Annotated in this window: 54 protein-coding genes (1 of these 54 cut by a window edge); 25 read left to right on the top strand and 29 right to left on the bottom strand. The window is 73.4% G+C overall.

Annotated elements, in window-relative coordinates; genetic code table 11:
* The 9 genes from ABZ459_RS19320 to ABZ459_RS19280 form a co-directional block, all read right to left on the bottom strand.
* Positions 1 to 67 carry the 5' portion of an FAD-binding oxidoreductase gene (locus tag ABZ459_RS19320; protein ID WP_357971681.1) on the bottom strand. Its footprint begins 1,487 nt before the window's first position, so only the first 67 of its 1,554 coding nucleotides appear in the window; the start codon lies at positions 65 to 67; its stop codon lies beyond the left edge, outside the window.
* Positions 64 to 1,737 (bottom strand): glycerol-3-phosphate dehydrogenase/oxidase, encoded by a 1,674-nt coding sequence (locus tag ABZ459_RS19315; RefSeq protein ID WP_357971679.1) that lies wholly within the window; start codon positions 1,735 to 1,737, stop codon positions 64 to 66. The genes ABZ459_RS19320 and ABZ459_RS19315 overlap by 4 nt, the downstream gene beginning before the upstream one ends.
* A complete protein-coding gene (locus ABZ459_RS19310) occupies positions 1,734 to 3,260 on the bottom strand; it encodes an FGGY family carbohydrate kinase (RefSeq protein WP_357971677.1) in 1,527 nt (508 codons plus the stop codon). The genes ABZ459_RS19315 and ABZ459_RS19310 overlap by 4 nt, the downstream gene beginning before the upstream one ends.
* The gene (locus tag ABZ459_RS19305) at positions 3,257 to 4,693 is read right to left on the bottom strand and encodes an MFS transporter (RefSeq protein ID WP_357971676.1); all 1,437 of its coding nucleotides are present in this window, start codon (positions 4,691 to 4,693) and stop codon (positions 3,257 to 3,259) included. Before ABZ459_RS19305 ends, ABZ459_RS19310 begins: the two co-directional genes overlap by 4 nt.
* A gap of 197 nt (positions 4,694 to 4,890) precedes the next feature.
* On the bottom strand, positions 4,891 to 5,382 hold the full coding sequence (locus ABZ459_RS19300; RefSeq protein ID WP_357971674.1) for a hypothetical protein: 492 nt from the start codon (positions 5,380 to 5,382) through the stop codon (positions 4,891 to 4,893).
* A 105-nt stretch (positions 5,383 to 5,487) separates the two neighbouring features.
* The gene (locus ABZ459_RS19295) at positions 5,488 to 6,027 is read right to left on the bottom strand and encodes a GNAT family protein (RefSeq protein ID WP_357971672.1); all 540 of its coding nucleotides are present in this window, start codon (positions 6,025 to 6,027) and stop codon (positions 5,488 to 5,490) included.
* A gap of 10 nt (positions 6,028 to 6,037) precedes the next feature.
* Positions 6,038 to 6,631 (bottom strand): hypothetical protein, encoded by a 594-nt coding sequence (locus ABZ459_RS19290; RefSeq protein ID WP_357971670.1) that lies wholly within the window; start codon positions 6,629 to 6,631, stop codon positions 6,038 to 6,040.
* A gap of 75 nt (positions 6,632 to 6,706) precedes the next feature.
* Positions 6,707 to 7,909, bottom strand: coding sequence for an alpha/beta hydrolase (locus ABZ459_RS19285; RefSeq protein ID WP_357971668.1), 1,203 nt, complete (start codon positions 7,907 to 7,909; stop codon positions 6,707 to 6,709).
* Between the two features lie 163 nt (positions 7,910 to 8,072).
* A complete protein-coding gene (locus ABZ459_RS19280; protein WP_357971666.1) occupies positions 8,073 to 8,264 on the bottom strand; it encodes a hypothetical protein in 192 nt (63 codons plus the stop codon).
* A 128-nt stretch (positions 8,265 to 8,392) separates the two neighbouring features.
* Here ABZ459_RS19280 and ABZ459_RS19275 point away from each other — a divergent pair, with 128 nt between their 5' ends.
* A complete protein-coding gene (locus ABZ459_RS19275) occupies positions 8,393 to 8,953 on the top strand; it encodes a hypothetical protein (RefSeq protein WP_357971664.1) in 561 nt (186 codons plus the stop codon).
* A 207-nt stretch (positions 8,954 to 9,160) separates the two neighbouring features.
* Here the strand turns inward: ABZ459_RS19275 and ABZ459_RS19270 are convergent, their stop codons facing one another.
* Positions 9,161 to 9,997, bottom strand: coding sequence for an EamA family transporter (locus ABZ459_RS19270; RefSeq protein ID WP_357971662.1), 837 nt, complete (start codon positions 9,995 to 9,997; stop codon positions 9,161 to 9,163).
* A 117-nt stretch (positions 9,998 to 10,114) separates the two neighbouring features.
* Here ABZ459_RS19270 and ABZ459_RS19265 point away from each other — a divergent pair, with 117 nt between their 5' ends.
* The gene (locus ABZ459_RS19265) at positions 10,115 to 10,720 is read left to right on the top strand and encodes an XRE family transcriptional regulator (protein ID WP_357971660.1); all 606 of its coding nucleotides are present in this window, start codon (positions 10,115 to 10,117) and stop codon (positions 10,718 to 10,720) included.
* Between the two features lie 13 nt (positions 10,721 to 10,733).
* Here ABZ459_RS19265 and ABZ459_RS19260 read toward each other — a convergent pair whose 3' ends face one another.
* Positions 10,734 to 11,489 carry a ZIP family zinc transporter gene (locus ABZ459_RS19260; protein ID WP_357971658.1) on the bottom strand — a complete coding sequence of 252 codons (756 nt, stop codon included), beginning with the start codon at positions 11,487 to 11,489 and terminating at the stop codon, positions 10,734 to 10,736.
* Between the two features lie 159 nt (positions 11,490 to 11,648).
* Between ABZ459_RS19260 and ABZ459_RS19255 the strand changes: the two genes are divergently transcribed.
* Positions 11,649 to 11,873, top strand: coding sequence for a hypothetical protein (locus tag ABZ459_RS19255; protein ID WP_357971656.1), 225 nt, complete (start codon positions 11,649 to 11,651; stop codon positions 11,871 to 11,873).
* Entirely contained in the window at positions 11,870 to 12,586 is a 717-nt protein-coding gene (locus ABZ459_RS19250) for a DUF2071 domain-containing protein (RefSeq protein ID WP_357971654.1), read from the top strand. The genes ABZ459_RS19255 and ABZ459_RS19250 overlap by 4 nt, the downstream gene beginning before the upstream one ends.
* 24 nt (positions 12,587 to 12,610) lie before the next feature.
* On the opposite strand, the gene ABZ459_RS19245 is transcribed toward ABZ459_RS19250, so the two are convergent.
* A complete protein-coding gene (locus ABZ459_RS19245) occupies positions 12,611 to 13,093 on the bottom strand; it encodes an HXXEE domain-containing protein (protein WP_357971652.1) in 483 nt (160 codons plus the stop codon).
* 91 nt (positions 13,094 to 13,184) lie between these two features.
* On the opposite strand from ABZ459_RS19245, the gene ABZ459_RS19240 reads away from it, so the two are divergent.
* On the top strand, positions 13,185 to 13,823 hold the full coding sequence (locus ABZ459_RS19240; protein WP_357971650.1) for a TetR/AcrR family transcriptional regulator: 639 nt from the start codon (positions 13,185 to 13,187) through the stop codon (positions 13,821 to 13,823).
* Between the two features lie 77 nt (positions 13,824 to 13,900).
* On the top strand, positions 13,901 to 15,436 hold the full coding sequence (locus ABZ459_RS19235; protein WP_357971648.1) for an alpha/beta fold hydrolase: 1,536 nt from the start codon (positions 13,901 to 13,903) through the stop codon (positions 15,434 to 15,436).
* Between the two features lie 47 nt (positions 15,437 to 15,483).
* On the opposite strand, the gene ABZ459_RS19230 is transcribed toward ABZ459_RS19235, so the two are convergent.
* On the bottom strand, positions 15,484 to 16,740 hold the full coding sequence (locus ABZ459_RS19230) for a cation:proton antiporter (protein WP_357971646.1): 1,257 nt from the start codon (positions 16,738 to 16,740) through the stop codon (positions 15,484 to 15,486).
* A gap of 189 nt (positions 16,741 to 16,929) precedes the next feature.
* Here ABZ459_RS19230 and ABZ459_RS19225 point away from each other — a divergent pair, with 189 nt between their 5' ends.
* Both ABZ459_RS19225 and ABZ459_RS19220 read left to right on the top strand, forming a co-directional pair.
* Positions 16,930 to 17,451: a snapalysin family zinc-dependent metalloprotease gene (locus ABZ459_RS19225; RefSeq protein WP_357971644.1), complete on the top strand. Its 522-nt coding sequence runs from the start codon at positions 16,930 to 16,932 to the stop codon at positions 17,449 to 17,451.
* Between the two features lie 102 nt (positions 17,452 to 17,553).
* Positions 17,554 to 18,978 carry a hypothetical protein gene (locus tag ABZ459_RS19220; RefSeq protein WP_357971642.1) on the top strand — a complete coding sequence of 475 codons (1,425 nt, stop codon included), beginning with the start codon at positions 17,554 to 17,556 and terminating at the stop codon, positions 18,976 to 18,978.
* 82 nt (positions 18,979 to 19,060) lie between these two features.
* Here the strand turns inward: ABZ459_RS19220 and ABZ459_RS19215 are convergent, their stop codons facing one another.
* Positions 19,061 to 19,660, bottom strand: a complete 600-nt coding sequence (locus tag ABZ459_RS19215) for a hypothetical protein (RefSeq protein WP_357971640.1) — start codon at positions 19,658 to 19,660, stop codon at positions 19,061 to 19,063.
* Between the two features lie 64 nt (positions 19,661 to 19,724).
* Here ABZ459_RS19215 and ABZ459_RS19210 point away from each other — a divergent pair, with 64 nt between their 5' ends.
* Positions 19,725 to 20,354 carry a TetR/AcrR family transcriptional regulator gene (locus ABZ459_RS19210; RefSeq protein ID WP_357971638.1) on the top strand — a complete coding sequence of 210 codons (630 nt, stop codon included), beginning with the start codon at positions 19,725 to 19,727 and terminating at the stop codon, positions 20,352 to 20,354.
* A 57-nt stretch (positions 20,355 to 20,411) separates the two neighbouring features.
* Positions 20,412 to 20,882 carry a nitroreductase family deazaflavin-dependent oxidoreductase gene (locus ABZ459_RS19205; protein ID WP_357971636.1) on the top strand — a complete coding sequence of 157 codons (471 nt, stop codon included), beginning with the start codon at positions 20,412 to 20,414 and terminating at the stop codon, positions 20,880 to 20,882.
* On the opposite strand, the gene pip is transcribed toward ABZ459_RS19205, so the two are convergent.
* Positions 20,831 to 21,832 carry a prolyl aminopeptidase gene (gene pip, locus ABZ459_RS19200; RefSeq protein ID WP_357971634.1) on the bottom strand — a complete coding sequence of 334 codons (1,002 nt, stop codon included), beginning with the start codon at positions 21,830 to 21,832 and terminating at the stop codon, positions 20,831 to 20,833. The genes ABZ459_RS19205 and pip overlap by 52 nt on opposite strands.
* A gap of 20 nt (positions 21,833 to 21,852) precedes the next feature.
* Positions 21,853 to 22,260: an ATP-binding protein gene (locus ABZ459_RS19195; RefSeq protein WP_357971632.1), complete on the bottom strand. Its 408-nt coding sequence runs from the start codon at positions 22,258 to 22,260 to the stop codon at positions 21,853 to 21,855.
* A 200-nt stretch (positions 22,261 to 22,460) separates the two neighbouring features.
* Between ABZ459_RS19195 and ABZ459_RS19190 the strand changes: the two genes are divergently transcribed.
* Positions 22,461 to 22,628: a hypothetical protein gene (locus ABZ459_RS19190; RefSeq protein WP_357971630.1), complete on the top strand. Its 168-nt coding sequence runs from the start codon at positions 22,461 to 22,463 to the stop codon at positions 22,626 to 22,628.
* 12 nt (positions 22,629 to 22,640) lie between these two features.
* Here ABZ459_RS19190 and ABZ459_RS19185 read toward each other — a convergent pair whose 3' ends face one another.
* Positions 22,641 to 23,192 (bottom strand): helix-turn-helix domain-containing protein, encoded by a 552-nt coding sequence (locus ABZ459_RS19185; protein ID WP_357971628.1) that lies wholly within the window; start codon positions 23,190 to 23,192, stop codon positions 22,641 to 22,643.
* A 67-nt stretch (positions 23,193 to 23,259) separates the two neighbouring features.
* On the opposite strand from ABZ459_RS19185, the gene ABZ459_RS19180 reads away from it, so the two are divergent.
* Positions 23,260 to 24,096 carry an alpha/beta hydrolase gene (locus ABZ459_RS19180; RefSeq protein ID WP_357971626.1) on the top strand — a complete coding sequence of 279 codons (837 nt, stop codon included), beginning with the start codon at positions 23,260 to 23,262 and terminating at the stop codon, positions 24,094 to 24,096.
* Here ABZ459_RS19180 and ABZ459_RS19175 read toward each other — a convergent pair.
* The 3 genes from ABZ459_RS19175 to ABZ459_RS19165 all read right to left on the bottom strand — a co-directional run bounded on the left by ABZ459_RS19175 (position 24,086) and on the right by ABZ459_RS19165 (position 28,868).
* On the bottom strand, positions 24,086 to 24,628 hold the full coding sequence (locus tag ABZ459_RS19175; RefSeq protein ID WP_357971624.1) for an isochorismatase family cysteine hydrolase: 543 nt from the start codon (positions 24,626 to 24,628) through the stop codon (positions 24,086 to 24,088). The genes ABZ459_RS19180 and ABZ459_RS19175 overlap by 11 nt on opposite strands.
* 64 nt (positions 24,629 to 24,692) lie before the next feature.
* Positions 24,693 to 26,441 (bottom strand): CBM35 domain-containing protein, encoded by a 1,749-nt coding sequence (locus ABZ459_RS19170; RefSeq protein WP_357971622.1) that lies wholly within the window; start codon positions 26,439 to 26,441, stop codon positions 24,693 to 24,695.
* Positions 26,442 to 26,459: 18 nt separating this feature from the next.
* Positions 26,460 to 28,868 (bottom strand): PQQ-dependent sugar dehydrogenase, encoded by a 2,409-nt coding sequence (locus ABZ459_RS19165; protein WP_357971620.1) that lies wholly within the window; start codon positions 28,866 to 28,868, stop codon positions 26,460 to 26,462.
* A 311-nt stretch (positions 28,869 to 29,179) separates the two neighbouring features.
* Here ABZ459_RS19165 and ABZ459_RS19160 point away from each other — a divergent pair, with 311 nt between their 5' ends.
* The gene (locus ABZ459_RS19160; protein WP_357971618.1) at positions 29,180 to 29,653 is read left to right on the top strand and encodes a GNAT family N-acetyltransferase; all 474 of its coding nucleotides are present in this window, start codon (positions 29,180 to 29,182) and stop codon (positions 29,651 to 29,653) included.
* A gap of 13 nt (positions 29,654 to 29,666) precedes the next feature.
* On the opposite strand, the gene ABZ459_RS19155 is transcribed toward ABZ459_RS19160, so the two are convergent.
* The gene (locus ABZ459_RS19155) at positions 29,667 to 30,167 is read right to left on the bottom strand and encodes a DUF6789 family protein (RefSeq protein WP_357971616.1); all 501 of its coding nucleotides are present in this window, start codon (positions 30,165 to 30,167) and stop codon (positions 29,667 to 29,669) included.
* Positions 30,168 to 30,220: 53 nt separating this feature from the next.
* Here ABZ459_RS19155 and ABZ459_RS19150 point away from each other — a divergent pair, with 53 nt between their 5' ends.
* Together ABZ459_RS19150 and ABZ459_RS19145 are read left to right on the top strand one after the other, a co-directional pair.
* A complete protein-coding gene (locus ABZ459_RS19150) occupies positions 30,221 to 31,831 on the top strand; it encodes a RecQ family ATP-dependent DNA helicase (protein WP_357971614.1) in 1,611 nt (536 codons plus the stop codon).
* A 22-nt stretch (positions 31,832 to 31,853) separates the two neighbouring features.
* On the top strand, positions 31,854 to 32,120 hold the full coding sequence (locus ABZ459_RS19145; RefSeq protein ID WP_357971612.1) for a DUF2795 domain-containing protein: 267 nt from the start codon (positions 31,854 to 31,856) through the stop codon (positions 32,118 to 32,120).
* Positions 32,121 to 32,142: 22 nt separating this feature from the next.
* Here the strand turns inward: ABZ459_RS19145 and ABZ459_RS19140 are convergent, their stop codons facing one another.
* Positions 32,143 to 32,652 (bottom strand): protein-tyrosine phosphatase family protein, encoded by a 510-nt coding sequence (locus ABZ459_RS19140; RefSeq protein ID WP_357971610.1) that lies wholly within the window; start codon positions 32,650 to 32,652, stop codon positions 32,143 to 32,145.
* A gap of 29 nt (positions 32,653 to 32,681) precedes the next feature.
* Positions 32,682 to 33,746: a serine hydrolase domain-containing protein gene (locus tag ABZ459_RS19135; protein WP_357971608.1), complete on the bottom strand. Its 1,065-nt coding sequence runs from the start codon at positions 33,744 to 33,746 to the stop codon at positions 32,682 to 32,684.
* A 203-nt stretch (positions 33,747 to 33,949) separates the two neighbouring features.
* Between ABZ459_RS19135 and ABZ459_RS19130 the strand changes: the two genes are divergently transcribed.
* From ABZ459_RS19130 to ABZ459_RS19120, 3 genes are all read left to right on the top strand, one after another.
* Entirely contained in the window at positions 33,950 to 34,768 is an 819-nt protein-coding gene (locus tag ABZ459_RS19130; protein WP_357971606.1) for a serine protease, read from the top strand.
* Between the two features lie 188 nt (positions 34,769 to 34,956).
* A complete protein-coding gene (locus ABZ459_RS19125; protein WP_357971604.1) occupies positions 34,957 to 36,402 on the top strand; it encodes an MFS transporter in 1,446 nt (481 codons plus the stop codon).
* A 62-nt stretch (positions 36,403 to 36,464) separates the two neighbouring features.
* Positions 36,465 to 37,448, top strand: coding sequence for a BtrH N-terminal domain-containing protein (locus ABZ459_RS19120; protein WP_357971602.1), 984 nt, complete (start codon positions 36,465 to 36,467; stop codon positions 37,446 to 37,448).
* Positions 37,449 to 37,528: 80 nt separating this feature from the next.
* Here the strand turns inward: ABZ459_RS19120 and ABZ459_RS19115 are convergent, their stop codons facing one another.
* On the bottom strand, positions 37,529 to 38,806 hold the full coding sequence (locus tag ABZ459_RS19115) for an NAD(P)/FAD-dependent oxidoreductase (protein ID WP_357971600.1): 1,278 nt from the start codon (positions 38,804 to 38,806) through the stop codon (positions 37,529 to 37,531).
* Between the two features lie 173 nt (positions 38,807 to 38,979).
* On the opposite strand from ABZ459_RS19115, the gene ABZ459_RS19110 reads away from it, so the two are divergent.
* Positions 38,980 to 42,762 (top strand): protein kinase, encoded by a 3,783-nt coding sequence (locus ABZ459_RS19110; RefSeq protein ID WP_357971598.1) that lies wholly within the window; start codon positions 38,980 to 38,982, stop codon positions 42,760 to 42,762.
* Between the two features lie 12 nt (positions 42,763 to 42,774).
* On the opposite strand, the gene ABZ459_RS19105 is transcribed toward ABZ459_RS19110, so the two are convergent.
* Entirely contained in the window at positions 42,775 to 44,640 is a 1,866-nt protein-coding gene (locus ABZ459_RS19105; protein ID WP_357971596.1) for a serine hydrolase, read from the bottom strand.
* A gap of 199 nt (positions 44,641 to 44,839) precedes the next feature.
* On the opposite strand from ABZ459_RS19105, the gene ABZ459_RS19100 reads away from it, so the two are divergent.
* Genes ABZ459_RS19100 through ABZ459_RS19085 form a run of 4 tightly spaced genes read left to right on the top strand, consistent with a single transcriptional unit; the run spans position 44,840 to position 48,285 of the window.
* A complete protein-coding gene (locus tag ABZ459_RS19100) occupies positions 44,840 to 45,676 on the top strand; it encodes a CPBP family intramembrane glutamic endopeptidase (RefSeq protein ID WP_357971594.1) in 837 nt (278 codons plus the stop codon).
* Positions 45,673 to 46,929 (top strand): histidine kinase, encoded by a 1,257-nt coding sequence (locus ABZ459_RS19095; protein WP_357971592.1) that lies wholly within the window; start codon positions 45,673 to 45,675, stop codon positions 46,927 to 46,929. Before ABZ459_RS19100 ends, ABZ459_RS19095 begins: the two co-directional genes overlap by 4 nt.
* Positions 46,893 to 47,537, top strand: coding sequence for a response regulator transcription factor (locus tag ABZ459_RS19090; protein WP_357971590.1), 645 nt, complete (start codon positions 46,893 to 46,895; stop codon positions 47,535 to 47,537). Before ABZ459_RS19095 ends, ABZ459_RS19090 begins: the two co-directional genes overlap by 37 nt.
* Positions 47,538 to 47,577: 40 nt before the next feature.
* Positions 47,578 to 48,285, top strand: coding sequence for an SDR family NAD(P)-dependent oxidoreductase (locus tag ABZ459_RS19085; protein WP_357971587.1), 708 nt, complete (start codon positions 47,578 to 47,580; stop codon positions 48,283 to 48,285).
* A 44-nt stretch (positions 48,286 to 48,329) separates the two neighbouring features.
* Here the strand turns inward: ABZ459_RS19085 and ABZ459_RS19080 are convergent, their stop codons facing one another.
* The 4 genes from ABZ459_RS19080 to ABZ459_RS19065 form a co-directional block, all read right to left on the bottom strand.
* Entirely contained in the window at positions 48,330 to 49,301 is a 972-nt protein-coding gene (locus tag ABZ459_RS19080; protein WP_357971585.1) for a hypothetical protein, read from the bottom strand.
* Positions 49,298 to 49,858, bottom strand: a complete 561-nt coding sequence (locus ABZ459_RS19075) for an RNA polymerase sigma factor (RefSeq protein WP_357971583.1) — start codon at positions 49,856 to 49,858, stop codon at positions 49,298 to 49,300. The genes ABZ459_RS19080 and ABZ459_RS19075 overlap by 4 nt, the downstream gene beginning before the upstream one ends.
* Positions 49,859 to 49,973: 115 nt before the next feature.
* Positions 49,974 to 50,861 (bottom strand): hypothetical protein, encoded by an 888-nt coding sequence (locus ABZ459_RS19070; protein WP_357971581.1) that lies wholly within the window; start codon positions 50,859 to 50,861, stop codon positions 49,974 to 49,976.
* A complete protein-coding gene (locus ABZ459_RS19065) occupies positions 50,854 to 51,696 on the bottom strand; it encodes an RNA polymerase sigma factor (protein WP_357971579.1) in 843 nt (280 codons plus the stop codon). The genes ABZ459_RS19070 and ABZ459_RS19065 overlap by 8 nt, the downstream gene beginning before the upstream one ends.
* A 46-nt stretch (positions 51,697 to 51,742) precedes the next feature.
* Here ABZ459_RS19065 and ABZ459_RS19060 point away from each other — a divergent pair, with 46 nt between their 5' ends.
* Together ABZ459_RS19060 and ABZ459_RS19055 are read left to right on the top strand one after the other, a co-directional pair.
* On the top strand, positions 51,743 to 52,699 hold the full coding sequence (locus tag ABZ459_RS19060) for a hypothetical protein (RefSeq protein WP_357971577.1): 957 nt from the start codon (positions 51,743 to 51,745) through the stop codon (positions 52,697 to 52,699).
* Positions 52,700 to 53,162: 463 nt separating this feature from the next.
* A partial coding sequence (locus tag ABZ459_RS19055) for a hypothetical protein (protein WP_357971575.1) occupies positions 53,163 to 55,075 on the top strand: 1,913 nt, incomplete at its 3' end.

Raw genomic sequence — 55,075 nt, 5'->3', positions numbered from 1 at the left:
GCGTGGGCGCGCCCACGACGTAGTCGCCGCGGTTGAACGGGTGGGTGACGGTCTGCCTGCTGATCATGAAAGTCCCTCCATCAGAACGCTCTTCTCGCGGTCCACGCCGCGCACGTAGTCCTCGACCTGCCGGGCCACCTCGTCGTCGGACAGGCCCAGCTCGCGCTGGAGCAGCCGGCCCACCTCGGGAGCCGCCTCGACCGACAGGTCACGGGCGAAGACCCGCATCCGGGTGCGCCGCGACAACACGTCGTCCACGTTCCTGGCCAGCTCGCAGCGGGCCGAGTAGACCACCTCGGCCCGCAGGTACTCGCTGCCCTCGACGACCGGCCCGGCCAGCGACGGGTCCTCGGTGATCAGATCGGCGACGAACCTGGCCTCGGTGCCGTACCGCTCGCCCAGGTGGGCGCCGAGCCCCCCGGTCGCGGTGGTCGCCTCGGCGTCGTAGCCCGCGCCGCCGAGCAGCGGCAGCCGCGCGGTGCGGCAGCGGGCCTTGCGGCCGAGCACCTTCAGCGCCTCGTCCACGGCCAGCTCGCCCATGTGCCTGCTGGTGGTCAGCTTGCCGCCGGTGACCGTGACCAGGCCGAAGCCGTCGGTGATGATCCGGTGGTCGCGGCTCATGTCGAGCGTGGCACCCTCCTTCTCACCGACCAGCGGACGCAGCCCGGCGATCGAGCCGATCACGTCGTCCGGGGTGAGGTCGGCGTCGAAGGCGGTGTTGGCGCCGTCGAGCAGGTACTGCATCTCCTCGCGGGTGCACAGCACCTCGTCGGGCGAGCCGTCGTAGTCGGTGTCGGTGGTGCCGACCACGACCACGTCGCCCCAGCGGGTGCAGGTGGCCCGGCGGGCCCGGCCGGGCACCGGGACGGTCACCGTGCCGTCCACCGGCAGCCGCGTCCACGGCACCACGATGTGCACGCCCTTGGCCGGACGCACCCGCGGCCGGTGCCCCGGGTCGGACAGCGCGTCCAGGGTGTCGGTCCACACGCCGGTGGCGTTGACGACGACCCCGGCGCGCACCTCGACCGTGCGGCCGTCCACCTCGACGCGGGCGCCGCGCACCCGGCCGCCCTCCTTGACCAGCTCGCGGCAGGTGGCGCCGTTCAGCACGGTGGCGCCGAAGTGGGCGGCGGTCCTGGCGATGGTCAGGGTCAGGCGGGCGTCGTCGGTGCGGCTGTCGTAGTAGAGCAGGCCGCCCTTGAGCCGGTCGGCGCGCAGCCGCGGCGCCCTGGCCAGCACCTCGGCCACGCTCAGCCGCTGGTGCAGCCGGCCGATGCGCCAGCCGCCCACCAGGTCGTAGGTCCACAGCAGGCCCTCGAAGGCCTTGGCGATGCGGGCGTCGAAGACGCCGTCCTGGGCGAGGATCGGCAGCACGAACGGCAGCCGCCGCACCAGGTGGGGCGCGTTGCGGCGGAAGCGCTGGCGCTCCAGCAGCGAACGGCGCACCAGCGGCAGGTTGCCCTGCTCGATGTAGCGCAGACCGCCGTGGACCATCTTGGAGGACTTGGAGGAGGTGCCCGAGGCGAAGTCGTCGCGTTCCACCAGCGCCACGCTGAGGCCGCGGGTGACGGCGTCCAGCGCGGCGTAGCAGCCGGTCACGCCGCCGCCGACGACGAGCACGTCCACCGGCCTTCCGGCCAGCCGCTCGATCTGCGCCTGACGGTCCATCCGCAGCGGGGTGCGCCGGATGGCGCTCCTGGTCTCCGATCTGGGCTTGCGTTCTGGAAGCCGGATCACGAGGGGGAATCCTCCTGTTGGTACGAGATGTGCCGGGTGAGCAGGTCACGCCAGGCGGCGCGGGCCTCCTCGCGGGCGGCGTCGGGCAACGTGGGCTCGAAGACGGGGACGTCGCCGAGCCCGGCGAGGGCGGCGGGCAGGTCGGGCCAGAGCCCCGCCCGCACGCCCCCGAGGTAGGCGGCGCCGCGCAGGCTGGCCGTCTCGTTGGCGCGGGCGCGGCGGACCGGCCGCCCGACGAGGTCGGCCTGGCTCGCCATCAGCACGTCGCTGCTGGCCAGGCCGCCGCCGCAGAACAGATCGGTGACCGGCGCGCCGAGCGCCTGCTCCACCCCGTCCAGCAGGTCGCACACCGAGTGCGCGATGCCCTCCAGGACGCCCCGGGCCAGCTCGGCCCGGGTGGTGGACAGGCTGAGCCCGGTCAGCACGCCGGTGGCCTCGGGCGACCAGACCGGGGTGCGCATCCCGGCCAGCGCGGGCAGGAAACGCACCCGGCTCGGCCCGGGATGCTCGCGGGCCAGCGCGGTCAGCTGGGCGGGCGAGTCGAACAGCCCGATCTCCTCGCACAACCAGCGCACCGCCGAGCCGGTCGTGGCGGCGTAGCCCTCCAGGCTGAACACCGCCGCGCCGCGCGAGCGCCAGCCGACGAGGGTCAGCACCCCCGGCACCGCCCGGCGATGCGCGGGCGGCCGGTCGCCGGCCACGGCGTCCAGGAACGTTCCCGTGCCGTGCACGCACATCGCCTGGCCCGGCCGGTGCGCGCCGAGCGCGATCATCGCGGCGTGCTGGTCGCCCATCACCGACAACACCGGCAGCCGCACGCCGAGCACGGACGGGTCGGTGTGGCCGTAGTCGCCGTCCTCGTCCAGGATCTGCGGCAGCACGTCGCGGGGGCAGCCGAGGAAGTCCCGCCACGGCTCGTACCAGTCGCCGGTGCGCAGGTCGTAGGCGCCGGCGGCGACCGCGTTGGTGGCGGACATGACGTGCCGCGCGCCGCCGGTCAGCCGCCACACCAGCCAGGTGTCGACCGATCCGAACGCCACCCGTCCCGCCTCGTGCGCCCGGCGCGCGGCCGGGTCGTCGCGCAGCACGTCGGCGGCCCACAGCAGCGGGGCGCGCGAGCCGACCGGCCGGCCGGTGTGCTCGACCAGGCGGGCGTCCCAGCCGGGTTCCCATGCGCGCAGCCGGGCGGCGTAGCGGCGGTCCTGCCAGACCACGGCGGGGGTGAGCGGCTCGCCGGTGACGGTGTCCCACAGCAGCACGGTGGCGCGCTGGGTGGCGATCGACACGCCGGTGACCTCGACGTCGTGCGCCCGCGCCCACTCCAGGGCCTGCGCGCAGACCTCGGCGGTCTTCGCCCAGATCTCCATGGCGTCCTGCTCGACCCGCAGGTGGTCGGGGGAGTGGACCGAGATGGGCCGGTAGGCGGGCGGGGCCGCGGAGCCGTCGTCCAGGACGACCGCGGCGCGCGTGCCCGTGGTGCCCTCGTCGACGCTGAGGATCCCCCGTCGGGTACGGCCGGTCATCGGCGCTCGTCCCCCCTCCGCAGCGCGATCTCCTCCTCCTCCAGGTTGACCGCCACGCGGGTGGGGTCCCACTTGATCAGCAGGCAGGTGACCAGGCCGACCAGCGGCACCACCGACAGCACCATGAGGCTGGCGCCGACCCCGATGCCCGCCTGCAGCTGCGGGAACAGGTACAGGCCGGCGACCGAGCCGAGGCTGCCGAGCATGCCGGTCACGCCGGTGCCCAGGGTGCGGATGTCGCTGCGGTAGGACAGCGCGGCGATCGACTTGCCGTTCGGGCCGGGCCCGGCGGAGTGGAAGAAGATGAACATCACGGGCAGCAGCGCGGCCAGCGCGACCGGCAGCTCCTTGAACGTCGCGCCCATCACCAGCAGCGCCACGAACACCACCGCGTACCCGGCCATCGAGCTGACCCGCAGGCCGAGGCGGCGGCCCGTGTAGGCCGCCAGGCAGCCGCCGACGATGCCGACCGCGTTGAACGCCATCGACCCGATCGTGGCCTTCTCGAACTCCTTGCCGAACAGCTCCAGGCTGATCACCGGCAGGTACCAGCCGACCGCGAAGTACTGCATGGCCTGGGTGAGCGAGATGACCGTGGACAACACCGTGCGCGGCAGGTACGGCCTGCGGAACAGCACGCCCGCGTCGCCGAACCCCACCTGCCGCCCCTGCTCGGCCGGGCCGCCGCCCTCTTCGCCGTCCTCCTGGACGGCGAAGCCGTACATGCGGCGCAGGGCCGCGGCGGAGTCGCGCAGCCGTCCCTTGGCGGCCAGCCACGTCGGGCTCTCCACCAGGAACGCGAGTTGCAGCACCAGCAGCACGACGGCGAAGGCGGCCGAGGAGCCCACCGACCAGCGCCAGATGTCCGCGCCCACGTCGAAACGGTAGAACACCAGCGTGAGCAGCAGGTTCGTGGTGGTGGCGGTGTACCAGACGCCTTGCCAGAAGTTGAGCCTGCCCTTGAGCGCGGACGGCGTGTACTCGGCCAGCAGCGCCATGGCCACCGCGAAGTCGATGCCGTACGCGATGCCGACCAGGCCGCGGCCGGCGAAGACGGTCAGGAAGTCGGAGCCGGCCGCGGTGAGCAGCGCGCCGAGCGCGAACACCACCTTGGTCAGCAGCAGCGGCTTGACCCGGCCGATCCGGGCGGCCAGCCAGCCGCCGAACGGGTTGGAGATGATGGCGATGGCCGGCGCCATGGCGGTGAGCACCCCCACCTGGCCCGGCGACAGGCCGAGCTGCTTGACCATGGGGGACAGGCCGGCGCCCAGGGCGGCGTTGGAGTAGGCGTCCAGGAACAGGCCCGCCAGGGCGAGGAACCAGATCCAGTTGGCCCGGCCGGCCAGCCTCGTCAGGGTGTTGATGACGTCGGCCGCGTCTCCGGCGTTGCGGATCAGCGTGACCGAGGTGTTCTGCACGGGGGCGTCGCTCATGCCCAGCCGCCTTTCAGGGGGGTGTGATCCCTTGCCAGCGGTCTGGATACGACAAAGGCACAGACGAAGACCACTGACAGGGATCTCTTCGTCTGTGCCTGCCGATTGACGGGACACTATGTGCCGGTTGTCCGGTATGTCAAGCGGTCGCGGTCGTATCGCCGCAGCTCGCACGCCCTGCCCGGCGGACCGGCCGGTCAGGAATACCTGATCTCCCACCAGCCGTGGGTGCACGACCACTTGCCCGCGGCCTTCACACAGGCGCGGAACTTGCGGCCGTTCGGGGCGTCCACCGCGAAGGACGTGACGCTGCGGCGTCCGCCGCCCCTGACCACCGCGTGGCAGGCGTGGTAGGTGCGGCCCCCGTCGTCGGTCCAGTCGATGGAGATCCGGTCGCCGGAGCGCAGGCTGGTGCCCCACGCCCACCACACGTCCCGGCCGCGGTAGACGCCGCCGGCCTCGTACAGGTAGACCATGCCGCGGCGGCCCTTCGCCTTCGCCATGCGGTGCCAGGTGTTCCTGGGCACGTCCCGGCTCACCCGCAGCCGCGCGCCGCACGAGTAGTTGATCGGCCCGGCGGCCTGCGACACCTGCCGGGCGTCCTGCGCGGAGGCGCCGGCGGGCGAGGCGGCGGTCAGGACGCCGCCGGCCACCACCGCGGCGACCGCCAGGGCGTGAAGGTTGCGCATGTGCTCCCCCTTGGTGCGGAATCGTGTGACCGCAACGTAGGGGCGCCCGTGTTGAGGATCCGTTGAGCCCGCGTTGATCTCCGCCGAGGCCCGCGCCGCCGCTGGTCAGGCGCCCGGGGTGGGAGGCTCCTGAATCCTGTCCAGGTCGGCGCGGACGATGCCGTACATCACGCCGTCACGCCACTGGCCGGCGCGGAAGCCGCCGCCGCGCAGCACGCCCTCCCGGGTGAAGCCGGCCTTCTCCAGCGCCCGCTGCTCGGCCACGTTGCCGAGCTCGGTGGTCGCCTGCACCCGGTTGACCGGCGAGTGGTCGAACAGGTAGCGCACCAGCAGCCGCTGCGCCCGCGTCCCGTGCCCCCTGCCGCGGAAGCCGGGCGCCACGATGAGGCCCATCTCCCAGCAGTACGACACCCGGGAGGTGAGCTGTCTGCGCCACGACACGAGGCCCGCCCGGTCCTCGCCGGAGGCGATCACGAGCATGCCGCCGTCCTCGCCGAGGATCCCGTTCTCGTCCCAGAGGCGGCGCAGGCGGTGGGGGTCCTGCCAGCCGTACCACTGGTACTCGCCGCTGCTGTCCTGGTCGCCGATCAGCCGGGTCAGGAACGCCAGGTCGTCCTCCCGGACGGCACGCAGTTCGATCGTCATGATCGCGACACTATGTGACAGATGTGACGTCGGCGCGGGCCCGGCGGCCGGCGCGCAGCGCCAGGGCCAGGGCCGCCAGCAGCGCCGCGCCCGTGAACGGCAGCCACGACAGCCCGGACGGCGGCCCGAACGTCCCGCCCGCCCCGGCCCGGTCGAGCACCGCGGCCACCGCGAGCGCGGGCAGCGCCTGGGCCGCTCCCGAGACGAGCGCGAGGACGGCGAGCCAGGCGACCCGCGCCGCGTTGCCCCCGCGGTACGGCTCCCCCTCGAACACGGACGTCAGCAGCCCCCCGACCAGGAGGGCGGCGACGAGCGCGCACAGGCCGCCCACCAGCACGTCCGTCCGGAGGAGCACCTGCTCGACCGCCGTCGAGTCCCAGACCCGCAGCGTCAGCTCCCCGCTTCCCAGGGAAAGGCCGCGGGGCAGCCTCACCCCGCTCAACCCGAGCCGGTCGGCGGTTTCCAGGCGGGGGACGACGCGAACGGTGATCTCCCCGCCGGCCTGCGTGGCGCCGTTGACGGCGTAGGCGACCCCCCACACCCCCGCGACGGCCCCGGCGAACCTGACCACGTAGAGGACCAGCCGCACGAACAGACGATCCATGGACGCTCCAAGGAGACGGACCGACGGCTGCTCATTATGCGCACCGGGCCGGGCCCGCGTACAGAGGCCCCAGGGTCACTCGCAGGTCTTGTCCTCCGGACTGCAGAACCTGACCTCGGGGAAGTCCGCCGACGGCTTGTCCAGCAGGGGCCTGGGCTGCCCGCGCAGGTGCCGGTCGAAGAAGGCGGTGACGTAGGCGCGGGTGACGCCGAGGGCGCGGGCGCCGGGCACGGCGGCGCCGTCCTCGATGCCGACCTGGTCCATCAGGACGCCCAGGTCGGTGAAGGACGTGTGCGCGGCTCCGGTCAGCAGCAGCCAGCGCTTCCATCCGGTCAGCCCCGCCCAGACGCGCTCCCACGTGGCGGCCGGCTCGCCCTTGCCCGGCGTGTACGTGGCGGGCTTGCCCAGGAGCAGGAACGGCCGTGACGTCCCGGCCTCCGGGAGCGTCGTCTCCACGCTGCCGTCGAGGTCGACGCCGGCGCGCAGCCGGGTGTCGGCCGCGATCGACGCGACGGCGGCGGCGCCGCCCGCCGAGTGACCGGCCATGGCGATCCTGGCCGGGTCGATCAGGCGGGACCCCTTCCACCGCGCGTGTGCGCCGGTGAGCCGGTCGAGCACGAAGGACACGTCGGCCGCCCGGCTCTTCTCCAGCTTCGCCCACCAGGCCGGGCTCTTGTCGCCGATCTCGCAGGTGACGCAGGTGGTGACCCGGCCGTCCGGGAAGGAGGTGGCGACGTTCTCGTAGGTGTGGTCGACGGCGGCCACCACGTACCCGTGGCTCGCCAGCTCCTCGGCCAGGGCCGTGAGCTCGGTGCGGGGTTTGCTGTGCCCGGGGGACAGGACGACGAGGGGCAGGCTGCGGGGGCGTCCGGCGGGGCGGGCGTCGGTGAAGGCGTTGGTCCGGGTCCTGCTCAGGGTGTCGGCCGGGAGGTCGGTGATCCCGCCGTCCTTGAGCAGCAGCTCGGACGCCTTCGCCGTCATGTACGTGGCGCGGTGGCGGCCCGGCGACCTGGCCGGGTACCAGAGCGAGACCATCAGCTCGCGCGCCTTGACCGAGGGGACCCAGGGGTCGGGGCGCGAGGTGTCCTTCAGGTACAGGGACGTGGTGCCGACCGGCCGCGAGCCGGTCGGGGCCGGCAGGTACGTCGTGGGCGCCGCCGCCGTCCTGGCCGACGCCGCTGCCGGCGAGCCGTGGAGCAGCCCGGCGGCCAGGACGGCGGTGAGCCCGGCGACGGCCGCGGCCCCGCCGGCACGGTTCGTTCTGAGGTGCTTGATCATGCATCGCAATATACTCCGAGAGTATATACGCGGTGTATAAGAGGCCGGAGTGCGGCGGGGAGGACCCCGGTCGCGGGTCAGCCGGCGGGCGGGGCGGCGCGCAACCGGAAGGCGAGCAGCGCCCGGTCGCCGCCACGCTGGGCGCGCCGGGCGAACACGAACGTCAGGACGGACGTCGCCGCCACGATGACGCCGCGCCCCCATGCCTCGGGGTGACCAGCGACGGCGCGACGGCCGACAGGACGGCGATCGCCGCGACGGTCAGCAGGCTGAGCGCGGCGTAGGCGGCGACCAGGATCTGGGCCGTGCGCAGGCCGGAACCGGGGAGCGCGGCGGGAGGGGGCGGCGTGGTCATGGGACATCCTCCGGATCTGGGGTGCCGGCGGCCGGTCGGACGGCGTGGACGGTGACGCTGACTGGACTCTCCCCCACGGGGAGACCGCACGCTATGGGGGATTCCACCCAGGTCTACCCGGAGGATCCATGACCCCGCGACTGATCCATTGCCATCCCGTCACCTGTCTCAACGTCACGGGCATGGGAGAGCCCGGCGGCGCCGAGCACGTCTCGGCCATCGGCGCCCTGTACGCCGTGGCCTCCGTCATGGGCGGCGCCGCCGGGCCGCTGGAGGGGCGGTGGTGGGTGGAGGACACCACGTTGCCGCCGCTGGAGACCCCGCGCGACCAGTGGCGGTGGCACCTGCTGCTGCCGTTGCCCGAGATGCCCGAGCCGGGGGCGGCCGAGGCGGCGCGTGAGCGGGCCCGCCCGTCGGGGGCGGCCGTGGACCGGGTCCAGGTCGTCACCTTCACCGAGGGCGAGTGCGTGGAGCTGCTGCACGAGGGGCCCTACAGCGAGGAGAAGAGGTCGCTGGAGGTGATGGAGGCGTTCATGGCCGAGCACGGGCTGGTGCCCAACGGGCTGCACCACGAGATCTACCTGACCGACTTCACCGACCCCGACCCGAAGACGCTGCTCAGGCAGCCGGTCGCCCCCCGCCCGGAGGCGGCGCCGGCTCGTCGATCGGCCGCCGGAAGCTCGCCCTGATGAGCGCCTGGTCGTCGGCCACCACAACCCTGATCACAGCGGCAGCCTCGCCTTCACCCGGAAACCGCGCACGGGACGGACGCCCGCCTCGAACTCGCCCCCCGAAGACGCGCACATGCTCACGCAACCCGGTCAGGCCGCGCCCGGCCGCGCCGCGCGTTCCTGACGCGGGCGGGCCCGCGCCCGCCGTCGTCGGCGGGCAGGAGGTCAGGGCAGGGCGAGGAGGCTGACGGCCAGGGCCGCCGCGCCCAGGCCGACGAGCTGGCCGCGGTGGATGCGCTCGGCGAGCACCCCGCGGGCCAGCAGCACCGTGCCGGCCGGGTAGAGGGCGGTGATCACGGCCACCACGGCCAGGTCACCGCTGCGGGCCGCGAGCAGGAACAGCAGGTTCGCCACGGAGTCCAGCACGCCCGCGGTCGCCGACAGCGCGTACGCGGGCCGCTCGGAGCCCAGCCGCCGGCGCAGCAGCCCGGCCGCGGTCAGGATGACGGCCGAGGAGACCGCCCGTCCCACGATCAACGGCGCCACCCCGCTGTCGGACGGCGCCTGGTGCAGGAAGACGAGCTGGAGGGCGATCGCCGAACCCGCGCCGAACGCCAGCAGCAGCGCCGTACGCGACGGGCGCGCCGAACCCCCGCCGTGCCCCGCGCTGACCAGGACGACCGCCACCAGCGCGAGCGGCAGCCCCACCAGCCCGGCGGCCGACAGCTGCTCGCCCTGGAGCAGCCCCACGGCGACGGGCAGCGCGGCCGACACCAGCGCGGTCACCGGCGACAGCACGTTCATCGGGCCGATCGCCAGCGTGCGGTAGAGCAGGGCGAACACGGCCGCCGAGGCGACGCCCGAGGCCGCGCCCCAGCCGAGCGCGGCGGGGCTGAACGACGCGCCGAGCATCGGCCACAACAACAGCTCGACCACCAGGCTGGCCGGCGCCGCGACCATCACGGTACGCAGCACATGGGCCCTGCGGGCGCCCAGGCCGCCGAGGAAGTCGGCGCAGCCGTAGGCGAGCGAGCTGCCCAGAGCCAGCAGCAGAGCGATCACGACACCTCCCGGACATCCAGCAGAACGACCAAAGAGTACATTAGAATGACCGCTGGAGCACAATGGACCGACCGCGCAGTACATTGCACCGGTCCGCCCCGTGAGGAAGGTGAACAGATGGCCGAGCCGGCCCAGGCCCTGCGAACGGTCGCCCACAACGTCAAGGCCGCCCGCACCCGCGCCGGCCTGTCCCTGGAGGAGCTCGGCCGGCGCGCCCAGGTCAGCAAGGGCGCCCTGGTGGCGCTGGAGAAGGCGCAGGGCAATCCCAACCTGGCCACCCTGGTCCGGCTGGCCGACACCCTGGGCATCTCGGTCTCAGCCCTGATGCAGGGGCCGCCGGAGGGCCGCCTCCGCGTGGTGGCCGCCGACGCCGTGACCCCCTTGTGGACCGGGCCGCGCGGCGGCCAGGCCCGGCTCATGCTGACCACCACCGGCCCGGCCCCGGTCGAGGTCTGGCGCTGGCGGCTGCAACCCGGCGAGGAGTACCCCAGCCAACCCCACCAGGCCGGGGTGGTGGAGACCCTCAGCGTCGTCGCCGGGCGGATGACGCTCATACTCGACGGCGTCGAGCATCCCGTCGAGGCGGGCCAGACCGCCACCTTCGACGGCGACGCCCCACACGGCTACCGGGGCGAGGGCGCCGGCACCTGCGACATGATCATGACGGTCCAGCTTCCCCCGGGACCCTGGACCCTCGGATCGGCCGAGGCCGGTCGGGCGTGAGCGGTGCTCGCCGTCAGGAGGCCAGGCGCTCGATGGCGAAGGCGGACAGGAAGCCCACGGTGGTGATCAGCCCGGTGAGGACGTGCGCCTGCTCGAACGCCTCCGGGATCATGGTGTCGGCCACCATGGCCAGGATCGCGCCGGCCGCGATCGCGGTGATCAGCGCGATGGCCTCGGGGGAGGCCGACCGGAGGGTCAGGTAGCCGGTCATGGCAGCCACGCCGCTGATCGCGGCGATGCCGCCCCAGACGCCGAACACGTACCCGGGGCTGCGCCCGGCCCGTCGCATGCCGGCGGCGCTGGACAGGCCCTCGGGGACGTTGGAGACGAACACCGCCGCCACGACGGCGAGGCCGATCTCGCCGCCGTGCAGCAGGGACAGCCCGAGCACCACCGACTCGGGGATGCCGTCGAGCAGCGCGCCGACGGCGATGGCGGCGCCGCTGCCCTGCGCATCCGCCTCGCTGGGCTGCTGGTCGCCGGAGCGTTTGCGGTGCCGGGCGCCGTGCCGCGCCAGGATCGCGTTGGCCGCCACGTACGCGCAGGCTCCCGCCAGGAAGCCGACGGCGGTGGGCAGCAGCCCGCCCGACCGCTCGGCCTCGTCCAGCAGCTCGAAGGACAGCGCCGAGATGAGCACCCCGGCGCCGAAGGCCATCACGGTGGCGATCGCCCGCGCCGGCACCCGCACCAGCATCGCCACGGCCGCGCCGAGGACCAGCGCGCCCCCGGCGACGAGCCCCCATGTCCCCGCTTCCAGCCACTCAGGCATGTGCACCGATCCCTCTCGCGTCCTCGTCCCGGCCCCAGGTTCTCTCGCCTCCGCCCTTCCCGTCACGCGTTCGCGAATCCGCGCCGGGGGCGGGGGGATTGGGCCGGGACGCCCCGGGTAGGGCAGGCGGCGGCCCGCCCCCGTCGTGAGGAGACCTGGATGGAGCACCGCCACACCCCCTGCACCCCGCGTCCGGCGCGACAGCTCTACGAGATCACCGCCCTGGACGCGGCGGGCGACCGGTGGCACACCATCGGCTGGGGGATCGACCAGGCGGAGGCCGAGTCGGCCGCGCGGGCGTGCGTCACCCGCCCGGTCCCGCCCTACCGGGCCGCCCGGATCCGGCACGACGGCCGGGTCCTGGCCGAGCACCGCCGCACGTGAAGGCGCCGCCGTCCCCGCGCGTGGCGCTGCCGGTGATGTGCCACCGGTGGGCGCACATCACGTTCCTGCACTGGCGTTACCCCGTCCAGGTGGTCCGTGATCTGGTGCCGGACGAGCTCGCCGTCGAGACCATGGACGGCTCGGCGTGGGTGGGGGTGACGCCGTTCCTCATGCAGGACGTACGGGTGCCCGGCCTGCCTGCCGTGCCGTGGTTGTCCGCGTTCCCGGAGACCAACTGCCGCACGTACGTACGGGACGCGCGCGGCCGTTCCGGCGTCTGGTTCCTGTCCCTGGACGCGGGACGGCTGCCGGCCGCGCTCGGCGGGCGCTCCGGCTACCGGCTGCCCTACCACTGGTCCGACATGTCGGTCCGGATCGACGGGGGGCGCCGCCGCTACCGCTGCCGCCGGCGGTGGCCGGGAACGCCGGGTGTGCGCTGCGACGCCGAGGCGGAGGTGGGCGGCGTCCTGCGGGAGGACGAGCAGGACGAGCTCGCGCACTTCCTGACCGCCCGCCACCGGCTGTTCACCCGGGTGGCGGGCCGGCTGGCCGCGGCCGAGGTCGAGCACCCGCCGTGGCCGTTGCAGCACGTCGAGCTCACCGGCCTCGACCAGGGCCTGCTGCGGGCCGCCGGCCTGCCCGACCCGGCCGGCCCTCCCCTCCTGCACGCCTCCCCGGGCGTGGACGTACGCGTCGGCATGTGGTCGTGGTGACCTGACGAGCGGCCCGCGCACGGCTCACAGGAAGAGGAAGCCGATCGCGGCGGCCGCCACGAGAGTGCCGACGACCAGTGCCAGGGCGATCTCGCGGGCGCTCGCCCGGTCCTCGCGGCGGATCCAGGCCAGGTACCAGGCGGTGGCGGGGAGAGCGACCACGGCGGCGGTGACGGCGCCGGGCGAATACTCGCCGAGGACGACCCAGGTGCTCAGGTGGAAGAGCGCGTTGACCGCGAACTGCCACTGGAAGGCGGTGGCCAGCACCACCCAGACGCCGTGCCGGTCCCGCCGCGTGGCGCGCCAGGAACAGGCCAGCACCAGCAACATCAGCGGAACGTGGTACGCGGCGAAGGCGCTCGTGGTCTCCGGCCCGAACTGCCGGGTGGCCCATGCGGCGAACCCCGGCAGCTCCTCCAGGGTGTGCAGGACGTAGACGCCGAACGGCAGCAGGAACGGCAGCGCCCCGACGGCGGGCGGGGCGGCGTTCCGGGGTACGCCGGACATGGTCACAGTGATACCTCCAGGGGGTTTGAGGAACGAGCGCCTAGAATATGAGGAATTCCTCAGTTTTTGCACTCGCATCCGGAGGCCGCCGTTGCCGCCCGCCCGTTCCCCCCATCGCCCCAGGAAGACGCCGCGGCAACAGCGCGCCTGGCAGACCCGCCGGCGCATCGAGGAGGCGGCGGCTCGCGTTTTCAGCCGCCACGGCTACGCCTCCGGCACCACGGACCGCATCGCCGAGGAGGCCGGGCTGTCGATCGGTTCGCTGTACCAGTACTTCCCCAACAAGGACGCGATCCTGGTCGTGCTGGCCCAGCGGCACCTGGAGGAGACGGCCCGCACGGTGGCGGACGTACTGGCCGAGCCGCGGCCCCTGGCCCGGTGGCTGCCGGAGCTGACCCGGGCGCTGGTGGGCGTGCACGCCGAGGATCCGCGGCTGCACCAGGTGCTGTTCGAGCAGGCGCCCCGGCCGCCCGAGCTGCTCACCCGCTTTCGCGAGGTCGAGGGTGAGGCGGCGGCGGCCGTGGAGAGACTGCTGCGGGCCGACCCCGTTCTGTCCCCGGCCGATCCACGACGCCAGGCGCGGTTCGTCGTGGCCCTGGTCGAGTCGCTCGTCCACCGGTTCGCCGCCGACCCGCCCGGTCTCGACGCGGCGGAGCTGGAGCGGGAGATCGTCACGATCGCCACGCGCTATCTGCGGGACGGAGGCCGGGCGGAAGGTACTCAGGGATGACTCCGGTCTCCTCCTCCAGTCGGATGGTCTTGTCGGAGGAACTGATCGATGATCAGGGCCCGACGATTGGAGACGCGATGCGCAGACCAGTCCTGATCCTCACCCTCTTATCGGCCCTCGCGGCGCCGCTCGCGCCGGTCCCCGCGGCCGCCGCCACCACCGGTGCCACCGCACCGGCCGTGCGGTGGGCGCCGTGCGCGGAGGATGCCGCGGTCGACTGCGGGACGCTGACCGTGCCGGTCGACTGGAACGACCCGCGCGCCGGGACGTTCGAGCTGGCCCTCGCCCGGCGCCGGGCGAGCGACCCGGCCGCCCGGATCGGGTCGCTGGTGATCAACCCCGGCGGCCCCGGCGGCTCCGGCGTGGACGCCGTGGTGAACGACTGGCTCGGCTTCACCCCCGAGATCACCAGCCGCTTCGACGTGGTCGGCTTCGACCCGCGCGGCGTGGGCCGCAGCCACCCCGTCACCTGCTCGCTGGAGCTCGCCCAGCAGGCGCCCGACCCGCTGTCGATCAAGGACCAGGCCGGCTGGGACGCCCTGCTCGCCTTCAACCGGCGCTACGGCGAGGACTGCCGCAGGCGCACCGGCCCGCTGTTCGACAACGTCCACACCGGGTACGTGATCCGCGACCTCGACGCCCTGCGCGCCGCCCTCGGCGACGACAAGCTGACCTACTACGGCGTCTCGTACGGCACCCTGATCGGCCAGCTCTACGCCGAGCGCTACCCGCGCCGCGTCCGCGCCCTCGCGCTGGACAGCAACATGGACCACAGCCTCGGCACCCAGGCGTTCCTGGACACCGAGGCATGGACCTCCCAGGACTCCTTCAACGAGTTCGTGGCCTGGTGCGGCCGGACCGACTCGTGCGCGCTGCACGGCCGGGACGTCCGCGCGGTGTGGCACGAGCTGCTGGCCAGGGCCGACCGGGGCGCGCTGACCTTCCCCGGGCAGCCGGACGTCAAGCTGCGCAGGCTCGACCTCATCGGCCTGGCGTTCGGCGCGTTCTACGGCCCGGCCTGGAGCCAGCTCGCCGAGCTGCTGGCCGCCATGGAGAGCGGCGCCGGCCCGGTCAGCCCGCTCTTCGCGCCGCCCGTCCGGGCCGCCGGGGAGACCGTCAACGACGCGTCCATCGTCTTCTGCCAGGACTACGCGCTGCCCGTCCGCGGCTACCGCGACTGGGACCGGCTGCTCCGCAGGTCGGCGGCCGTCGCGCCGGACATGCTGGTCAGCGCCGCGGCGCACCCGCTCGCGCTGGCCTGCCAGGGCACCGCCACGCCCAACCGGCAGCACCGGCTCAGGCTGGACGGCTCGCCGACGCTCCTGCTCGGCAACGCCCTGCACGACCCGGCCACGCCGTACGTGTGGGCGGCCTCCACGGCGTTGCAGGCCGGCCGGCAGGCCCGGCTGCTGACCTACGAAGGGTGGGGGCACGGCATCTACGGGCGCGGCGAGTGCCCGACGGCCGCGTTCGACCGCTACCTGCTCTCCCGTGACCTGCCCGCCCAGGGCGCGCGCTGCCCGGCCGTCCCGCCGGGCGAGCTGTCGCTCAGGCGGGTCCCGAGCCCGAGCCCGCTGCCCGGCCGCCCCGGGTGGACGTCCGTCCTGCGGTAGCCAGGTGCTGACGCGGCCTCGCGGCCTCCTCTCCGCGAGGCCGCGTCCTACCCCCGGGCGCCCGTCGCCAGGCGCTCGCGGAGGGCGTCGAGGCGGGCCATGGCCGGGGTCGCGGTGATGCCGTGCAGGACGACCGAGAGCATCACGGTGAAGGCCGTCACCGCCCACAGTTCCTCGGGCGGCACGCCGAAGTCGGCGTGACCCAGCGCGTACGCCAGGTAGAACAGCGACCCCACCCCCCGGATCCCGAACAGCGAGATGACCCGGCGCTCCCGGGGACCGGCCGGGCCCCTGACCTGCGAGAGCCAGCCCGCCAGCGGGCGGATGACCAGGATCAGCAGCACCCCGACGAGGGCGCCGCGCCAGGTGAGCGGGGCCAGGCCGCCGGCGGCGACGAATCCGCCGAGCAGGAGCAGCAGCCAGGAGGTGAAGAGCCGTTCGAGCTGCTCGACGAAGCCGTGCAGGACGTTGTTGTAGCCGTGCCCGTGCTCGACCCGGCGGATGGCGCAGGCGGCGACGAACACGGCGATGAAGCCGTAGCCGCTGACCAGCTCGGTGACCCCGTAGGCGAGCAGGGTGGCGCCCAGGGCCACGAAGCCGTCGCGGCGCTCGGCCAGGCGCAGTTCCTCGGCGGGGGAGTGGAAGAACAGCCGGCCGAGCAGGCGGCCGATCAGCAGGCCGCAGACGACCCCGGCGACGATCCGGTAGAGCACGTCCGTCAGCGCCCACTCGCCCGTCCAGCCCAGGCCGCCGGCGGTGGCCAGGGCGATGGCGGCGTACACGATGGGGAAGGCCAGGCCGTCGTTCAGGCCCGCCTCCGAGGTGAGGGCGAAGCGGACCTCGTCGTCGGCGTTCTCGGCGTCGGCGGGCTCGCCCACGCTGACGTCGGAGGCGAGCACCGGGTCGGTCGGCGCGAGCACGGCCCCGAGCAGCAGCGCGGCGGCGACGGGCCAGCCCAGCACGCCGGACGCCGCCGCCGTGACCCCGGCGACGGTCAGCGGCATCGCCCAGCCGAGCAGCCGCCAGGTCGTCGACCAGCTCCGTAACCCGATCCTCCGGTTGAGCGCCAGCCCCGCGCCCATGAGCGAGACCAGCACGCAGATCTCGGTGATGTGCTCGACGGCCGCCCGATGGGCGACGGGATCGGGCTCGGGCAGCCCGATCGGCAGCAGGTACAGCCCCATGCCGCCGAGCAGGTAGACCAGGGGCGGGGAGAAGGCCCGGCGGGCGAGCAGGCCGGGCAGGACGGCGGCGAGCAGCGCGGCCGCGCCGCCGAGGGCCAGGACGAGATCGGGGGTGGACATCCCGGCCCCACTGCCCTGATCAACTCAGGACAATCTTCGTTTTATTCGTGCAAATCGCTCAGTATCGCCCGGATCGGTGAGCCCAGGCCGCCGCCGGCATATCGCGGCAATATGCACTAATAGCTACTTTTCCCACCCCTGACTGCGCGCCTACCGTGACAGGACCCCCCAACTTCTGGAGGAGGATCCGTGTCAAGGTCTCTCCGTGTCACGCTCTCCGTCGTCCTCGCCCTCTCCTTCCTGCTGGTCACCTCGCCGGCCCAGGCCGCCGTGCTGGTCCGGGTGCTGCGGTACGACGCCTCCCGGTCGGCGGAGTTCGTCAACGTGGTCAACCAGGCCGCCCAGGTCTGGAACGCCAACGTGGTGAACGTCCGGCTCATGCAGGGCACGCCCGCCAGCTTCGTCGTCCTGGCCGACAACAACTGGCCCAGGACGCTGCCCACCAGCCTCGGCCGCGGCACGATCTGGATGGGCCGCCAGGCGGTCAACCAGGGCTACAACCCGCTGCGGATCGCCACCCACGAGATCGGCCACATCCTCGGCCTGCCGGACCGGCGCACCGGGCTCTGCAGCGACCTGATGTCCGGCTCCAGCGCCCCCGTGAGCTGCACGAACGCCACCCCCAGCGGGGCCGAGCGGGCCGAGGTGGACCGCAACTTCGCCGGCAGCACGCCCGCGGTCGAGTTCGGCCGCGTCCACGAGGACCGCTGACCTCCGCCGAGCCGCCCCCGCCGGTTCGCCCGGCGGGGGTTGGCCGGAGGGCCGTGATCGTATTGTCTGGGAGCAGTCACCCCCCGACGTGAGGATCAGCGCATGCCCCGTTCGAGGAGAGCCGCCCTGTCAGCCCTCGCCGCCGCGGCCTCGGTCCTGGCGGCCGGCGGATCGGCCGAGGCGGCGGCGGACGTGCCGTTACCCTCGGCGGTCTTCCGCGCCACGCACAACAGCTACTCGGGCAACGTCAACGGCGCCAGGAACTCGATCGCCTACCAGCTCGACCACGGCGTCCGCTTCGTCGAGCTGGACGTCCACGACAACGGGTACGCCACCGCCCGCGACTACTCCGTCGGCCACGACGCCCCCGGCGACGAGGTGGACCACGCGGGCAACCCGGCCTCCAACCTGCTCGGCGACTGGCTCGCGGTGATCGACGACTGGTCGGCGGGGCATCCCACGGCCGCGCCGATCGTCGTCGCCCTCGACCTCAAGGACGACCTGACCGACAACCCGTCCTACGCCGCGGGCAACCCGGCCGCGCTGAACGACGAGCTCGTCGCCGCCTTCGGGCCGCGGCTGCTGCGGGCCGAGGACTACCCGGCCGCCCCGCCCACCGTGGACGCGCTGCGCGGCCGCGTGCTCCCCGTGATCTCCGGCGACGGCACCACCCGCACGCTGTACAAGCGCGACCTCGGCTCGAATCCGGCCGTCGCGGTCAACACCCGCGGCCAGGTCGTCGAGGTGCACGACTCGGGCGCCGGAGCGCTGTGGTACTGGACAGGCGTGTACGGCGCCGACGGCCGGGTGACCTGGCTGCGCCACGGCAGGTACGACAGCGGCGTCACCCCGGCCGTCGCCCTCAACGACAACGGCGACCTGGTCGAGGTCCACCAGTCGCAGAACGCCACCACGCTCTGGTACCGCGTGGGACGCCTGGACGCCGCCGGCGAGATCACCTGGTCCGCCAGCCGCCAGTACGACAACGGCGTCCTGCCGACCATCCGCTTCACCGACGCGGCCGGGACCCGGCTCCGGGAGATCCACCGCAGCCAGAGCAGCAGCCAGAACTGGGAGTGGTCCGGCGCGCTCGACGCCGGCGCGGCGAGCGTCGCGTGGAGCGGCAACGCCAGGACCTCCGACGCCCGCCACGACAAGACCACCTCCTACGGCGGCGCGCCCCGCGTGCACGTATGGACCGGCGCCGACGGCCCGACCCCGTCACGGACCCTGCGGGTGGACACCGACGCCGCCACCGGCGACCGCATCCGCCACCGGCAGGTCGCCTTCGACGAGTTCCAGCAGGGGGACAGCGCGGAGCTGCGGCAGGGCGCGCTGTTCTACGCGGCGCCCGCCGGGCAGTCGTCGTTCATCACCGAGGCGCGGCGGGCGGGCCGGCTCGTCCGCGGATGGGACTTCGACTCGGCGGGCCAGGCGACCGATCCGCCGGCGAACTACCCGGCGACCAACCATCCGTACGACGCCTGGTACCAGGACCTGCTCACGCGGACGGGCGCGGTGGAGTGACCGGCGGACGGCGGCTGGTCAGCACGCGGGTGGTGCCGCCGGCTCACCCGACGACTCGTTCTCCGCGCCGGGGCGCCGCCGGTCACGCCTCCAGCTCGGCGGCCCGGCGCAGGTCCTTCGGCCGGCCCAGGGCGCGGCGCATCCGGATCAGGTCCGCCCGGGAGACGTAGCGGACCTCCAGGCCGCCGGGGCCGGTCGCGGTCACCGCGCGGTCCAGGCACTCGCCGACCCGGAGCCCTCCCCAGGGGAGCGCCGGGGTGCAGCAGTCGCCGCCGGCCCCCGGCGAGGTGAAGCACGTCTTCGGACGCAGCAACGAGTCAGGGTGCAGGGGCAGCGGGCCGCCCGTCTCGTCGGTGAAGCGGGCGCCGACGGAGGCGAAGGCGGCGGCCAGGGCCGGAGCATGGGCGGGGCGGCCGTCCCAGAGCAGGTCCAGGTCGCCGGTCAGCTCGGCGGACCCGTGCATGATGCCGGCGACCTGCCCGATCACCACGGCCCGGACACGATGCCGGTGCAGGGCTTCGAGCAGGGGGAACGGGTCGAAGCCCAGGGCGCCGTCGGTGCCGATCGTCCCGGCGTCGTCGTCGGCGTCCTCGTGGGCCACGCCGGTGGCCCCCCGTTCCAGGGCCAGTTCACGGGTACGTCGTGCGGCGGCGCGGAGGCGGTCCAGCGGTTCGTCGATCATCCGGACATGCAACACCGGCCGCCGTCGTGGCGCACGCGGATTTCCCCCGTGCTAACTTGGCCATATGACCAACTTGGCCGAGCGGCCAAATTCGGCGCGCGGCGACCGCCGTCGCGAGCAACTGGTGGAGACCGGGGTCGCGCTGCTGGGCGAGCACGGATGGCCCGGCGTCACCACGAGGGCCGTGGCCGAGCGGGCGGGTACCAACCCCGGCCTGATCCACTACCACTTCGGCGGGCTGCCCGGCCTGCGCGAGGCGATCTTCCGCCGCGCCACCGACCTCGTCGTCGGCCCGCTGGTGACCGAGCTGCTGGCCGCCGACGACGAGCGCGGCGCGCTGGCCCTGCTGCGCGGCCTGCCGGCCCAGGCGGCGGGCGACGGGCCGATGACCCGGCTGGCCGCCGAGCTGATCGTGGGCGCCACCCGCGATCCGGCCCTGGGCGTGGTGCTGCGCGACGAGCTCCGCCGGGCCCGCGGCCGGATCGCGGCCCGCCTCGGCCGGCTGCGCCCCGGCTGGCCGGCCGCCCGCCTCGACGGCGTCGCCGCGCTCGTCACCGCCGCGATCGACGGGCTGATGCTGCACCACATGATCGACCCCGCCCTTCCCGTCGGCGAGGCGCTCTCGGCGGTGGAGGACCTGCTGGACGCGGGCGAGCCTGGCGGGTCCGCGCCCGCGGGGGCGCCGCCCGGCTGACGGGAACAGTGCTCGACGGGCCATCCGGGGCCTGCCCACCACGGAAGGAGACCGACCATGGAGATCGTCAGGAGACCGGACCCGCCGACCGGGCTGCGCCGCAGGCTGTGGCGGCTGCCCATCCTGCTGTACCGTCTCGGCCTCGGGCCGCTGCTGGGCGGCCGCGTCATGCTGCTCACCCACACCGGACGCGTCTCGGGCCTGCCCCGCCGGGCCGTCATCGAGGTGGTCGAGCGCGACGGGCAGGGCTACGTGGCCGCCTCCGGCTTCGGCCCCAAGGCCGACTGGTACCGCAACGTCAGGGCCACCCCGCAGGTGATCCTGCAGGTCGGCGGCTCCCGCCTGCGCGCCACGGCGGTGCCGCTGGAGCCGGGCGAAGGCGCGGACATCATGGCCCGGTACGCCCCCCGCCACCCGGCCGCCGCCCGCCGGCTCTGCCGGATCATGGGCTTCGCCGTCGACGGCGGCGTGGACGACTACCGCGAGGTGGGCAGCCGCATACCGTTCGTCCGGTTCGTTCCGGGGTGATCGGCGAAGCCGTCCAGGGCCTTCAGGATCTCGTCGCGGAAGGTGCCGCTTCCGGTGTGCCCGGAGTCCTCCACGATCACCAGGCGGGCCTCGGGCCACGCCTGAGCCAGGTCCCAGGCGTACTCCAGGGGCGCGCCGAGGTCGAAACGGCCGTGGATGAGCACGCCGGGGATGCCCGCCAGCCGGTGCGCCTCCCGCAGCAGCACGCCCTCCTCCAGCCAGGCGCCGTTGGAGAAGTAGTGGGCGCAGATGCGGACGAGAGCCGCCAGTCTGTCCGCCGGCCGGTCGCTGTAGGCGTTGGGCTTGCCGTTGGTCTCCAGCGAGATGACCGTGTCCTCCCACGCCGTCCAGTCGTGGGCGGCCCTGGCGCGGACCGCCGGATCGGGGTCGGCCATCAGCCCGGCATAGGCGCTCAGCACCTCGGCCAGGCTGCCCCGGCAGCCCTCCGGCACCCCCTCGCGGAAGCGCTGCCGCTGCTCGGGGAAGAACCGGCCGACGCCGTCGTACAGCCAGTCGATCTCCGACCGGCGGGTCGTGGTGACCCCGGTGAGCACGATCTCCGAGACCCGCTCGGGGTGGGCCTCGGCGTAGGCCAGGATCAGCGTCGAACCCCACGAACCGCCGTACAGCAGCCAGCGGTCCACGCCCAGGTGCTCGCGCAGCCGTTCCATGTCGGCCACCAGGTGGTGGGTGGTGTTCGCCGACAGGTCGGTGGCGGGGTCGGCGGCGTGCGGGCGGCTGCGTCCGCAGTTGCGCTGGTCGAACAGGATGATCCGGTACCGCTCCGGGTCGAAGACGCGCCGCTGGCCCGGGGTGCAGTTCGACCCCGGCCCGCCGTGGACGACCAGCGCGGGCTTGCCGCCGGGGTTGCCGCACGCCTCCCAATAGACGAGATGACCGTCGCCGACGTCGAGCAGGCCATGGTCATAAGGTTCGATCGCGGGATACATCCGGCCACCGTACTAGGGGTTCACGGCTGCCCGTCCCCGCCCGTGGGGGCGCGGCGCACGAACAGCTCCAGCCGGGAACGGCCGTCCGGATGGTCGAGCGTCACCCGGTCGCACAGGCGCTGCATCATCCACAGGCCCATGCCGCGCTGCGGCGGCCAGGCCGGGACGCGGTTGAGGTGTGCGTACGTCAGGGTGCCGCGCTCGTCGATGACGTGCACCGTCACGCCGTCCTCGTCGCTGCGGGCGCTCACCGTGCCGGGCGCCTGGGCGTGTTCCAGGACGTTGCCGGCCGCCTCGCTGACCGCCAGCACCAACCGTTCCACCCGCTGCCTGTCGAGCCCCGCCTCCAGGGCGAAAGCGCTGACCAGGCCACGTAGATGAGCCAGGTTCGCACCGATCGGCACGTGCAGCCCGAAGGACTCGCCCATGGTCACCGCCTGATTCGTCCCGTTGGTCGGTACCGGCCCCCCGCCGCGACGAGCGGGGTGTGAGTGAAGCCGCTCATCCGTCAGTGAGCAAATCCTAAGCAGCCTGATACGACATTCGACCGGAAAATCCCTGAAAGCCCTCCGGGGGGCGTGCCGCGCCTGCCTGGGATGAGGGCAGTCTGGCCTGGGGAGGCAGCACGATGGTGATTCCGCCGCCGGTGCACACGGGCGATCACGTCGGGGCGCGCTTCGCCACCGACGACGCCTTCCTGGCCGCCGCCGCCGGGTTCGCGCGCGCGGGCCGCGACCGCCGCCGGTCATCCGGGCCTGTGGGGGCCCGTGAGGTCCTGCCCGCCCGGACGGCGTGACGTCCTGGCGGGCTACCGGCCGGTTCCGTGCGCGGGCGGCTCGCCGGAGGGGAACAGGATCGCGCTGAGCAGGTAGGGGACGCGGCCGGGGGCCGGGGCGTTGCCCAGCCGGTCGCCCAGTACCGCCAGCAGGTCGGCCAGCATCGCGGCGAGTTCGCCGGGGCTGAGCCACACGGTGCCCTGCCGGTAGGAGACCGAGTCGGCGACCGGATCGGCGCCCTCGCGGCGCAGATAGGCATCGAACTCGGCGATCAGGACGGCCATGGCGGCGGCGAACCCCCTGCGGTGGTCATCGAGCGACATCGCGGCGGCGCTCCCCGCGTCGATCGCGGGACGGTCCTGGCGCAGCCGGTAGCGGCGCTCGGTGGCGCCGCGTACGCGCTGCTCGCCCTCGACCTCCAGGAACCCGCCCTCGGTCAGGTGCGCGACCTGGCGGTAGACCGTGATCTTGGGGACCTCGGGCATGCGGGCGCAGAGCTGCGCGATCGTCATCGTGCCCGCGGCGGCCACGGCGTGCACGATGCGCAGCCGTACGGGGTGCAGCAGCTGCTCGACAGGGTCCATGGCCCAACGATTTCATATGAGATACCGTTATCCAAAATGAAAACGTTCGGTTCGCGGAGGAGGCGGCATGCGGAACGTGCCGGGGCGGACGGTGCCGGTGAACGGGCGGCACGTCTATGTCGAGGAGACCGGTGAAGGGCCCTTACCGGTGGTCTTCGAGGCGGGCGGGGGATGCGGGCGCACCTGCTGGGACGCGGTGACGCCGCTGCTGGCGAGCAGGGCGCGGCTGGTGACCTACGACCGCGCAGGGCGCGCGCGCAGCGGCCCCGCCGCCGGGCCGCTCGGCATCGACGACCTGGCGGCCGACCTGGTCGCGATGACCGAGGCCGTCGTGCCGGGGGAGTTCGTGCTGGTCGCGCACAGCATGGGCGGGCTGGTCGCGCGCCGTGCCGCCGAGCTGCTGGGGCCCCGGCTTCGGGGGCTGCTGCTGGCCGACGTCCTGCCGGAGACCTCGCCGGTGTACGACACCTGGGACCGGACCGCCGCGCAGGTCGACCGCATGATGGCGGTGACGCAGGCGCTCAGCCGGTTCCGTCCCCTGGCGCGGCTGTTCAGTGGGAACGTCCGGCGGCTGTTCCCCGCCGACACCTACCGGACCATGCTCGCCGAGGACTTCACCCCCGCCGGGGTCGCTCGGACGCGCCAGGAGATCCGGGCCGTGGCCGCCGCGATCCCGGAGTTCCGGGCGCGACCGCCGCGGCCTCCGCGCTGCCCGACGATCGTGTTGTCGGTGACCCGCGCCGCCCGGGGGCGGGAACGCCAGCACGCCGCCAACCGCGAGCACCAGCGCCGCTACGCCGACAGCCTGCCCGACGGACACCACGAGGACGTCTTCTCGGGGCACCTGGTCCAGGCCGAGCAGCCGCACCTCGTCGCCGACCGCACGGCCCGGCTCATCGGGTGAAGCAGTCGCCGGACGGGGTGAGCCGGGCGGACATGTTGCGTTCCATCATGTCCAGCGCCGCCTGCCCGAGATCGCCATGGATGGCCGCCACGCAGTCGGGCGGCACGGTCAGCTCGTAGTGCCGCACGTACGCGTCCAGCGCGCTGTACAACACGCACTGCTCCGTCACCTGCCCGGCCAGGACGACCCGCTCGACCCCGCTGCGCGACAGCAGGTACTCCAGGGCCGTGCCGAAGAAGGCGCTGTGCCGCACCTTGGGCAGGAACGCGCACCCCGGCGGCGGCAGGACCGGCTGCACCAGGTCGGGCCGCCGGCCCTTCATCGCCCGCTCCTCGATCTCCCGCCGGTCGGCGGCGAAGTCGCCGTAGTTGTCGTTGACGTACACCAGCTCGACGTCGTCCCGCTCGCCGGCCCGTGCCACCAGGTCCGCCAGCGGCTCGACGATCGGCTCCACCTGCCGGGCGAGCCGCTCGGCGTCCTGGTGCTCGTACGGGTTCAGCATGTCGATGACGACCAGCGCAGATCTTGCCATAACCCCTGTCCTGTCCAGCTACCTGCCGTTTTATCCTGGACAAATCGGGGCATGGCGGGTTTGGTCAGTTGTCGTCGATGAACCGCTGGGCGAGGGTCCGGCCCAGCGTCACGGCCTGGTCGTGGTTCTCGATGGCCGCCACCTTCGTCCCGGAGCCGGTGAACGCGATGTACGTGACGCCGGAGTCGGTGCCGCCGTTGCTCGGGTCGGGGTTGATGCCCAGGTCGGCGGCGGTGCGGTAGGAGGCCTCGCCGATGATCCCCGACGGGCCCGTGTCGCCCGTGACCGCGTACTCGACCTGGCCGTTGTAGATGACGGCCACCACCGTCCCACAGCCGATGCCCTTGGTCCGGTAGTCCCAGATCGAGCTGGGGCTCGGCACCACCACGTACGGGAGCTGCGCCGCGTTGAGCGGCGTGTCCGAGGTGGTGTGGCAGAACGTCTCGGCCTGGAAGCAGCAGTCGGTGCTCTCGTTGCACTGCGCGGTGCGGACGCCGTCGCAGTCGATGTCCAGGTCGCCCTTCCAGAACACGCCGCCGGTCTTGCCGCACACCGCGACGGTGCCGGAGGAGACGTCGGAGTCGGTCTTGTACTTGCCGTTGGAGATCTGGGAGCACGAGGTGAGCTCGGCGAGGAGCTGGTCGGCGGTGGGCCCGCCGGTGCCGCCGGTCGTGGTGCCGGTGACCGCGGCGCTGTGCCCGGACTCGTTGCCCGCCGCGTCCACCGCCGTGATCGTGTACGTGTGGGTGGACCCGGCGGCCAGCCCCGCCACCGTGGCGCTCGCGGTGGGCGAGGTCGCCACCACGGCCGTGCCCTCATGGACGCGGTAGCCGGTGACGCCCACGTTGTCGGTGGAGTCGGTCCAGGCCAGGGAGATGCCGGTGGCCGAGACGCCGGTCACCCGCGGGCTCGCCGGCACGGTGGGCGCCTGGCCGTCGGCGCCGCCGGGGCCGCTGACCGACAACCGGTCCACGTTCGGGCCGCCGTCGGCGCCGGTCCCGGTCGCGCGGACGGTGTTGACGCCGGCGTTCAGCGTCACCGTGGCGCGGGCGTCGGCCCAGGTGTCCCAGCCGCCGGTGCCGGGGAAGGCCAGGCCGGTCACCGCGGTGACGCCGTTGACGGCGACGTCCATCGGGCGGCCGGCGGCGGTGCCGTTGGCGTAGCGGAAGGTCAGCGTGTGGCTGCCGGCCTCGGCGACGTTGACCGACCATTCGACGGAGCCGCCGGGGGCGTTGACGTAGTCGACGAACCCGGCGCCGGTGTAGCCGGTGTGGTTGGTGGCCACGCTCGCCCCCGTCAGCGTCGCGGCCTCGGCCTGGTACTCGGTAGCCGGGGCGGCGGCGGTCGTGGCCTCCAGGAAGTCGAGGTTGGGGTTGCCGCCCGCGGACGCGGCGGTGACGCGGATCCTGTTGTCGCCCCGGTTCAGGGCGGCGGTGAGGGTGGAGGTCGCCCAGGTGTCCCAGTTCGCGGTCGCGCCGAACGAACGCCCGGCGGACACGACCGTGCCGTTGACGGAGACGTCGGCGGTGCGGGCGGAGCCGGTGCCGTTGGCGTACCTGATGGCCAGGGTGGCGGTGCCGGCCGCCGGAGCGTCCACGGTCCACTCCGTGTACGGGCCGGCCGCGTTGACGCTGTTGACGAAGCCGGTGCCGGAGAACCCGGCGTGGTTCGCCTCGACGGCGCCCTGGACGTTGGTGGCGTTCTCGGCCTCGTAGCGCACGGTCGCCGCGCGCGCGGGCAGCGCCACGAGCGCGGAGACGACCAGGCACGCGGCGGCGACCGGGACGAGGGTGCGTAAGCGGGTTGCGAGCACGGTCACTCCCTCGGGGGGCTACTGGATGGCGGAGCGGCGGATCGTGTCGGCGCTGCCGTCGCCGTTGTTGTCGGAGTTGGTCGAGCCGAACCAGATGGCGGCGGCGCCCGGCACCTTCTCGACCACGCGCAGCCTGCCGTACGTGCCGTTGAAGTAGGAGTTGACGGTCGAGACGTTCTCGCCGTTCAGGACGATGCGCCACAGCCGCTGCCCGCGCAGCGCCGCCATGAAGACCGTGTTGCCGACGATCGCGATGCCGCTCGGCGAGGCATCGGCGACGCCCCAGGTGTACTTGGGGTTGGTCATGCCGGAGGTGGTGCAGGTGCCCTCGCAGGTGGGCCAGCCGTAGTTCTTGCCGGGCTGGATCAGGTTGAGCTCGTCGCGTGCGGAGTTGCCCAGCTCCGACGACCACAGGCGGCCGGCGGAGTCCCAGGCCAGGCCCTGCGGGTTGCGGTGGCCGTAGCTGTAGACGCGGGTGCCGAACGGGTTGCCGGGCGCGGCGGCGCCGGTCCTGGTGAGGCGCAGGATCTTGCCGTTGAGCGAGTTCAGGTTGGGTGCGTTGGCCGACTGCTGGGCGTCGCCGGTGGTGGCGTACAGATAGCCGTCGGGGCCGAACCTGATGCGGCCGCCGTTGTGGTAGCGGTTCTTGTCGATGCCCTGGAGGATCGTGGTGTAGCCGCTGAGCGTGCTGCCGTTGAAGTTCATCTTCGCGATGCGGTTGCCCTCGGCGGCGGTGTGCATGAAGAACACCTCCTGGTCGGTCGTGCCGTTCCAGGTGGGGGAGAGGTCGAGGCCCATCAGGCCGCCCTCGCCGTCGGTGGTCTGCACGTTCGGCACGGTCCCGACCTGCGTCTTCGTCCCCGAGGGTGTCACCTTGAACACCTTGAACGTGTCCCGCTCGGTGACCAGCGCGTACGAGCCGTCCGGCGTCCACGAGACGTCCCAGGGCACGTCCCAGCCGCCCGCGACGGAGGTCGGCGTCTGGGGCACGGTGCCGCAACCGCCCGTGGTGAACGAGGCCGACGCCGCGCTCGGTGCGGAGAGCTGGCCGGCGGTGTCGCGGGCGACGACGTCGAGCTGGTAGGTGCGCGCGCACTCCAGCGGCACGCTCGCGGTGGTGGCGGGCGGTGCGCCGGCGACGGTGGCCAGCACGGCGCCGGAGGCGTGGTCGCGGACCAGGTAGGCGCGCACACCGCCGTCGTCGGTGGAGGCGGCCCAGGTGACGGTCGCCGACGTGGGCTGCACGCCGCTGACCGCGGGCCGGCCCGGCGGCGAGGGCGGGTCGTCCGGCGGCGCGGGCAGCGTGTGACAGGCCGCCTCGGGGCTGCTCAGCGAGACGTTGCCGGAGGCGTCCCGGGCGAAGACCGACAGCTGGTAGCCGAAGTCCGGGTTCAGCCCGGTCAGCGTGGCCGGCGGCGTGGGGGCGGTGGCGATGAGCTGGCCCTGCTGGTAGATGTCGTAGGCCACGACGCCGATGTCGTCCGTGGCGGGCGGCCAGTCCAGCTTCAGGCTGTTGTGGGTGATCTCGGAGCACACCGGCTGGCCGGGCGCGGTCGGCTTCTGGGTGTCGGCCGGTCCGCTGACGCGCAGCCGGTCGAGGTTCGGGCCGCCGTCCGCGGTGGTCGCGGTGGCCCGTACGGTGTTGGCGCCCGCGTTCAGGGTGGCGTTGAGCGTGACCTCGTTCCAGGTGGTCCACGCGCCGGTGCCGGGGAAGGACCGGGTGCTCGCGGAGCCGTTCACCGAGATGCTCATCGGCCGGTCGATCGTGGTGCCGTTGGCGTAGCGGAAGGTCAGGCTCTGCGGGCCGGTGGCCGCCGCGCTCACCTGGAACTCGACGTACGAGCCCGTCGCGTTGTCGTAGTTGACGAAGCCGGAGCCGGTGTAGCCGGCGTGGTTGGACTCCACGACGCCCCGCGCGATCGTGGCGGTCTCGGCCTGGTAGTCGGTGAAGCCGCTGACCTGGACGTCGGCGTCGAGGTAGTCCCAGTTGGGGTTGCCGCCCGCGGTGGCGGCGGTGGCCCTGATCGTGTTGGGGCCCGCCTTGACCTGGGCGGTCAGCGTGACCGTGGCCCAGGTGTCCCAGTTGGCGGTGGGGGCGAAGGCGCGGGAGGCGGCCACGACCGAGCCGTTGACGGCCAGGTCGGCGGGCCGGTCGCCGGTGGTGCCGTTGGCGTAGCGCAGGGCCAGCGTGGCGGTCCCGGCGCCGGGCGCGTCGACGGTCCACTCCGTGTAGGAGCCGGCGACGTTGTCGCCGTTCACGAAGCCGCTGCCGGAGTAGCCGGTGTGGTTGGACTCGACGGCTCCCTGCGAGAGCGTCGCGTTCTCGGCCTCGTACCGGGTGGGGGCGGCGTCGGCGGGGCCGGCGGGCACGGCCAGCGCGCCCGCGACCAGCGCGAGGACGCATAACCGGGGCTTCCACGAGTTCATCGGGTGGCTCCTGGGGGGTGAGCGGCTTTTCATCGTGTTCCCACAGGGAGTCACACCCGTCAACAAGTTGTCGATCTTGGAACGATCCAAGTTTAGGAAACTTTACTAACTCGGCCTCAGGGAGACATCGGAGGTGCGGGCGGCCGTGGACAGACATCTGCCGGGGATGTATGCCTGAAGCAGGTGTGAGGTCGGATCTGTGATCGTCGCCGGACGCCGGGAGGCCGGAACCATGTGGCTCGGAAACCGACATCAACGCTCGCCCCCGGCGGCTGGACAGCCGCCCGGCGATGCCGCGACGATACGAGATCATGGACCGGAACGACGCAGGGGAGCCGCGCCTGCGGCCCGCCGAGCCCGCTGACCACGACCGCATCGTCGCCGTGCTGGACGACTGGTGGGGACGGCCGATCAGCGCCGGGCTGCCGCGCCTGTTCCTCGACCACTTCCACCGCACCAGCCTGGTGGCCGAGGACGGCGACGGCCTGGCCGGGTTCCTCGTCGGGATCCTGTCGCCGTCGGCGCCCGGCCTGGCCTACGTGCACTTCGTCGGCGTCGCGCCGCGCCTGCGCGGCGGCGGCCTGGCCCGCCGCCTCTACCGGCGCTTCTTCGCGCTCGCCGTGGCCGACGGGCGCGAGCGGGTCAGGGCGATCACCTCTCCGGTCAACGGCGCGTCCATCGCCTTCCACGCCGCGATGGGCTTCACGGTCACTGGGCCCGTCCCGGACTACGACGGCCCCGGCGTCGATCGGGTCGTCTTCGAGCTGCGGCTCCCGCCACGATGACGTCCGCGCCCGCTCATCGGGGGTCCGTACGGGCGTTGAGGCGGTTCAGGGTCGCCGCGAGGGCCGACCCGTAGACCACGTGGCCGAGGGCCATCACCGCGGGGCGGCCCGGCCGGTCGCGGGAGACCGGCGGCAGGATGTCCAGGCTCGGGATCCAGCCCTGGTAACTGGCGATCCAGATCGTCAGCGCGTAGCCGACGCCCAGCGCGGACGGGGTGCGGCGCCCGCGGGTCAGCAGGCCGAACAGGGCTCCGGCGGTGACGCCGAACCCCACGTGGGCCAGCGCCCCCACGACCCCCTCGCCCGGTTTGGGGCGATGCCGGTGGCCCGGCAGCAACGCCCGCGCGATGCGTTTCGGCGGCTGGTCCTCCATCAGGCCCGCCCGGCTGCCGGCGAGCATCACCACGCTCATCGCCGCGGTCGCCACGGCGCCGCCCGCGGCGCCTTTCATGAGGTTGCGCATGCGAAGCCCGGTGCCCGGGACGGGACGCAGGAAACGGGCGGCGGCTGACATGCCGGCCGTCCGGCGGGGCAGGAAGGACGGTCTTCCCGACCAGAGAGGACCGGATGGGCGACACGGCGGCGGCATGCGAGCGGGTGGCCAGGCAGGCGCTGGGCCTGACCGACCTGCGGCCCGGCCAGCTCCGGGCGATGACGGCCCTGGCCGAGGGCAGGGACACGCTGGTGGTGATGCCCACCGGGAGCGGCAAGTCGGCGATCTACCAGGTGCCGGCGTTGCTGCTGCGCGGCCCGACCCTGGTGGTCTCGCCGCTCATCGCCTTGCAGCGCGACCAGGTCGAGGCCCTGCGCGACCGCGACGAGGAGGCCGTCAGCCTGGACGCGCGGACGCGGGCCGGTGAGCGGGCGGAGACGTTCCAGGCGCTGCGGGCGGGGGAGACGGAGTTCCTGTTCTGCGCGCCCGAGCAGCTCGCCCGTCCCGACGTCCTGCGCGAGCTGGCCGCCGCGGCCCCCTCGCTCATGGTGGTGGACGAGGCCCACTGCGTCTCGGCCTGGGGGCACGACTTCCGCCCCGACTACCTGCGGCTCGGCGCGGTGGCCGACGCGCTCGGCCGTCCGGTCGTCGCGGCGCTGACGGCGACCGCCGCCCCGCCGGTACGGGCGGAGATCGCCGAGCGGCTGGGCATGCGCGCGCCGGTGGAGATCGTCCAGGGGTTCGACCGGCCCAACATCTCGCTGGAGGTGCGCCGGGCGCTCGACGACCCCGCCGCCGACATCGTCACGACCGTCGCGGCGGCGAAGAAGCCCGGCATCGTCTACACGGCCTCGCGCAGGCAGACCGGCCGTCTGAGCGGGCTGCTGGCGCAGGCCGGCGTACAGGCCGCCGCCTACCACGCCGGGCTGCGCCGGGCCGAACGGGACGAGGTGCACGGCCGGTTCATGGCCGGTGACCTGGACGTCGTGGTCGCGACCAACGCCTTCGGCATGGGCATCGACAAACCGGACGTGCGTTTCGTCCTGCACGCCGAGATCCCCGGTTCGCCGGACGCGTACTACCAGGAGATCGGCCGGGCGGGCCGGGACGGCGAGCCGGCCGACGCCGTGCTCTTCTACCGGCCCGAGGACCTGGGACTGCAGCGGTTCTTCACCGGCGGGACGCCCGACGAGGAGCGGCTGGCCCGGGTCGCCGAGGCGGTCGCCGAATCCGGCCCCGGCAGCGACCGCAAGGGCCTGGCCGAACGCGCCGGGTTGTCGGCGCGCCGCCTGACGGCGCTGCTGGACCTGCTGGAGAGAGCCGGTGCGGTACGGCTCGGCACCCGCAAGGTCGATCCCGTGCCCGGCCTCGATCCCCGGGCGGCGGCGAGCCGCGCCAGGGAACTGGCCGAGCGCCGCCGCGACGTCGACCGCAGCCGGCTGGAGATGATGCGCCGCTACGCCGAGACCACCGACTGCCGCCGGCGTTTCCTGCTCGGCTACTTCGGCGAGGAGCTCGCCGACAACTGCGGCAACTGCGACACCTGCCGCGCCGGGACCGCCGAGCGGGCGCCCCGGGAGAGCGGCCCCTTCCCGCTGCACGCCCGGGTGGAACACCGCGCGTGGGGGCCCGGCCAGGTCATCCAGCGCGGCGAGGACCGCCTGACGGTCCTGTTCGAGGACGCCGGATACCGAGAGCTCCAGCTCGACGTCGTCCTCGAAGAGGACCTCCTGACCGAGATCTGAACCGGCGAAAGGACACACGGACATGGAACGACACGACAACGACCGGCAGCACGAGCCCGGCTCGCCCGAGGGCATGAGCCACGCGCAGACGGAGAGCCGGAGCGACCTGGCCCGCTGGGTCAGCGGCACCCACGCCTTCCCCGCCGACCGGGACTCGCTGCTGGACCGGGCCGAGGCCGAGTCGGCCCCGGAGCCGGTGCTGTCCGCCCTGCGCTCCCTGCCGGACCGGACCTTCGCCAACGTCGAGGACGTCGCGCGGGAGCTGGGCATCGCCGGCGAGCACGGCTGAGACCGGCCCGGGGCCGCCCGGCTCAGGGGCGCATCGCGCGCCCCTGGTCGTCCGGCCCCGGGCGGAGGGGGCCGGGGAAGCGCCGGATCCAGCGGCGTTGCCACGGGGTCTCGACCGCCCGGGGGTGGTGGTGCTCGCGCGTCCAGGCGACGGCGTCGGCCGGGTCGAGGCCGGCCAGGACGGCGAGGCAGGCGACGACCGTGCCGGTGCGGCCCACGCCGCCCCCGCACGCCACCTCGACCGCCTCCCCCTCCCGCGCCCGCCGGTGCAGGTCGCGGATCCGCTCCACGGCCGCGTCGCGGTCGCGGGGCAGCAGGAAGTCGGGCCACTCGATCCACGCGTGCGGCCAGCGCAGGCCGCCCTCGTGGCGGCGGGTCAGCCGCGCCGACCCGAGGTAGAGGCCGAAGCCGGGCGCCGGGCCGTCCGGCAGCGGGTGGCGCAGGCCCCGGCCGCGGATCCAGGTGCCGTCCGGGAGCCGGAAGGCGCCCGCGAGCGGCGGCTCGCCCGTCGTGCCGTCCGTCGGAGTCGTCACGGATCCTCCTCGTGGTGTCAGGGGCCTGCTCAGCCCGCGGTCCCGCAGAATACCTTGACGGCCATCCCCATGATCTCCGCCGTGGACGGGTTCCTGGTCGAGGGGTTGAGCGACAGGGTCAGCGACTTGCCCGAGTCCGAGCGGAACGCGAACGTGAGGTAGCCGATCAGCTCTCCGCTGTGCCCCCACACCGTGCCGCACGGCAGCGCGTACGCCTGCAGCCCGAGCCCGTAGCGGAACCCGGCGCCCGTCTCGACGGTCGTGCGCATGGCCTTCAGGGACGCGGCGCTGGTGAGCCTGCCGCCCAGCAGGGCGGACATGAACCGCTCCAGATCCGCGGCGGTCGAGATCATCTCTCCCGCGGCCCAGTCCAGCGAGGGGTTCATCCGGGTGGCGTCCACGAGGGCGGGCATCGGCTCGTACCCCTTGGCGTGGGGGGACGGCAGGCCCGCCCGGTCGCCGGGGACCAGCGTGTGGCGCAGGCCCAGCGGGCGCAGGATCCGGCGGGCGACCTCCTCGCCGTACGTGCGCCCGGTCAGCTTCTCCACCAGCAGGCCGAGCACCACGTAGTTGGTGTTGGAGTAGTGCCATTTGCCGTCGTCGGGGAGCTTCTTGGCGAAGGCCACCTTGAGCAGCTCGGCCGGCCGGTAGGAGCGGAAGCGGGCCTCGCCGCGCCAGCGGTTGGTGGAGTAGCCGGGCTCGCTCATGTAGTCGTACAGGTGGCTGGTGTGGTCGAGGAGGCCGCGGACCGTGATCCGGTCGCCGCCGGGGACCAGGCCGGGCAGGTGGTCGCCGATCGGGTCGTCCAGCTTCAGCCTGCCCTCGTCCACGAGCTGGAGCACCACGGTGGCGACGAAGGTCTTGGTCACGCTGCCGATCCGGAAGTAGCCGCCCGGCGAGGGGCGTCCGCCGCGCTCGATGTCGCGGACGCCCGCCGAGCCCGACCAGGTGCCGCGCTCGTCGGTGACCCGGGCGAGGGCCGCCGTCGCGCCCTGTCCCGCCACGATCCTGTCCAGCTCCTGGCCCACTCCGGCGCCCTGGCCGCCCGCCGCCATCGTCGCCGCCACCAGCACGTTCATCATCGTCTGCATCATGCGGTCAACGTTAGGAAGATCGGCCGTACGGCGGAATGCGGTGCTCCGCCCAGTCCTGCTGCGGAAAACCACAGCCGCCCGCGCGGCGGGTCGTGAGGGGGGTTGTCCCTACCACGAGTTGGCGTGCTGGCGTACTGATGCGGGCTAATTCTTCGCAGATAGCGTGTTTCCATCGTAATCACGCACTGAAATGGATAAATCAGTTGTTTAGTAGTAAATCGCTGGGTCGTGTCCTGGGCCGTTCCGCCGTCGTCGCCGTGGCGGGTGCGGCCTGTCTCGCCGTCACCGCCGGCGCCGCCGGCGCGATCGTCAACGGCGGGAAGGCCACGGAGGCGTACCCGTTCATGGCCTCGATCCCGATCTCGGCCCCGGCCCTGGGACTGACGGACGGCGTGTGCGGAGCGGCGCTGATCGCGCCGCAGTGGGTGGTGACCGCGGCCCACTGCCTGGACATGGAGGTCGGGTCGATCCCGAAGGGAACCGTCCGCGTCGGCAGCGACCTGCGCAAGTCCGGCGGGGAGGTGCGCAAGATCGCCCAGGCCGTGCTCCACCCCCGCTACTCCCAGAACACGCCCAACAGGAACGACATCGCCCTGGTCCGCCTGGACCGTCCCGTCGACCAGCAACCTGTCCCGATCGCCGCGCAGCCGGGACGGCCCGGCACCCCGACCCGGATCATCGGCTTCGGCGTCACCGAGTCCAAGCCCGACCCGGCCGACTGGAAGATGTCCCCGCGGCTCAACCAGCTCGACACGCGCAGAGGCGCCCCGTCCGAGTGCGGGCCCGGGTACGCGAGCGGCACCCGGCTGTGCACGGTCAGCCGGGTGCCCAAGGCCATGGCGTGCAACGGCGACTCCGGCTCCCCGCAGCTGCAGCGGGGCAGGAACGGCCGATGGGAGCTCATCGGGGTCACCTCGGGGCCCGGCGCCAAGAGCCCGTCCTGTGCGGAAGGTCCTGGTCTGTACACCAGCGTGCCGGCGTACGCGGAGTGGCTCGTCCGGACGATGCGCGCGTACAGCTGACCGGCGGGGCTCTACCGGCGGTTGAGGGCCGGCCGCCCGGTCGCCCAGCGCCGCCCGCGGCAGCCGGCGCAAAGCTTCCGGGAGCGGTTCAACGACAGCCTTGAAGTCATGACAACCGAAACCGAGCCCGTTCACGGGACACCGCTCCCGTCCCCGTTCCCCCACTTCCGCACGGCGGAGGTGTGGGGATGAGCGTTCCCGCGCAGGACGTCCCCGCCACCTGGCGGGAGCTGCTGGGACGGGAGCATCTCGGGGCCGCCGTCGTGCCGGCCGGGGGAGTGCTCGCCGGCGCGATCAACATCTACCTGGCGGCCGGGCTGCTGCCGACCGCGGTGGCCGAGCTCGGCGGGGCCAGCTTCTACGCCTGGAACATGACCGTCTACCTGGTCGCCATGGTGATCGCCACCATGCTCACCGCCCGGTCGTTGTCGGCGTGGGGGACCGTCGGCTCCTACCTCGCCGGGTTCGCCACGTTCACCGTGGGCTCGCTGGCCTGCGCGGTGAGCCCGGCGATGGCGGTGCTGCTGGTGTCGCGCGGGATGCAGGGGCTCGGCGCCGGGCTGCTGTCGGGGCTCGGGTTCGCCGTCGTCCGGTCGGCCCTGCCGGCCCGGCTCTGGACGCGCGGCACTGCGCTCATGTCGGCGATGTACGGCGTCGGCAACTTCGCCGGCCCGGCGCTCGGCGGGCTGTTCGCGCAGTTCGGGGCGTGGCGGCCGGCGTTCGCGGCGATGGCGGTGATCGGGGCCGGCTGCGGGGTGATCGTCCCGCGTGCCCTGCGCGGCGGGGGCGAGGCGCCGCGCGGAGGCGGCGCCGCCCGGGTGCGGGTGCCGGTGGGCTCGTCGATGCTGGTGACGGCGGTCGCGGGGGCGGTGAGCGTGGCGGCGGTCGTGACCGGCACGCTCGCCAAGACCGCCGTCCTCGCAGCGGCGCTGCTGGCGGCCGTGGGGTTCGTCGTCCACGAGCGGCGCAGCGAGCACAGGGTCCTCCCGGCGGAGACCTACCGGCGGGGGTCGTCGCTGAAGTGGGTCTACCTGACGATCGGGGTGCTGACGTTCGGGGTCGCGGTCGAGTCGTTCCTGCCGCTGTTCGCGCAGCGGCTGGCCGGGCTGCCGCCGCTGGTGGCCGGGTTCTTCGCCGCGGCCGTCTCGTTCGGCTGGTCGGCGACCCAGATCGGCAGCTCGTCCGTGGCCGGGCGGCGCGCGGTGCGGCGGCTGCGGGTGGCCGGCCCGCTGCTGTTCGCGGCCGGGCTGCTCGTCCAGGGGCTGGTGCAGCGTACGGACCCGCCGGGATGGCTGGTGCTGGTCTGGGTGCCGGTGCTGTTCGCGGCCGGCGCGGGGATCGGCCTCGCCTACCCGCACCTGTCCGTGGCCGTGCTGACCAGCACCCCGGACCCGGCCGAGGGCGGCCGGGCGGCCGCCGCGATCGCCACCGTGACCAGCCTGTCCGTCGCGTTCGGCACGGCGGTCGCCGGCATCCTGGTCAACCTCGGCGGCGCCTCCATGCTGGACTCGGCCCGGTACGTGCTGTTCGGCTTCGCGGCCCTCTGCGCGACCGGAGCCCTCACCGCCCACCGGGCCGCGCGGCGGGAGCGGGACGATGGACTCTCCCCCCGTGGGAGGCGGCAGGCTGCCTGACGGGGCCGGACCGGCCGGCGGCCCCGCGCCCGATGATCGAACCGGCCAGAGGAGAGCGACGCATGACCATCGTGGAAGGCATCGAGGCTCGCGGCATGGAGCACTGCGAGACGACGGCACTGGCGGTGCTGCTGCGCCACCAGGGGCTCGACCTGTCCGAGCCCATGCTGTTCGGGCTCGGCTCGGGCCTGTCCTTCGTCTACTGGGACGCCAAGGGCATGGACGTGCCGTTCCTGGGCGGCCGGGTCAAGCCGTTCGAGCTCACCAGGAACCTGGCCGCCAGGCTCGGGCTGGCCCTGGACGTGGCCGAGACCGGCTCGGCCCGCAGGGCCTGGGAGAACGTGGCCGCCCGCATCGACGACGGCCTGCCGGTCGGCCTCCAGCTCGACAGCCACCACCTGGACTACTTCGGGTCGAAGGTGCATTTCGGCGGCCACGTCGTCGCGATGTACGGCTACGACGAGCGGCAGGCGTACCTGGTGGACACCGCGCAACAGGGCGGCGCGGTGCGGACGAGCCGGGACAGCCTGGCGGCGGCGCGGGCCGAACGCGGCCCGATGACCGCCAGGAACCGTTCCTTCACCCTCACCCTGCCGGGCGGCCCGCCCGCCTGGCGGGAGCGGGCCGTCCCGGCGATCAGGGCGTGCGCCGAGGCGTTCCTCGCCGCGCCCATCGCCAACCTGGGCCACCGCGGCATCGACAAGGCCGCCCGCCTGGTGCCCGGGTGGCTGGACCGCGTGGCGGAGCCCGCGCGTGACCTGCCGCTGGCCGCCCTCCTCATGGAGAAGGGCGGCACCGGCGGCGGCCTGTTCCGCGCCCTCTACCGGGACTTCCTCGGCGAGTGCGCCGGATTCGTCGACGACGACCGCCTGCGCGCCGGCCACCGCCTGTACGCCGAGGCCGCCGCCCTGTGGACGGAGGTGGCCGCGCTGGTCGCCAAGGCCGGCGAGGGGCGCGAGGCGGCGTACCTGGAGCAGGCCGGGGCCGTCCTGCACGACCTCGCCCGCATCGAGCGGGACGCCATGCTGGCGCTGCGCGAGCTGTGACCGCGGGCCGCCGGAGCGTCCCGGACGGGCTGTGACCGCGGGCCGCCGGAGCGTCCCGGACGGGCTGTGACGGCGGGCCGCTAGAGCGCCGCCCGGTCGAGGGCGGCCAGGCTGTCCGCGCGCAGCGACGGAAGGTCGCCGAGCACGGCGTCGGCCGCGCGCCGGCCGGACACCAGCGCCCCCTGGAGCGAGCCGGTGTCGCGGTGGTCGCCGCACACGTACAGGCCGGCGCGCAGCCGCACCGACCTGCGCAGCGGGTACGGCGGCCGCATCGCCGGCAGCGCCGCCGGCACCTGGTAGGTCGCCACGTGCTCCCAGCCGGAGGTGTCTCCGTAGATCTCGGTCAGGCGCCGGCGGACCGGACGTTCGTCGTCGGCCAGGCCCAGGACCGACGTGGACACCAGCGCCCGCCCGTCGGCGGAGTACCCGGGGGCCGCGTCGGTGAGCACCAGGGTGTCGGTGACGGCCCCGGTGGCGTCGACGATCTGGATCGGCTCGCGCATGGGGGAGCGGGGCGCGGCGTGGTAGAAGGTGGTCACCGCACGCATCTCCGGCGTCTCGATCTCGCTCAGCAGCCGGCCCGCGGCCCGCGGATCGGCGGCCACCACCACCGCCCGGCCCCCGACCGTGGCGCCGTCGGCGAGCCGCACGCCACCGGGGCTCACCTCGGTGACGCGGGCGCCGAGCGTGACGGTGCCCGGCGGCAGCCGGTCGGCGAGCCGGCGCGGGATCTCGCCCATGCCGAGGGCGGGCAGCGCGATCGTGCCGCGCGCGAACGACCGCCAGAACAGGTGGAAGATCCGGCTGGAGGTCTCCAGGTCGCGTTCCAGCAGCACCCCGGCCAGGAAGGGACGCATCAGGCAGTCGATCATTTTCTCCGACATGCCCCAGGCGCGCAGCTCGTCGTCGGTGCGCCGGTCGGGCCCGCGGCGCAGCCGGGACGCGGGCAGGAGCAGGTCGCGTGCCGTGAGGGCGGCGAGCACGGCGTCGTCGCGCGGCGTGCCGAGGCCGGTCAGCAGCCCGCTCAGCGCGTGCCGGGGATGCCGCCACGGCAGCATCACCCTGGCCCTGGCCCGCGTCCCCTGGACGATCATGCCCGAGGCGAACGGGCGCAGGTCGAGCGCGTCCAGGTCGAGCATCCGGCGGGCCTCAGGGTAGGCGGTGTTGAACACCTGGAAGCCGCGGTCCAGCCGGAACCCGTCCACGACGTCGGTGCGCACCCGGCCACCTACCCCGTCGGACGCCTCCAGCACCCGTACCGGCACGCCGGCCTCGTGCAGCCGCACCGCGCAGGCCAGCCCCGCCATCCCGGCCCCCACGACGATGACGGCCCCCGCCGTTCTCCGCTCGTTGTCCATGTCAGGGGCCCTACCCGCGACCTCGCAGCTCAGACGCGGCGAGCGCACGGCGACCATGATCCGGCGGCGGCATACGGCGGCGAACGGCGCGGCCGGCGCGTACGGTACTCGCAGGGGAACCGGAGATCCGGCGCCCTCGTTTGTCCCAGGGGATCTGCTCCGCCGAACGAGGGGTGAGAATACTGAGGGTTCCTCTCAAGGGCTCCTTCCGCTACATCCACGAACCGCTGCGGCACGACGAGCAGTCGATGCCGCTGCTGGGGAACGCCGAGCTCGTCGACGAGCTGAACCAGCGGCTCCACTGGTCGCGCGGCGGCACGTTCCTCATCACCGGGTTCCGCGGCGTGGGCAAGAGCACGGTCGTCATGCGCGCGGTGGCGGAGATCGCCGCCGGACGCCCCCGCGACGAGCTCGTGGTGCCCGTCTCGCTGAACGTCGCCCGTCCCATGACCCCCGACCAGCTGCTCTTCGCCGTGGTCCGGCGGACCTACGAGACGCTGCACGACCGGCGGGTGCTGCAACGCCTCGACGCGGGCGCGCGGCGCGCGTTGCTGCTCGCGCACGTGCGCACCTCGTTCGGGCTCAAGCAGACGCAGTCGGACGCCTCCGAGCGCACGGCGACGTTCAACGTCGGCATGGGCCCGGCGGCCAAGAAGCTGACCGGGCCGGCCGGGTGGCTGAGCCCCAGCGGCAGCCTGTCCGGCAAACGCACCCGCTCGCTGGCGCTGGAGGCCTCGTACCTCACCTACTCCGACACCGACGTCGAGCACGACCTGGCGCGCATCATCAACCTGCTGGCCAGGCAGCCGGCGCGGCGGCGCGGATGGCGGTGGTGGTCCCGCGGGCCGCGGCGGGTCCATCTGATCATCGTGCTGGACGAGGTGGACAAGCTCACCGCGAGCCCCTCCGGCCTCGACGAGATCGAACGGCTGCTGGGCAGCCTCAAGAACACGCTCACCACGCAGGGCGCGCACTTCCTCGTGGTGGCCGGCCCCGACCTGCACGACCACGTGGTCAGGGACACCAGCCGGGGCAACAGCGTCTACGAGAGCGTCTTCGCCTGGCGTTGTTACGTCCCCTGCTCCTGGGAGGCGCCCGACCGCCTGCTGGACGCGGTGCTCGACGAACGGCCGGCCGAGTTCGAGCAACTGGCCCGCTACCTGCGCTTCAAGGCTCGCGGCATACCCCGGCGGCTGCTCCAGGAGTTCGGCGAGCTGGTCAGGTGGGAGGGCGAGCGGCCGTTCCTGGTCATCGGCGACCAGGACGAGCAGCGCGTCGCGTTCTACGCCCGGCTGGAGGAGCTGCTGGAGCTCTTCTTCCGGCAGAGCGGCCAGGACCGGCTCTTCCGGGTGCCGATCGACGAGGATCGGTGGCGGCTCACCGGCTACTACATCGTCGACTGGATCCTGCGCAGGCAGGGCGACACGTTCACCGCGCTGGACATCGTCGGCTCGGCCGAGCAGCCCGAGCTCGATCCGCTGCTGCACGTCGGCAGGGCCGGCGTCGACCGGCTGCTGCTGCACCTGGAGGTGCACGGCGTGCTGACCGTCGCCCGCGACCCCGGCAGGCCGGACGCGACGAACTACGGCGGCGAACCCGACGCGCGGCTGGTGTCGTACAAGCTCGCCGACGGGCTGAAGCAGACCCTGCTCGGCATCGCCCTGGGGAACGAGGGCGAACGGGCCGCGCTCGACATGTTCCTGCGCGTCCCGGCCCGCGATGTCACGGTGGTCCCCACGAAGCGGGCGAGCCCGGGGCCGGCCGGGGTCGAGTCGGTGCTGCGGACCGTCGGCGCCCGGTACGAGCTGGTCGAGTTCATCGGCGAGGGCGGCCAGAGCACCGTCTACCGGGGCCGGGACATCGTGCTGGCCCGGGACGTGGCCGTGAAGGTGCCGCGCCGCTTCCCGTCCGGCAACCCCGACGGGGAGGCGCGGCTGCGCAGGGAGGCCGCCATCGCCATCCAGCTCGACCACCCGAGGATCGTCCGCACCTACGACGTCGCCCTGGACGACGAGGGCCGGCCGATCCTGGTGATGGAGCTGGTCGAAGGGCGCACGCTCAGCGAGATCGTGCGCCAGCAGGGCCCGCTGAGCCCCGCCGACGCGGTCCGCCTGGGCGCCCAGCTCGCCGAGGCGCTCACCTACCTGGACGGCCGCCGGGTCACCCGCATCGACCTCAAGCCGTCGAACATCATGATGAAACCGTCGAAGGACGCCGTCATCGTCGACTTCGGCATCGCCAAGAGCAGGGAAGCGGCCGAGATCACCAGCCCCGGTGACGCCATCGTCGGCACGCCCGCGTACATGTCGCCCGAGGCCGTGCGGAACGAGGTGGTGGACATCAGGTCCGACCTCTACTCGCTCGGCGTGCTCCTGTACTTCTCGCTGACCGGGCAGTCGCCGTACCCGGGCGAGAGCAGCATCCCCGCGGTCATCGCGGCGATCCTGGGCGGGCGGGTCGACCTGTCGGCCCTGACCGGCCTGCCGCACCTGCGGGACATCATCGCCAGGGCGACGGCGAGCGAGCCGGACGAACGCTTCCAGCACCCCGCCGACCTGCTGACCGCCCTGGCCGGCACCCCCGAGGGCCGGGCGCTCCACCTGCCGGACACGCCCGGCCCCGTCCGGCGGCCCGCGGAGGAGACGATCCCGCTGCCGGACGTCGCCCAGGACGACGTGCGGGTGTACGGCGTCGACTGCAAGAAGGGGCACTTCAACGACCCCCGCATGGCCAACTGCGTGGTGTGCGGCCGCCCGCTCAAGCCCACGCTGGTGCCGCACAAGGGCCCCCGGCCGCCGCTCGGGACGCTCGTCCTCGACGACGGGACGACGCTCCGGCTCGACGCCACCTACCTGCTCGGCCGCTCCCCGGAGACGGCCCCCGAGGTGGTCGCGGGCAGGGCCCGCCCGGTCAAGCTGGCCGACCCCGAGAGCACGGTCTCCCGCCACCACCTGCGGGTCAAGCTCGACGGCTGGGACGTCAACGTCATCGACCTGGGCTCGGCCCACGGCACCCGCCTGCGGATCCCCGGCGAGGCCGCGGCCCACGACCTCCCGCCGGACGAGCCGGTGACGATCCGGCCCGGCACCACCGTCACCCTCGGCCGGTCACGCTGGATGCGCCTGGAGGACGAGCAGCCGGGCGCGCCGGCCGACGGCCCGCGCGGTGAACGTCTCGGCCCCTACCGGCTGGTCCGCAGGCTGGGCGAGGGCGGCACCGGCGTCGTGCACCTCGCCGTCGAGCCGGGCGGCAGGCAGGTGGCGATCAAGGTGCTGCGTCCCGACGTGGCCGGCGACGCCCTCGCCCGGCGGCGCCTGACCCGGGAGGTCGAGGCGATGCGCCTGGTCCGCGACGACCACGTGGCCGAGGTCGTCGACGTGGACGTGACCGGCGACCCGCCCTACATCGTGACCCGGTACGTGCCCGGCCCGTCCCTGGTCGAGCTGGTCGGCCGGGCCGGGCCGCTGAAGGTCGCCGCCCTGATCCGCGTGGGGAAGGGCATGGCGCAGGCGCTGGCCGCCATGCACGCGGCGGGGGTCGTCCACCGCGACCTGAAGCCGAGCAACGTGCTGCTGGCGGACGGCGACCCCGTCGTGATCGACCTGGGCATCGCCCAGGCCGCCGACTCCACCAGGCTCACCATGACCGGCATGTTCGTCGGCACGCCCGGCTACCTCTCCCCCGAGATCATCACGGGGGAGAAGGCGGGGCCGCCGGCCGACGTGCACGCCTGGGGCGCCACGCTGCTCTTCGCGGCCACCGGCCGGCAGCCCTTCGGCGAGGGCTCGTTCGAGAAGATCTTCTTCAACATCGTGGAGAGCAGGGCCGACGTGGAGGCGGCTCCAGTCCTGCTGCGCCCGCTGCTGACCGAGGCCCTCGCCAAGGACCCGGCCCTGCGGCCGACCGCCGCACAGCTGGTCGGCCGCCTGGCCGAGCTGGAGAAGGGCCCGGCCTGACCCCGCCGTGCCCTACGCCCAGCCGTAGACCGACCTGACGGCCGCGGCGATCTCGTTCACCAGCGCCGTGTCGTTGCCGTTGGCCAGCACGGCGTAGCCCGCGCCGAGCTCCGGATAGCCCTTGAACACCGACTTGAAGCCGTAGTTGGAGCCGTCGTGGGTGTAGGAGAAGTTCCGGGTGCCGGAGCCGGCGACGAACAGCCCGCGTCCCATCCCGGGCTGCGGGCCCTCGGTGAGCAGCGTGCGCACCGACGTGCGGGTGAGCGGCCCGGCGATGTCGCCGGTGGCGGTCCAGGCCCGGTTGAGGTACGACACCAGGCGGCACAGGTCGAGCACGTTCGTGTAGAGGCCGGCCGCGGCGGACTCGGGATACCGGTTGTGGCCGCCCGGGATCACCGTCCCGGTGGAGGTGTGGCCGGAGGCGAGCTCGAAGGCGGGGGAGAGCGCGTACGAGCTGCCCGCCATGCCCAGCGGGGCGAACACCTCCTGGCTCATGTAGTCGGCCAGCGACCGGTCGGTCAGCTCCTCCACCATGCGCTGCAGCAGCACGTACCCGGCGCCGGAGTAGTGGTACTCGGCGCCCGGCTCCGTGGACAGCTCGATCCTGGGGGAGTTGCCCTCGCCGTTCATGATCTGGAGCAGTGACGGGACCGTGGCGGCGGCGCCGTACCCGGCGAAGCCGCCGCCACCGGCGGCGAAACCGGAGCAGGCCCCGGCGGGCGAGGTGGAGCCGCGCCCGACGACCCCGGCCCGGTGCGTCAGGAGCTGCTCGACGGTCGGCACCGCCGTCGGCGACACGCACGAACGGGCCGGCAGCGTCCAGCCGAGATGCGGACGGACGTCGGCGGTGAGCGCGATCTTGCGCGTCTGGAGCAGGCGCAGCACGCCCACCGCGGTCACGGCCTTGCTGATGGAGGCGGCCTGGAACGCGCTCTCCGGATGCGCGGCGGGGGCGCCGCCGGCGGCCAGCCGCCCGTAGCCGGTGGACCAGGCGATCTTGTTGCCGACGACCACCGCGACCGCCACGCCCGGCGTCTTGTACGCGCTCATCCGCTGCCAGATGGTCGAGCCGCCGACCGCGTTCTCGAACTGGCGCACCCGGTCGGCGGGCAGCGCGGGCGCCTTGCCCCGGGAGCACAGCGCCCAGCCGCCGCCCGGCGCGAAGGCCAGGTTGTGCAGCTGCCAGCCGCCGCCGGCCAGGGACTTCATCTTCGCGAAGCAGGCGTCGTCGACGCCGCGGGCGTGGAACTCGTCCTGCGCGACCAAGGCCCAGCCGCCCGCCTTGGGGAAGGCGACGCGGGTCAGCCGGCGGCCGCCCTGGGTCAGGTTGCGCATCATCTGGTAGCACTCGTCGTCCACGCCGTTGGCCTGGAAGGCGCTGGTCGCGACGACCGTCCAGCGGTCGCCGCCGGCGGGCGGGAAGGCCACGTCCACGACCTGCTGCCCGGCGGTGTAGTACGCCTTGATCCGGCTGAGGCACGCCGTGGGCAGGCCGCGGGACGACACGCCCTTGTCGGTGGTGATCACCCAGCGGTCGCCGCCCTCCGGCGGGAAGGCGATGGCGTTGACCCTCCGGCCGGCCTTGACCAGCGCCCCCAGCTCCGTGAAGCAGGCGTCGGGGATGCCGCGGGCGAAGTACCGCCCGTCCTGCGTGACCATGACCCAGCCGCCGGACGGCGTGCAGGCGAGCGCCGTGACGCCGTAGGGGGCCAGCTCCACCAGCTTGGCGTGCGCCTCGGCGGTCAGCCCCGCGTCCGCGGACGGGTAGGTCGCCGCGAAGGCGGGCCCGGCGGGCACCATGGCGGGCACCATGGCGGGCACTGTGGCGGCCCCCAGTCCGGCGACACCGGTCAGGGTGAGAAAACGTCTCCTGTCCACAGGGCTCCTCGGTCAAGGCGGGGCGAAACACGGTGATCTTGGCAGAGATGTCCGGCCAGGGCCAACCGCGACCGGCTCCGGCGCGGGCCGGGGGTGTACCTGGGTCCACCCCGGCCCGGGGGACAGGTGCAGTGACCGGGCGCGCGGCGGGCGGCATCGTCGTCCTCGTTCTACCGGTTCGACGGAAAAGTGAGAGCACATGGTGCAGACCGAGAGCAGGACGGCCCGTGGCGTGGTGGCGCCGGCCGGGGTGTTCGTCGCCGTCGCGTTCGTGGCGGCGGGCGTTCTGGGCGCGGCGCAGGCGGGCACGCCGATCCCGCCCGTGGTCATCCAGCTGACCCAGTTCGGCCCGGCCCTGGCCGTGGCGGTCGTCGCGCTGCTGTGGCCGCGTACCGCCCGCGAGGCGCTGACCGGGGCCGTGGGCCGCGGCGACCGTTCGGGGCTGTCCGGGGCTCCAGGGCGTGGCGGGACGGCGCTGTCCGGGGCCCGGGGGCGGGCCGGGCTCGCCGGGGTGGCGTTGCAGGGCACGGCGTTGCTGATCGTCGGGTTGAGCGCCGGGGCGTACGGCCTGCTGACCGGCGACGCGCGTTTCACCGCGCCGGGGGCCTTGGGCAGCCCGTTCGCGCTGATCGTGGTCGCGCAGCTGGTCGGGGCGTGCGCCGAGGAGATCGGCTGGCGGTGCCTGCTCCAGCCGCTGCTGCGCCGCCGTACCGGCCCGCTGACGGCGTCGGTCGTGGTGGGCCTGCTGTGGGGGGCCTGGCACGTGCCGGTGTTCGGCCGGCCGCCGCTGTACGCGGCCGCGTTCCTGCTGGCGACGGTGTCGATGTCGGTGGTGCTGGGGCTGGCCCTGGAACGGCTGCGCGGCCACCGGCTGCTGCTGACCGGCGGCTTCCACACGCTGGTCAACCTCGGCCTGCTGCTGTTCATGGACGAGGAGGCGGGCGCGCTCGCGCCGATCGCGCTGTTCGGCGTGACGTGCCTGCTGGCGGCCCTGCTGTGGGTGTGGAGGGCACCGGCTAGACTCCTCCACCGATGAGGGGGACGGGGAGGCGGGCCGCCGTGGCGCGCTGCCAGCTCGCGGGGCTGCTCGCCGTGGCGGTGTCGGCGGTGGGCGCGTTCGTCGTCCTGGCTCTCGTCCTGCTGCCGGTCGGGGGCGGCTTCTGGCTGCTCGGGCCCGGAGCCAGGACGCTGCGGTCGCTGTCCGACCGCGCCCGCGACCGCGCCGCCCGGTGGACGGGCACGCACGTCGCCCCGGCCGAGCCGTTCGCCGGCGACCCGTCCTGGAGCAGGCGCAGGCGGGCCGGGGCGATCCTGGCCGCCGAGGGGTTCTGGCGGGACCTGGTCTGGGCCTGGCTGGAGCCGTGGATCGGCGGCGCCCTCGTCGCGGTCCCGCTCGCCTTCCTCTGGTACGGCGCGTTCGGCGCGCTGGTGCAGCCGTTCGTGTGGCCGCTGCTCGGCGACGGCAACTGGTACGCGTTCGTCCCGGTGAGCGACACCCCGACGATGCTGGCGGCCCTCGTGCTCGGGGTCGCCTTCATGGCCGCCGGGCTCCTGCTGGCCCCGCCGGTCCTGCGCCTGCACGCGCGCTGGACCCGGCTGCTGCTGTCGGTGCCGCGCCGTGCCGAGATGGCCCGGCGCATCGCCCACCTGACCGACACCCGGGCCCAGGTGCTCGACGTGCAGGCGGAAGAGCTGCGGCGCATCGAGCGCGACCTGCACGACGGCGCCCAGGCCCGGCTCGTCTCCCTCGGCCTGACCCTCGACAGCGCCACCCGGCTCCTCGACAGCGACCCGGCCGCCGCCCGCACGCTGCTGCTGGAGGTGGGCGAGACCGCCGCCCGCGCCCTGGAGGACCTGCGCAACCTGGTGCACGGCATCCAGCCGCCGGTGCTGGCCGACCGGGGGCTCGGCGACGCCGTCAGGTCGCTGGCGCTGGACAGCTTCCTCGACGTCCACGTCGAGGCCCGGCTGGCCGGCCGGCTTCCCTCGCCGGTCGAGTCGGCGGCCTACTTCGCGGTCGGCGAGCTGCTCGCCAACGCGGCCAAGCACGCCGCCGCCCGGGAGGTCGCCATCGTCCTCGACCACGACGGGCGGCGGCTGCGCGCCACCGTCACCGACGACGGCCGTGGCGGCGCCGACCCGGCCAAGGGCACCGGGCTGCGCGGGCTCCGGCGCCGCCTGGAGTCCTTCGACGGCGTCCTGACCCTGTACAGCCCGCCCGGCGGGCCGACCACTGCGACCCTGGAGATCCCGTGCGCGTTGTCCTCGCCGAAGACCTCTTCCTGCTGAGGGACGGGCTGACCAGGACCCTGCGCGAGCACGGCTGCGAGGTGGTGGCCTCGGTCGACAACGGCCCGTCCCTGCTGCGGGCGTTGCTGGAGGACGAGCCGGACGTCGCCGTGGTGGACGTCCGGCTCCCGCCCACGTACACCGACGAGGGGCTGCAGGCCGCGCTGGAGGCCCGCCGCCGGCGTCCCGGCCTGCCCGTCCTGGTCCTGTCGCAGTACGTCGACCAGCTCTACGCCAACGAGCTGCTGGCGACCGGCGACGGCGCCGTGGGCTACCTGCTGAAGGACCGGGTCACCAACACCGCCCAGTTCGTCGACGCGGTACGCCGGGTCGCGGCGGGCGGCACGGTGATGGACCCCCAGGTCATCACCAAGCTGCTGTCCCGCAGCCAGGCCCGCGGCATGATCGGCAGCTTGACCCCGCGCGAGCTCGACGTGCTGGAGATGATGGCCGAGGGCCGGTCCAACGTCGCCATCGCCGCGGCCCTGCACTTCAGCGAGAGCGCGGTGGCCAAGCACACCGCGAACATCTTCGCCAAGCTCCGCATCGCCCACTCGGCCGACGACAACCGCCGCGTCCTGGCCGTCCTGGCCTACCTCAAACGCTGACTTTGACTTCGAGCGCGCTCGAATCCCTAGCGTCGCGCCCATGACGACGACACTGATCACAGGGGCCAACAAGGGGCTCGGGTTCGAGACCGCCCGGCGGCTCGTCGCCGCGGGGCACACCGTCTACGTCGCGAGCCGGGACGCCGGACGCGGGCGGCGGGCCGCCGAACGGCTGGGCGCGCGGGCGGTGCCGCTGGACGTCACCGACGACGCGTCCGTGGCGGCGGCGGCGCGGGCCGTCGAGGCGGACGGCGGGCTGGACGTGCTGGTCAACAACGCCGGTGTCCAGGTGGAGATGGCGGACGGCCAGGTGGCCGGGGCGGCGGAGGTGACCGCCGAGATGATGCGGCGCACGTTCGAGACGAACGTGTTCGGCATGGTGCGCGTGCTCCACGCGTTCCTGCCGCTGCTGCGGCGATCCGGCGCGCCGGTCGTCGTCAACGTCAGCAGCGGCCTGGCCTCGCTGTCCCGGATGACCGACCCCGGCAGCCCCGGCCACGCCTACCCGGGCGTCGCCTACCCGGCCTCGAAGGCGGCCGTCAACATGGTCACCGTCCAGTACGCCAAGGCGTTCCCGCTGATGCGGATCAACGCGGTCGAACCCGGCTTCACCCGTACGGACCTGAACGGCAACAGCGGCCGGCAGACCGTCGAGGAGGGCGCCGGGATCATCGTGCGCATGGCCCAGGTGGGACCGGACGGCCCCACCGGGGGCTACTTCGACGCCGAGGGGCCCCTGGCCTGGTGACCGCCCCGCGCGCCGCCTCCCCGGGAGGCGCGCGGGCCCGCCGGTCAGTCCTTGATGACCGCGTCGCGGGGGCCGCCGTAGACCGGGTTCTTGTCCAGGCGCTCCTCCGTCACGAGCAGCTGGATCACGCCCTTGGCGTTCTCCTCCGCCTCCCAGACCACCCAGTGGTCGCCGACGGGCGTGCTCTGGGTGCGGTCGATGCCGTACCCTCCCGGGTTGCCGGGCGGGACGCTGATGATCGCGAAGATCACCTTCTTCCCGCGCCGCTTCAGCTCGGGCAGCACCTCGCCGACGGTCTTCTCGTCCACCCGCAGGCCCTCCAGCGAGCGGCCCTTGTCGGTGGCGACGCGGAACTCCGGCTCCACGTGCTTGGGCGTGGGCGCGGGCACCGGCTCGCAGGGCGACACCGGGCCCTCCATCAGGTACGTCGTGGTCATGCCCCGCTTGCCGCTGATGGTCCAGACGAACGTCTGACCCGGGCCGAACAGCTTGCTGTTGATGCGCATCTGCCAGCCCTCGGTCTCGCCCGGGATGTTCTCCGGCACGCTGTAGAGACCGCGGGGGATGTTCTCCACGTGCTTGCCGCGCGGCTCGCGGCACATCATGCCCGTGGGGACGTGGTCCACCATCGCGGGCACGCCCAGCTCCTTCAGCCGCCGCTCCAGCTCCGGGGCGTCGTCGAAGTCGCGGATCTGGATCGTCACCATCCCGTCGTCCAGGTTGACGGCCCACGAGCTGGGCGCGCCGTCCTTCATCGCGATCGGGACCGTCACCACCCCGGCGGCCAGCGCGACCGCGGCGGCCAGCCCGAACGCCAGGCGCCTCGGTCTGACGCCCCGCCGCACCCGTGGAGCCGTACTCGGCTCCGGCTCCGTGCCCGGCTCCTGGGCGGTGATCGCGGCCAGCAGCGCCCGCGCCCCCGCGTCGGACGGCTCACCTGCCCGCTCGCCCGGTGCGACCCGAGCCAACGCCCCGATCGCCGCGATCTCGTCGACGTTCTTCACGGTGTCCTTCACAGCGCTCCCCCCAACGGCCTCTCCGCCGGGACCAGCCGGCTCTCTGCGGTGACGTGCACTCCCGCCGACGTCAAGGCGCGCGACAGGCGCTTGCGGGCGCGGTGCAGCCTGATGCGTACGGCGTTGCGGGACAAGCCCAGCGCCGTCGCGATCTCCTCGCGCTCCAGCCCCTCCCAGGCGACCAGGGACAGCAGCTCCCGGTCGTCGTCGGACAGGCTCCGGAACGCCCGGCCGATCGCGTCCAGCTCGACCTGGGTCTCGGGCGAGTGGCCGTACCGGTCGGCCAGTTCGGCGTCGAGCTCGGCCGTGCGCTCCCTGCGGCGGTTGTCGCCCCGGTGATGGTTGGCCAGCACCTTGCGCGCCACGCCGTACAGCCAGAGGGTGGCCTCAGGGCTCTCCGGCAGCTCGTCCACCCGGCGCCAGGCGACGGTGAAGGTCTCCGCCACCACGTCGGCGGCGTCCTGAGGCGAGTCGCACCGGCGTACGGCGTAGGCGGTGATCTGGCCGTAGGCCTGGTTGTAGACGGCCGTGAACCTGGCCGACCGCTCGTCATCCACGGGCGGTTCCCATGGCGATCTCCTCATCGGATCATTTGCTCTGACACCCCTACCTATGTGCGCTCATGAGCCATCATTTCGAGTAAAAATCATGAAGTTTCGAGAGCGGGCGCAGTCAGCCGCCGCGCACCGGGTTCTTCGGCACGCGTTCCTCCGACACCAGGAGCCGCACCGCGCCCTGCCGGTACGGCTCGGCGGCCCACACCACCCAGTGGCCGCCCACCTTCGCCGACTGCTCCCGCGGGTTCATCGAGAAGCCGTCCCCGTCGGGCGCGGGGCGGATGATCTGGAACGTCACCTCCAGGCCCCGCCTGCGCGTCTCGGCCAGGACCTCGGCGACCGTGCGGCCGTCCGGGACGTACCCCTCCAGGGCCTCGCCCTTCCTGGCGGCGTCGGCGTTGTTCTGGTACAGCTCGCCAGGTTTGGCCGGGCGGCCCAGGTAGAGCGTCCCCTTGCCGCCGAACCCCTTGGAGACGGTGACGGTGAGCGCGCAGCCCGGCCGCCCGGGGGCGCAGCCCTCCGGCCGGAGGGCGCCGCCGATGCGGTCGCGCTCGGTCGTGCCGGCGAAGCCGAGCCGGAAGACCTTGCCGACCCCTGTCGGGGAGGCGGGCCGCAGGTCGAGGGCGACGTCCAGGCCCATCGCCCGGAACGCCTCGCTGTAGAGGGCGTGGTCGGCGAACGGGTCCTTGATCGTGGCCACGTACTCGTCGCCGCGCAGCTCGATGTCGATGGCGGAGTTGGCGTACGCGGCGAGCCGGGCGTCGCGGCCGGCCACCACCGGCCCCAGGACGGCCACGACGGCGAGCACGGCGGCGAGCGCGGCGGCGGCCGGCAGCCCGGCGAGAAGGGGGCGGGCGCGCCGGCGAACGCGCGGGGCGGCCGGCGGGCGGTCCTCCTCCGCGGCCAGCGCGGCCAGGAACCGGCCCTCCTGCGCGGCCAGCGCGTCCGCGGCGGGCGCGGGCACCTCGGAGCGGAGGCGTTCGAGCTCGGTCATCTCATTCATGGACGGGCTCCTCGCTGACGATGGCCATGGGGTTGACTCCGCCGAGCTCACCGCGCAACTTCTGCCTGGCCCGGTTGATCCGCGACCGCACGGTTCCGACGCGTACGTCCAGCGCCTCGGCGACCTCGGGGTACGTCAGCCCGGCCCACGCGACCAGGAGCAGCGCGTCGCGGTGCCCCCGGGGCAGCGTCGCCAGCGCCCCGGCCAGGCGGCGGCGGGCCGCGGCGGCGCTGACCCGGTCGTCGCTGCGGTCGGTGAAGGAGGCCGTGACCGGGTCGGTGCCGGTGCGTTCGAGCACGCGCAGCTGGTGCACCTCGGTGCGCACGTGGCGGCCCATCAGGTTGGTGGCGATGCCGTACAGCCAGGGACGGGCGTGCGGGCGGGACAGGTCGTAGCGGCCGCGCTGCCGGAACGCCGTCAGGAACGTCTCCGCCACCATGTCGTCCGCGGCGTCCGCCCCCAGCCTTCTGGTGACGTAGCGGGTGATGCCGGAGGCGTGCCGGCGGAACAGCTCGGCGAAGGCTTCCGGTTCGTGCAGGGATCGTTGGACATGGGAGGCGTCATCACCTTCCGTAGGATTCGGGGCGCTCACTTCGTGGCCTTTCGGCGATGAATCAGGACAATCGTTGTTGCCTGACCGGCCGCGAGCGGTTCCCAGCGACCGCGTACGGAACGCCCCCATCGTCCCGGGAGGCGGTCGGCCGCCGTCGAGGGCGTGGTGCTCGACCTTGCCGTCGGGCAGCCGCGGCAGCGCGTCCAGCCGCTGGAACACCGTGCGGACGGCCGTCTCGACCGGCGCCACGAGGAACAGGGGACCCCGAGCGAAGAGCCGCATAGGCTGGTTCCATCGCCGGTTCCGCCGAAGTGCAGGAGGGCGTCACATGCGTTCGCGCTTACGTCGCGTCCGGTCGGTGTTGCTGTCCCCGATCCCTCTTCTGCTGCTGTCGGGCGCCGTTTACGCGCTCTACTGGTCGGGGGAGTATCCGCGGTCGCCGTCCTATGACGGCCTGATGCCGTTCCGGGTCGCCGCCGAGAAACCGGCCGACGGCCCTTCGGTCACGCTGACCGCCCGGACCCTCCTCGTCGAGCAGCGCACCCGCACCGGCCAGACCCAGCCCTTCTTCGACGACGATCCGGCCTCCGGCTTCTTCACCGTCTCCTTCAAGAGCTCCCGGCCCATCGCGCAGACCTTCCGGTTCGCGCTGGACGCGCGGTTGACGCCGACCCGGTTCAGCATCGGCGAACCGTCACGTGAAGGCAGGAGCGAGTCGGCGTTCAGGCCCATCTCGGCCGCCGCGCCGAAGACCGCCGACGGGCGGAGGCCCGCCGCCTGGACGGAGCCCGGCAGACCCACCAGCGTCGACGACTTCTCCATGGTCGTCGTGCCGGTCCACCAGCGGGCCGGCGAGTACATGCTGACGGTCGCCTTCGACTTCCCGGTGAGCACCGTCCGGTACCACCAGCACTGGGGTGAGAACAAGATCTTCCTGGAGATCGAGGACTCGCTCTACGAGTTCCGGGAGGAGTATCCGGACCTGGACTTCGTCGACCCGGCGAAAGGCGCCACCCCCGTCGCCGGCGAGATCTGGTACCGCGAGTACAACGACAGCATCACGCTCTCCGACCCCGCCCCGGACGTCGAGTCGGCGTCTCTGCGGTCCATGCGGTGGGTGCGCGACAACGGCGGCATCTCGGTCCAGTTCCTGGCCGTCGACAACACGGTCGCCTTCTGGATGGACCGGATCGCGGATTTGGCCATCCTCATCCTCGGCGCGGCCGTCGGCATCCTCCTCACCCCGAGCGGGAGCCGCGATCCCGGCGCGGTGCCGGAGCGATGAGCCTCAGGAGATCCACAGGCGGTCAGCTCCCGCAGGATCGACCGCAGGCCGGCGAAGAACGGATCGGCGCGAACATCAGGAAATCCGAGAGGAACGTCCGGGACGCCGGATAATGATTACACCTCCGAAGAACCTCGCGGTCCACTTTTCAATAACAGGCCGATAAACGTTTATGGCGTCGGTGAGCGGCTGACTACGGAACGCGCCGAAATGCGGACGGTGGGCCCGGCCGGGTCCGCGACGGCGAAGTCGGCGCCACAATTCTGGTAATAAAGTCTTCCCGTGTGATTCGTGTCACACCGCCTTGCCGGGCCGCCCGTGCGGCAAGCGAGTGAGCTGGTCAAAGCCCTGAACCCGGCTCAATCCCGGACCTCCTGCTCACCGTGGGCCGCCTTGTCAAGATCTATTCCTGGTCGCACTGCCTGTGTATATCTGAGGCGTTATTTACGGGGAGCTTACAGGGGTGCGCCCGGATGCCCTTGTGTTTTCTGTTTCCACGGGGAGTGTGGGCGTGACTGTGCGGCGTGCTCGGAAAAGTGCGAAACTGCTGGGACAGAGCGGGTTATGGCTCGGACGGGGTGCGCCGTCGAAGTGGGTCAGCCGCCTCGCGCTGGCCGCGACCATGGCTCTCCTGCCGGGGATTCTCACGCTGGAGGCGCAGGCGGCCGTTGTCGCCCCCTCTCCTACGCGGCTGGACATTCCCGGCTCTCCCTCTTCCGGCAACGCCGGCAAGGTCCCCGTGCAGCGCGCCGGATCGGCGGCGAACCTGCCGCACCTCGTCGATCCGGCCGCCACTCAGCCGCAGAGCAAGGGCAGGACCGCTGACGACGTCAAGCGCCCCAAGGGCTCGCTGCCGGTGGAGAAGCCGCGGGAGCTGCCGGACAAGCCCGCTACGGACGGGCTGAACAGCCCGCCGCCGCTGAAGTGGGAACCGTCTCCCGCCGGCACCCCGTCGCAGCCGGCGACGAACGACGGCCGCCCCTCCCGTGGAAGCGCCGAGGGCGCAGGCGTCGGCAAGGCATCCCCGACGGCGCTCGACGGACGTCAGGGGAGCGGGGCGAAGGCCGCCGAGACGGCTGTCCCCAGAGCGCGGACCGTGTCGGCCGTCGCCGCGGCCGCACTTCCCGTGGTGTCGGATCTGTCGGTGTCGGCGGGTCAGTTGTCGTCGGGGTTGTGGACGTTGTCGTCCGCGGCGCCGTATTTCGCGGCGTCGGGTGCTGATCCGGAGTCGCGGTCGTTGAAGCTGGAGGCGCAGGTCGAGCACGACCCGTCGGTTCCCGCACAGGGGGCGGGGCTGATCTGGTCAGACAGCGGTCAGGTGTCGAGCAGTTCGTGCTCGACCTGGAGCAAGTGTTCCCTGCAGACCCCAACTGTCGCTGCGGGGAAGTTGCAGGACGGCTGGCTGGTCCGCTGGCGGGTGCGGGCTTCGACCTCGTCCGGCGTGGTGGGGGCATGGACGCAGTGGCAGGCCGCGCGGGTGGACCTCACCAAGCCGGTGCTGTCCGATCTGTCGGTGTCGGCGGGTCAGTTGTCGTCCGGGCTTTGGACGTTGTCGTCCACGACGCCGTATTTCGCGGCGTCGGGTGCTGATCCGGAGTCGCGGTCGTTGAAGCTGGACGCCGAGGTCGAGCATGATCCGTCGGTTCCTGCTCAGGGGTCGGGGTTGATCTGGTCCGACAGTGGTCAGGTGTCGAGTGGTTCGTGCTCGACGTGGAGCAAGTGTTCCCTGCAGACCCCCACTGTTACGTCCGGCAAGTTGAAGGACGGCTGGCTGGTCCGCTGGCGGGTGCGCGCGTCCACCTCTGGGCAGGTGTCGAGCCCGTGGTCGGAGTGGCAGGCCGCGCGGATCGACATCTCCAAGCCGGTGGTGTCGGATCTGTCGGTGTCGGCGGGTCAGTTGTCGTCCGGGCTTTGGACGTTGTCGTCCACGACGCCGTATTTCGCGGCGTCGGGTGCTGATCCGGAGTCGCGGTCGTTGAAGCTGGAGGCGCAGGTCGAGCACGACCCGTCGGTTCCCGCACAGGGGGCGGGGCTGATCTGGTCCGACAGCGGTCAGGTGTCGAGCGGTTCGTGCTCGTCCACGAGCAAGTGTTCCCTGCAGACCCCCACTGTCACTGCGGCGAAGTTGAAGGACGGCTGGCTGGTCCGCTGGCGGGTGCGGGCTTCGACCTCGTCCGGCGCGGCGGGCCCGTGGTCGGCATGGCAGTCGGCGACGGTCCAGGTCAGTGGCACGGCGGGCAGCGGTCTGGGCGCCGTTCCGGCCACGCGTGGCACTGATGCCTGGACGTTGGCGTCGGTGACGCCGTGGTTGTTCGGGAAGGTGTCCGACGCCGGTGGGGCGCGGCTGGTGCTGGGCGCGGAGGTCGAGCACGATCC

Source organism: Nonomuraea sp. NPDC005692 (assembly GCF_040631115.1).
Taxonomy (GTDB): Bacteria; Actinomycetota; Actinomycetes; order Streptosporangiales; family Streptosporangiaceae; genus Nonomuraea.
Note: the sequence above shows the minus strand (reverse complement) of the source record. Positions and strands in the feature narration are given on the sequence as shown.

Bases quoted from the DNA above. Each gene is read 5' to 3' on its own strand.
- ABZ459_RS19310 (WP_357971677.1), bottom strand. From the start codon at position 3,260: ATGACCGGCCGTACCCGACGGGGGATCCTCAGCGTCGACGAGGGCACC.
- ABZ459_RS19305 (WP_357971676.1), bottom strand. From the start codon at position 4,693: ATGAGCGACGCCCCCGTGCAGAACACCTCGGTCACGCTGATCCGCAAC.
- ABZ459_RS19300 (WP_357971674.1), bottom strand. From the start codon at position 5,382: ATGCGCAACCTTCACGCCCTGGCGGTCGCCGCGGTGGTGGCCGGCGGC.
- ABZ459_RS19295 (WP_357971672.1), bottom strand. From the start codon at position 6,027: ATGACGATCGAACTGCGTGCCGTCCGGGAGGACGACCTGGCGTTCCTG.
- ABZ459_RS19290 (WP_357971670.1), bottom strand. From the start codon at position 6,631: ATGGATCGTCTGTTCGTGCGGCTGGTCCTCTACGTGGTCAGGTTCGCC.
- ABZ459_RS19285 (WP_357971668.1), bottom strand. From the start codon at position 7,909: ATGATCAAGCACCTCAGAACGAACCGTGCCGGCGGGGCCGCGGCCGTC.
- ABZ459_RS19280 (WP_357971666.1), bottom strand. From the start codon at position 8,264: ATGACCACGCCGCCCCCTCCCGCCGCGCTCCCCGGTTCCGGCCTGCGC.
- ABZ459_RS19275 (WP_357971664.1), top strand. From the start codon at position 8,393: ATGACCCCGCGACTGATCCATTGCCATCCCGTCACCTGTCTCAACGTC.
- ABZ459_RS19265 (WP_357971660.1), top strand. From the start codon at position 10,115: ATGGCCGAGCCGGCCCAGGCCCTGCGAACGGTCGCCCACAACGTCAAG.
- ABZ459_RS19260 (WP_357971658.1), bottom strand. From the start codon at position 11,489: ATGCCTGAGTGGCTGGAAGCGGGGACATGGGGGCTCGTCGCCGGGGGC.
- ABZ459_RS19255 (WP_357971656.1), top strand. From the start codon at position 11,649: ATGGAGCACCGCCACACCCCCTGCACCCCGCGTCCGGCGCGACAGCTC.
- ABZ459_RS19245 (WP_357971652.1), bottom strand. From the start codon at position 13,093: ATGTCCGGCGTACCCCGGAACGCCGCCCCGCCCGCCGTCGGGGCGCTG.
- ABZ459_RS19235 (WP_357971648.1), top strand. From the start codon at position 13,901: ATGCGCAGACCAGTCCTGATCCTCACCCTCTTATCGGCCCTCGCGGCG.
- ABZ459_RS19230 (WP_357971646.1), bottom strand. From the start codon at position 16,740: ATGTCCACCCCCGATCTCGTCCTGGCCCTCGGCGGCGCGGCCGCGCTG.
- ABZ459_RS19220 (WP_357971642.1), top strand. From the start codon at position 17,554: ATGCCCCGTTCGAGGAGAGCCGCCCTGTCAGCCCTCGCCGCCGCGGCC.
- ABZ459_RS19215 (WP_357971640.1), bottom strand. From the start codon at position 19,660: ATGATCGACGAACCGCTGGACCGCCTCCGCGCCGCCGCACGACGTACC.
- ABZ459_RS19210 (WP_357971638.1), top strand. From the start codon at position 19,725: ATGACCAACTTGGCCGAGCGGCCAAATTCGGCGCGCGGCGACCGCCGT.
- ABZ459_RS19205 (WP_357971636.1), top strand. From the start codon at position 20,412: ATGGAGATCGTCAGGAGACCGGACCCGCCGACCGGGCTGCGCCGCAGG.
- pip (WP_357971634.1), bottom strand. From the start codon at position 21,832: ATGTATCCCGCGATCGAACCTTATGACCATGGCCTGCTCGACGTCGGC.
- ABZ459_RS19195 (WP_357971632.1), bottom strand. From the start codon at position 22,260: ATGGGCGAGTCCTTCGGGCTGCACGTGCCGATCGGTGCGAACCTGGCT.
- ABZ459_RS19190 (WP_357971630.1), top strand. From the start codon at position 22,461: ATGGTGATTCCGCCGCCGGTGCACACGGGCGATCACGTCGGGGCGCGC.
- ABZ459_RS19185 (WP_357971628.1), bottom strand. From the start codon at position 23,192: ATGGACCCTGTCGAGCAGCTGCTGCACCCCGTACGGCTGCGCATCGTG.
- ABZ459_RS19180 (WP_357971626.1), top strand. From the start codon at position 23,260: ATGCGGAACGTGCCGGGGCGGACGGTGCCGGTGAACGGGCGGCACGTC.
- ABZ459_RS19175 (WP_357971624.1), bottom strand. From the start codon at position 24,628: ATGGCAAGATCTGCGCTGGTCGTCATCGACATGCTGAACCCGTACGAG.
- ABZ459_RS19165 (WP_357971620.1), bottom strand. From the start codon at position 28,868: ATGAACTCGTGGAAGCCCCGGTTATGCGTCCTCGCGCTGGTCGCGGGC.
- ABZ459_RS19160 (WP_357971618.1), top strand. From the start codon at position 29,180: ATGGACCGGAACGACGCAGGGGAGCCGCGCCTGCGGCCCGCCGAGCCC.
- ABZ459_RS19155 (WP_357971616.1), bottom strand. From the start codon at position 30,167: ATGTCAGCCGCCGCCCGTTTCCTGCGTCCCGTCCCGGGCACCGGGCTT.
- ABZ459_RS19150 (WP_357971614.1), top strand. From the start codon at position 30,221: ATGGGCGACACGGCGGCGGCATGCGAGCGGGTGGCCAGGCAGGCGCTG.
- ABZ459_RS19145 (WP_357971612.1), top strand. From the start codon at position 31,854: ATGGAACGACACGACAACGACCGGCAGCACGAGCCCGGCTCGCCCGAG.
- ABZ459_RS19135 (WP_357971608.1), bottom strand. From the start codon at position 33,746: ATGATGCAGACGATGATGAACGTGCTGGTGGCGGCGACGATGGCGGCG.
- ABZ459_RS19125 (WP_357971604.1), top strand. From the start codon at position 34,957: ATGAGCGTTCCCGCGCAGGACGTCCCCGCCACCTGGCGGGAGCTGCTG.
- ABZ459_RS19120 (WP_357971602.1), top strand. From the start codon at position 36,465: ATGACCATCGTGGAAGGCATCGAGGCTCGCGGCATGGAGCACTGCGAG.
- ABZ459_RS19115 (WP_357971600.1), bottom strand. From the start codon at position 38,806: ATGGACAACGAGCGGAGAACGGCGGGGGCCGTCATCGTCGTGGGGGCC.
- ABZ459_RS19100 (WP_357971594.1), top strand. From the start codon at position 44,840: ATGGTGCAGACCGAGAGCAGGACGGCCCGTGGCGTGGTGGCGCCGGCC.
- ABZ459_RS19095 (WP_357971592.1), top strand. From the start codon at position 45,673: ATGAGGGGGACGGGGAGGCGGGCCGCCGTGGCGCGCTGCCAGCTCGCG.
- ABZ459_RS19085 (WP_357971587.1), top strand. From the start codon at position 47,578: ATGACGACGACACTGATCACAGGGGCCAACAAGGGGCTCGGGTTCGAG.
- ABZ459_RS19070 (WP_357971581.1), bottom strand. From the start codon at position 50,861: ATGAATGAGATGACCGAGCTCGAACGCCTCCGCTCCGAGGTGCCCGCG.
- ABZ459_RS19065 (WP_357971579.1), bottom strand. From the start codon at position 51,696: ATGCGGCTCTTCGCTCGGGGTCCCCTGTTCCTCGTGGCGCCGGTCGAG.
- ABZ459_RS19060 (WP_357971577.1), top strand. From the start codon at position 51,743: ATGCGTTCGCGCTTACGTCGCGTCCGGTCGGTGTTGCTGTCCCCGATC.